The organism is Streptomyces sp. NPDC091649 (assembly GCF_044756785.1).
GTDB lineage: Bacteria > Actinomycetota > Actinomycetes > Streptomycetales > Streptomycetaceae > Streptomyces.
The window spans coordinates 1-56,504 of sequence record NZ_JBIVTR010000022.1 but is presented as its reverse complement, the minus strand read 5'-3'; the positions used below and the strand labels follow the sequence as shown (position 1 = coordinate 56,504).

Here is a 56,504-nt window from a genome sequence, read left to right as displayed (position 1 = left end):
CGGATGCCCCGGGGGCTGACCTTCACCACCGCGTCCACGGGCGGCCGGCTCCACCTGGCGCTGCGCTGGTCGCGCACGCTGCTGGGGGACGAGGACGGCGTACGCCTGGGCGAGATGTTCACCCGTCACCTGGCCTCGACGTCCTCGGAGACCGTATGACCGACGCCGCCCCTCCCCCGCCCGGGCTGCGGGACTTCTACGAGAACCCGGCCGTCCCCGTCGCGTCGGGCGACGGGCGCAGCAGACGGCAGGCCCGGCTGCTGGCCGACGCGCTGGAGGCGCCGGGGCAGGTGATCCTCGACATCGGGTGCGGTGACGGCACGGCGGCGGCCACGGCGGCGCCGATCCTCGCCGGGCACCGGCTGATCGGCGTCGACTGGTCGCAGGACGCGCTGCGCAGGGCCCGGCCCCGCATGGGTCTCGTGGTGCGCGGCGAGCTGGAGCACGGCGGGCTGCCGCTGGCCGACGGGTGCGCGGACGCGGTGCTGTTCAGCGAGATCCTGGAGCATCTGGTCGACCCGGACCAGGCGCTGGACGAGCTGCGGCGCGTCCTGCGGCCCGGCGGCCACCTGATGCTGTCGACGCCCAACCTGGCGGCCTGGTACAACCGGGCGCTGCTGCTCGCCGGGGTGCAGCCGGTGTTCTCGGAGGTCAGTCTGCGCGGTATCCACGGCCGCCCCGGCTCGGAGGTGGTCGGGCATCTGCGGCTGTACACGGCCCGGGCGCTGCGCTCGTTCCTGGCGGCTTCCGGCTTCGACGACGTGCGGATCACGGGCGCCCCCTTCCACGGGGTGCCGCGCCCGCTGCGACTGCTGGACCGGGCCGCGTGCGCGGTGCCCGGGGCGGCCTCCATCCTGCTGGCCCACGCGCGGCGGAGGTAGCGCGGATGTGGTGGGGTGTCGGCGCGGCGCTGGTCGCCAACGCGCTGTACAGCGTGGGGTTCGTGGTGGAGAAGCGGGCCCTGGGCTCGCTGCCCGCGCTCGTCGCCGGCCGGCCGCTGCACGTGGTCCGGGTGCTGCTGACGAGCCCGCTGTGGATCGTCGGCGCGCTGGCGCTGGCGGCCGGGTTCGGGGCCCAGCTGGTCGTCTACCGGGCGCTGCCGATCGCCGCGGCGCAGGGCATCTTCGTCTCCGGTCTGGTGCTGCTCCTGCTGTTGTCGTCGGCCGTGCTCGGCGAGGAGTCGACGGGCCGCGAACGCTATGCGCTGGGCGGGGTCCTGCTCGCCCTGCTGATGGTCGTCGCCTCGGTGCGCGAGGGCGAGGACGTGGTGAGCGGCGGGGCGCCGTGGACGCTGGTGCTCCTGGTCTGCGTGCCGGCGCTGGCGGCGGGCGTCTGGCTGTACGTACGGGTCGAGAGCCGGGCGGCCAAGCGGCACCGGGTCCCGACCAGCGGCATCGGGTACGGAGTGGCGGTCGGCCTGCTCTACGGGGTCAGCTCGCTGGCCATCAAGGGCACGTCCGGCCGTCTGACGGGCACCGGTCCGGGCGAGGCCGCGCTGTCGCTGCTGGGGTCCCCGTATCCGTATCTGCTGCTGTTCACCGCCGGGGCCGGTCTCGTCATGTCGCAGGCGGCGCTGCAGCGCTGCCGGGCGTCCCTCATCGTGCCGGTGTGCACGACCGTGACCTGCCTGTTCACCGCGGTCCTCGGGACGCTCGCCTTCGGTGAGACGCTTCCCGACGATCCGCTGCTGCTGACCCTGCGGGTGGCCGGAACGGGGCTCGCCCTCTGCGTCCTGCTGGTCATGCCGCGCCACGACCCGCCGCCCGCCGCGCCGTCCTGACACGGACGCGGCCGGCGCGCCCCGTCCACTGTCCACCTCCCCGAGGAGCCACTCGATGAACCCCGACGACCCGTTGCTCGCCCTCCTGGCGTGCCCGCTCGACAAGGGCCCGCTGTCCCTGCTGCGCGAGGAGGAAGCTCTCTACAATCCCCGGCTGCGCCTGAGTTACCCGATCCTGGACGGCATCCCGCAGCTGCTGCCCTCCTCGGGCCGGAAGGTCGGGGCGGACGACCACGAGCGCCTGCTCACCCGGCTCAAGGCCACGGCCACGTGACCACGTTCGCCGCGGCGGTGGCGTCCCGGCTGCCCAGGAGCCTCGTCGGCTCCGCCGCCGTCGCCCTGTATCCGCGCTTCGAGCCCGAGCTCCGGCGGCTCGCCGACTTCTGCCCGCCGGATGGGATCGCCCTCGACATCGGGGGCTGGTACGGCCCCTGGTCACGACGGCTCGCCGCCCGCTGCGCCGAGGTGGTCACCATCGAGCCCGTACCGCATCTGGCCGAGCACCTGCGCCGGACGCTGCCGTCGAACGCCCGGGTGGTCCAGGGCGCGGCGTCCGACCGGGAGGGCACGGCACGGCTGTGGTTCCCGGAGGGCGACCGGGGCGACCGGGGGGTGTCGTCGCTGGCCCGCCGCGACCTCCACGCGCACTGCCTGGAGGTGCCGTCGGTCACCGTCGACGGTCTCGGGCTGCGCGGGGTCGGCTTCGTGAAGATGGACGTCGACGGCGGCGAACGGGCGGCGCTGCTCGGCGCGGCGGAGCTGCTGCGGAAGGACCGTCCGGCCGTGCTCATCGAGCTGGAGAGCCGGCTCGGTCCGATCGAGCCGGCGATCGACCTGCTGACCGGCCAGGGGTACGCGGGCTGGCTCCTGGCGGGCCGGCGCTGGGTCGCGCTCGACGGGTTCGACCTGGCGGCCCGTCAGGCGCGGACCGAGCACCTGGTGCACCGGGGGCTGCTGCGCCGGGCCTTCGTCCCGCAGCGCGACCGGTACATCAACTCGGTGCTCTTCCTGCCGGACGGACGGGTGCCGGGCCCGGCCTGACAGCCGGGGCCCGAGGTCCGGCCGTCGATCGCGGGCCGGGCCCCGGCGGACGGGCCGTCAGCTCTGCCGCGCCTCCTCGGCGTTGCGCCAGACCGTCAGGTCGACGGTGATGTAGCGGCTGGGGTCGTTCGGACCCGACTTGCCGCGGTAGGTGACCACGGCGATGTGCCCGGCCTTGCTCAGCACACAGATCTGCGATCCGGAGGTGAGCTGGTCGAGACCGATCTTCTCGGTGTAGCGGGTCTCCTCGCGGCAGACCTTCAGAGAACCCTTCTGCGCGTTCTTCAGCACGACGAGCTTTCCGTTGGCGCTGCCCACCTGCTCGTCGCCGAAGAGGGAGTCCCGGTAGAAGTAGAAGTCCTTCTTGCCGTACATGACGCCGCTGTCCTCGTCCTCCAGCGGCCGGGGCGGGTGGTCGGCGAGTTGCAGGGCGTAGTTCGCCGTCACGTCGATCCCCTTGTACGAGACGGGTTCGGGATCGACCGGCTCCTTGCCGGCCTCGTCCCCGGAACCGCCCTGGCTCGCACCGCCGTTGGACGCCCGGGAGCGGTCGCCCTTGCCGGACGTGTCGGGATCGTCCGGCAACAGGGCGCCGATGACGCCGAGGACGACCAGCGCGCCGACGACCGAGGCGGCGACGATCAGCCCCGTCCGCACGGGGCGCGGTGCGGCGGGCTGGACACCGGGCGAACCCCAGCCGGACTGCTGGGAGCCGGGCGGCCGGTGACCGGGCTGGGCGAATCCGGACGGGTGGTGGTGCGCCGGAGCGGGCTGCCCCTGGGGGTGGGTGTTCCGCGGCCAGTGGCCGGGCACTCCGGGGACCCCCGGCCCCCCGGGCGGGACCCCGGGCGCTCCGGGCGCGGCCGGCCCGGTCTGGGTGGGCGCCGCGGCGACGGCGTAACCGGTCGGGGTGTACGGGTGGCGGTCCGGGCCGGGCTCCTGCGGTCCCGGGGAGAACTGGGTGGGTGTGGGGGCGGTGCTGGGCGGCGGGGGCGGGGTGGACGCGGGTGCGGGCAGCCGGAGCCGTTCGGTGATGGAGCCGGCGACCGCCTGCGGGAGCCAGTCCTCGCCCTGACGCAGCGGTTCGGGCGAGATCTCGTGGCACATCCGAATGATGTCGCCCAGCGCCGGTCGGTCGGCCGGGTCGCGGCTGAGGCACCGGGTGACCAGGGGCCGGAGTTCGGCGGGCAGCCGGCCGAGGTCGGGGTCCTCGTGCACGATCCGGTAGAGCACGGCGTGCGAGGGGCCGTCGCCGAAGGCGGGCGCGCCGATCGCGGCGTAGGCGGCGATCTGGCCGAGGGCGAAGACGTCGGTCGCCGGGGTGACGGCGCCGACTGCGGCCTGCTCCGGCGACATGAACGCCGGCGTGCCCACGCTGACACCGGTACCGGTCAGGGCGGTCGTGTCGGCGGCCCTGGCGATACCGAAGTCGATCACGCGCGGCCCGTCGGCGGCCAGCAGGACGTTCGCGGGCTTCAGGTCACGGTGGACGATGCCCGCGCCGTGGATGACACCGAGCGCCTCGGCCACCCCGACGGTCAGCAACAGCACGCTGCGCAGGGGAAGCCGGCCGTGCCGGGCCACCGCGTGCGCGAGGGAGGGACCCGGCACATAGGCCGTCGCCAGCCAGGGCTGCGGGCCCTCGGTGTCCGAATCGATGACGGGCGCGGTGTACAGACCCTGTACCCGCTGCGCGGCCCGCACCTCCTGCTGGAACCGCCGCCGGAACTCCGGGTCCTCACTGAACTCCGGCCGGATCACCTTGATCGCGAGAGGCCGGCCTCCGGGCGTGTACGACAGGTACACCTTGCCCATGCCGCCCGCGCCCAGCACGGCGGCCAGCCGGTAGCCCCCGACCACCGCCGGGTCGTCGGCCTTGAGCGGCTGGAACGGGTCGGTCGAAAACGCACTGTTCATCAGAAGCCATCCCCCTGGTCACGGCAGTCCGGAGCCGGCCCGCGCCCCGAAGATCGGACGAGAGCGTATCGAATGTCGGGGACGGATCAGGGGCTTGCCGAGGAGAAGGGTGCGGTGGACCGGTCTCCGCCCGTCCGCGGCTCGGTGGACCCACCGCCGGGGGACCGTCGGCGGGCGGGGGCACGTCACCCGTGGCAGGTGCGGCCGGCGGCAGCCTTCGAGGCCCGGCCCGTCGGACGACGGCCGCCGGACCGGCGCCTTGCCGCACCCGGGCGCCGGGTCCATGCTGGTGCCATGGGCGACCAGGCCGGCCCCGAACCGACGGAGTCCGTCCGGCAGGACCTCCGGTTGCTGGAGGCCGCGGGGGCGCACCCGGACGGCGCTTCCGTGCGGCGGCTGGCCCAGGAGGCCGGGCTCCCGGACCTCACCGCCCTGCGGCTCCTGCGGGAGCTGGCCCGGGAGGGGTATCTGCACGAACTCGACGACGGCGCGTTCGCCCTCCCCGAGCCGGATGCCCGGGGGCACGCCGACGAAGGACAGGCCCTGCGGGAGCGCGTCCGCCCGCTGCTGGTCTCGCTGCGTGACAGCCTGTCGGCCGCCGCCTACCTGACGCTGTACGACGAGGGCGAGATCCGGGTCATGGAGATCGTCGACGGCCCGCGGGCCCCGCGGGTGGACCTCTGGGTGGGCTTCCACGAGGCCGGACACGCCACCGCGCTCGGCAAGAGCGTGCTCCGCGAGCTGGACGCGGAGGCGCGCGCCGACTACCTCTCCCGGCACTCCCTGGCCGGCCTGACCCCCCGCACCGTCACGCGACGGGAGGAGCTGCTGCGGCAGCTCGCCTCCCCGGCCGGCCCCCTCTCGCTGGACCGGGAGGAGTACGCGCGCGGTACGACGTGCGCGGCGGTGCCCGTGTACAGCGGTGGCCGGGCCGGTTCGATCGGCATCTCCTTCCGGTCGGACCGCATGTACCGGACCACCGAGGTCAGGGCGCGGTTGCTGGCGGCGGCGCGGCACGTCACGCTGCGGCTGACCCTTCCGGGGGACTGACCCTTCCGGGGGTCTGGTCCTTCCGGGGGACTGGTCCTCCGGAGCGCCGACGTTCCCGGACGCCCGGGTCGCAGCCGTACGACAGCGGGTTCCGCCGGGTCCACCGCGCGGGCCATCGAGTGGCAGACGGGATGCACCGGACATAGCCTGCCCGCGACGATCCGTTTCCGCCCCGGCCGGTACGCCCGGACCCACCGGTCCGCCCGGTTCCGCCAGGCCCGCCCCTGTCCGCCGTATCCGCCATACCCGCAGGTGAAAGGGTGGGAGTGCCGTGAGCGCCGACAACCCAGCGCAGGAGCCCATGGAGCCCGGGGACGGTCCGGGGCCGGTGCCCGAGGCCGGGCCCCTGGTCGGTCCCGTACCGGAAGCCGAGCCCCGCTTCCGGCCCTACCGCCACCCCGCCGCGGGCTGGGGGGCGGCGAAGAGCGTGGCCCGCGTCCTGGTGGACGAACGCGCGCTGGTGGACGGGCCGCGGGCCATCATGCGGATGAACCACGAGGACGGCGGCTTCGACTGCCCCGGATGCGCGTGGCCGGACGACACCAAGGGCCTGCACCTGGACATCTGCGAGAACGGCGTCAAGCACGTCACCTGGGAGATGACCCGCAAGCGTGTAGGCCGCGAGTTCTTCGCCGCGCACTCGGTGACCGAGCTGTCCGGGTGGAGCGACCACGACCTGGAGGACCAGGGCCGGCTGACGGAGCCGATGGTGTACGACCCCGGCTCCGACCACTACGTCCCGATCGGCTGGAAGGACGCCTTCGAGGTGGTCGGGGCCGCTCTGCGCGGGCTCGACAGCCCGGACAGAGCCGCGTTCTACACCTCCGGCCGGCTCGGCAACGAGGCCACCTTCCTCTACCAGCTGATGGCCCGCGAGCTGGGTACGAACAACCTGCCGGACTGCTCCAACATGTGTCACGAGGCCAGTGGTCGAGCCCTCCAGGCGTCCCTCGGCACCGGCAAGGGGACGGTCGACCTCAAGGACTGGGAGTCCGCGGACGCCCTGTTCATCCTGGGCGTCAACGCCGCCTCGAACGCGCCGCGGATGCTCACCGCCCTCGCCGAGGCCGACCGCCGGGGCGCACAGATCGTGCACGTCAACCCTCTGGTGGAGGCGGCGGCCACCCGCACCATCGTTCCGCACGACTTCACGGACATGGCCCTGGTCAGGTCCACCAGGACCAGCACCCTGAATCTCCAGCCGCGCATCGGCGGCGACATGGCACTGCTGCGCGGTATGGCCAAGGCGGTCCTGGCGTGGTCGGCGAGCGATCCGAGGGCCCTGGACGCCGCGTTCATCGACCGCCACACCACCGGCTTCGAGGAGTACCGGGCCCTGTGCGAGGCCACGCCCTGGGAGGAGTTGGAGCACCAGTCGGGGCTGAGCCGCACCGACATGCTGGGCGCGGCACGCGTGTACGCGGAGGCCGACCGCTCCATCGTCAGCTGGTGCCTGGGACTCACCCAGCACGAGCACGGCGTCGACACCGTCCGGGAGATCGTCAACCTCCTGCTGCTGCGCGGCAACGTCGGCCGGGAGGGGGCGGGCCCCTGCCCCGTGCGCGGGCACAGCAACGTCCAGGGCAACCGCACCTGCGGCGTCGACCACCGCCCCACCGACGCGTTCCTGGACCGGCTCTCGGCGGCCTGCGGGATCGACCCGCCCCGCGCGCCCGGTATGGACACCGTCCGTACGATCCGGGCGATGCGGGAGGGCCGGGTCACGGTGTTCGTGGGCATGGGCGGCAACTTCGCGCTCGCCGCGCCCGACACCCCGGCCACATACGCGGCGCTGCGCTCCTGCGACCTCACCGTCCAGGTGAGCACCAAGCTGAACCGCAGTCATGTCGTCCACGGCCGGGCGGCCCTCATCCTGCCGTGCCTCGGGCGCACCGAGAAGGACCATCAGCGCGGCGGCGTCCAGAGCACGTCCGTCGAGGACTCGATGAGCATGGTGCACCTGTCCGTCGGGATGAAGCGCCCGGCCTCCCCGTACCTGCTGTCCGAGCCGGCCATCGTCGCCGGGATGGCGCGCGCCGCGCTGCCGGACAGCCGCACGCCCTGGGACTGGTACATCGAGGACTACGACCGGATCCGGGACACGATGGCCGAGGCGCTGGACGGCTTCGAGGACTTCAACCGCCGGGTCCGCCTGCCCCTCGGCTTCCGCCTCCGGCAGCCGGCCCGCGAACTGGTCTTCCTGACGCCGTCCGGGCGCGCCGAGTTCTCCGCCGCCGCCCTGCCCGACGTCGTGCCCCGGCAGGGCGCCCTGGCGCTCGGCACGATGCGGTCGCACGACCAGTGGAACACCACCGTCTACTCCGACGACGACCGCTACCGGGGCATCAAGAACCTGCGCACGCTGGTCTTCATGAACCGGGCGGACATGCGCGAGCGCGGGATCACCGACATGGGACCCGTCGACATCATGAGCACCGCGAAGGACGGCAGCCGCCGGTACCTGAACGGTTACACGGCGATCCCGTACGACATCCCGCGCGGCTGTGCGGCCGGCTACATGCCGGAGATGAACGTGCTGGTCGCGCTGGGCGACTACAGCACCCAGAGCGACCAGCCGATCATGAAGCACGTCAACGTGACGATCGTCCCCGCCGCCTGACCGCACGCCCTCCCGGGCCGGCGCGGCCGGCAGGCTACGGCGCCATCTCGTACGCCCCCGAGAGGGCCGCGACGCGCTCCCAGATCCGCGCCGAACGGGCCGCGTCGACGACGGGACGGCGTACCGCGCCCAGCGCCCACTCCTGCTGGGCCCCGGTGGCGGAGTCCTTGCCGTGCAGCTCGACGGCGTGGGCGGAGAAGTCGCGCACGAGCACGGCGAACAGCTCGTCGAGCAGTTCCTGGTCCAAACCGGTCAGCCGGGCCTGCTCCAGGATCAGCTGGCCGTGGACGACGAGGGCGAACAGCTGCCCGACGGCCAGGAGGAGGTCGAGGTCGCGGCTCTGCTCCTCGCCGGGGGCGGCCGTCTCGACGAAGGCGCACAGGGCGTCCGCCTGCTCCCGGAAGCGGGCCACGTTCGGCACCTCGGCGTAGGCGTCGAACGCGGTGCGCCAGTCGTGGAACCGTACGGAGCCGAGGCCGCGGGCCGGCCCCTGCCGGAACAGGAAGGCGTCGTCGGCGGCGTCGAGGCGGGTGGGGACGGCGGGGTGGTCCACCGGGTTCAGCAGGTGGTTCCGCATGAACTTGAGGATCAGGGCGAGGTTGACGTGAACCGTGCCCTCCAGCTTGGGGAGCCCGCGGATCTCGACGGCGGCCTGGGCGAAGTAGTTGTCCTTCTCGAAGCCCTTGGCGGCGATGACGTCCCACATGAGGTCGATGACCTTCTCGCCCTCCGTGGTCACCTTCATCTTCGTCATCGGGTTGAAGAGCAGGTAGCGGCGGTCGTCGGGTCCGGCGGAGCGGAAGTAGTCGACGGCGCGGTCGCTGAACAGCTTCATCCCGACGAGCCGGACGTACGCGTCGGTCAGCTCGCGGCGCACGTGCGGGAACGCGGTGACGGGACGGCCGTAGAGGATGCGGTTGCTCGCGTGGGTAACGGCCTCGTACATCGCGTGCTCGCAGATGCCGATGGAGGCGGTGCAGAGGTTGAACTTGCCGACGTTGACGGTGTTGAGGGCGGCGTCGAAGGCGGCACGGCCGGTGTGCAGGATGTCGGCGGGGGTCACCGGGTAGTCGGTGAGGCGGAATTCGCTGACGTACTTGGAGGAGTCGACGACGTTCTTCACCAGGTGGTACGCCTCGTGGCGGCTGTCGGCCGCGAAGAAGACGTAGCCGTCGGCGCCCTCGACGTCGGTGCGCCGGCCGAAGACGGAGACGAGACCGGCGGCGTTGCCGTTGCCGATGTAGTACTTGGAGCCCGAGGCCCGGAACCCGCCGTCGCCGTCCGGCTCCAGCAGCATGTCGGTGGAGTAGATGTCGGCCCCGTGGGCCTTCTCCGAGAGGCCGAACGCGAACACCTCGCCCTGGGAGAGGAGTTCGGCCGCCCGGTCGCGGGCGGCGGCGTTGTCGCTCTGCCAGACCGGACCGAGGCCGAGGATGGTCACCTGCCAGGCGTACCAGTAGTCCAGGCCGTAGAACCCGAAGATCTCGTTGAGGGCGGCGATCCGCGCGGTGTCCCAGCGCCGGCCCTCGTCCCCGGAGGGCGCGGCGGAGGCGGGGGTCAGGAAGGCGGCGAACAGGCCCTCCTTCGCGGAGAAGTCGAGGAAGTCTCCCAGCCAGGCGCGGGAGCGGTAGTCCTCGATCAGCCGGCGCTTCCCCCGCTCCTCGAACCAGTCGACCGTGGCGCGGAGCAGCCTGCGGGTCTCCGGGTCGAAGTGCTGCGGGTCGTAGGTGCGCGGGTTGAACAGCAAGGACGCGGACTCAGCCATGGCGGTTGCCTTCCGGGAAGGATGAGGGTGGGAGTGAGGGTGGTGACGGCTGCGGGAGGGGGTGGCGGCGGACGCCGTTCAGGCGTCCGGGCCCGGTGCCGCGAGCCGGTGGAGCGTGTCGAGTACGTCGTCGAGCCAGGCGATCGTCATGCGCTCGTAGGCGATGCCGCCGCGCAGCACGACGTGCTGAAGCGCCTGGCCCGCGTCCGGTGGCGCGGGCGCGTCGGGCCCGGTGAAGTCGCGCTGTTCCCCGGCGAGGTAGTGCGCGAGCCGGTCCCGGTGCACCTGGTGGTGCCGCTCGACCTCGCGGATGAGGGCGGCCGGGTCGTCGAAGGCCGCACCCCGGATCTTCACGGCGAGGTCGTGCCGGATGCTCTCCGGTTCGATCGGCTTGTGCAGCCACTCGGCGAGCGCGGTCCGGCCGGCTCCGGTGACGGAGTACTCCTTCTTGTCCGGCCGGCCGTGCTGCGGCACCTCGCGGACCAGGAGCAGGCCGTCCGTGACCATGCGTCCGAGCACCCGGTAGATCTGCTGGTGCGTGGCGGTCCAGAAATACCCGATGGACCGCTCGAAGCGCCGGGCCAGCTCGTAGCCCGAGCCGGGCTGCTCCAGCAGGGAGACGAGGATCGCGTGGTCGAGAGCCATACCCCGATCCTTCTATGCAACTCGTTGCATAGACAAGTCGTGGAGCCCGGGTGAGACACGGCTCACCCGGTCCCCGCCGCCCCCGGCAACAAAAGGCGCGTTTCGGTCAGGGCCGGCAGGGCACCCGGAGCACGGAGCAGCGCCGAGCGGAAAGGGCATGACCATGGCGAGTAACGAACAGCCGCAGGACCCGACCGAGGCCCACCCGCGTCCCGACTTCCCCCAGCAGGACCAGGAGCATCCCGGCTGGACCGGCCCCATGGACCCGCCGCCCGACCACGGCGAGGACTCCTACCGGGGTTCGGGCCTGCTCGACGGCCGGAAGGCGCTGATCACCGGGGGCGACTCCGGCATCGGCCGGGCGGTCGCGCTGGCCTACGCGCGGGAGGGCGCGGATGTGGTGCTGACGCATCTCCCCGAGGAGGAGAAGGACGCCCGGGAGACCGTCCACCTGGTGGAGCGGGCAGGCCGCAGCGCGGTGCCCGTCGTCTGCGACATCCGCGACGAGAAGCAGTGCCGCTCGCTCGTGGAGCGGGCCGTGTCCGAAGGCGGCCGCATCGACGTCCTCGTGAACAACGCGGCGTACCAGATGTCCCAGCCCGACGGGATCTCCGCCATCTCGACCGAGCAGTTCGACCGAGTGGTGCGCACCAACCTCTACGGGATGTTCTGGCTGTGCAAGACCGCGCTGCCCCACATTCCGGCGGGCGGATCGATCATCAACACCACGTCGGTGCAGGCGTACAAGCCGAGCCCGCATCTGCTCGACTACGCGATGACCAAGGGGGCGATCGTCACCTTCACCCAGGGCCTCGCCCAGATGCTGGCCCCCCAGGGCATCCGCGTCAACGCGGTGGCGCCGGGGCCCGTCTGGACGCCGCTCATCCCGGCGACCCTGCCGGACACCGCCGAATTCGGGAAGCAGAGCCCGCTGGGCCGCCCCGCCCAGCCCGCCGAGATGGCGCCCGCCTACGTCTTCCTGGCCTCCGCGAACGCCTCGTTCATCACCGGCGAGATCATGAACGCCACCGGGGGCACGCCCCTTCCCTGAGCCGCTGCGTGATTGGCCCGCGCCGCGCCCGGGAAGGCGTGATCAATGGACATGAACCACCATGAAGCGCCCGTCCTCGACGCCCTCGCCGCCTACCACGAGCGGGACGAACTGGGCTTCTCGCCACCCGGCCACAAGCAGGCACGCGGCGCCTCCCCCGCCGTACGCGCCGTGCTGGGCGACGCGGTGTTCTACGGGGACGTGCTCGCCACGGGCGGCCTCGACGACCGGCGCGAGAAGTCGAACGTGCTGCAGCGTGCCGAGAATCTGATGGCCGACGCCGTTCACGCGGAGTACACCTTCTTCTCCACCTGCGGCAGCTCCCTCTCGGTGAAGGCCGCCATGCTGAGCGTCGCCGCACCCCATCAGAAACTGCTGGTCGGCCGGGACGCCCACAAGTCCGTGATCGCCGGCCTCATCCTGTCCGGCGTCGAGCCGATCTGGCTGGAGCCCCAGTGGGACGGCCGGCGGCACCTCGCGCACCCGCCGTCGCCCGCGACCGTCGAGAGGGCCTTCGCGGAACACCCCGACGCACGCGGCGCCCTGGTCACCAGCCCCACCCCGTACGGAACCGCCGCGGATCTGCGCGCGATCGCCGACATCTGCCACCGGCACGCCCGGCCGCTGATCGTGGACGAGGCGTGGGGCGCCCACCTGCCCTTCCACCCCGACCTGCCGTCCTGGGCCATGGACGCCGGCGCCGACGTCTGCGTCACCAGCATCCACAAGATGGGCAGCGGTCTGGAGCAGGGCTCGGTCTTCCACCTCCAGGGCGGCCTGGTGGACCACGACACCCTCGCCTCGCGCGCCGACCTCCTCGGCACCACCAGCCCGTCCGTACTCCTCTACGCGGGCATCGACGGCTGGCGCCGCCAGATGGTCCTGGACGGCCGCACCCTGCTCTCCCGGGCCCTGGAGCTGACCGCGACGGTGCGCCGCCGCATCGAGGAGATCGAGGGGATGCACGTCAATGGGCCGGACGACTTCTGCGGGCCCGGAGCCGCGACCGAGTTCGACCCCCTTCCCCTGATCATCGACATCCAGGGGCTCGGCACCACCGGGTACCGGGCCGCCGACTGGCTGCGCCGGCACCACCGCGTCGACATGCACCTCGTGGACCACCGGCGGATCAGCGCCCAGATCACCCACGCCGACGACGCGACCACCGCCGACCGCCTGCTGACCGCCCTGCGGGAGCTCTCCGACAACGCGCACACCCTCCGCGGGGCCCCCGAGGTCCATGTGCCCACGCCCGGGGAACTCCGCCCCGACCAGGTGTGCCTCCCGCGCGACGCCTACTTCGCCGAGACGGAGGACATCCCGGCCGCGAAGGCCGTGGGCCGCGTCGCCGCCGAGATGATGACCCCCTACCCTCCCGGCATCCCCGCCGTGCTGCCCGGCGAGCGGATCACCGAACCCCTGCTGCGCTACCTGCGCTCCGGGGTCGAGGCCGGCATGAACGTGCCCGACCCCGCCGACCCCACCCTGGAGACCGTCCGGGTGTGCGCCGAACGGGAGGGCCGCTGACCGGACCGAGGACCGGTCTCCCGCGCCGACGGGCCGGGGCGTGCGCCACGGGCCGGTCCGCGGCCGGGAGGGAGCCGGACGCGGACCGCCCGGCAGGCCCGCCGGGGCACCTGGGCCCGCCGGGGCTCAGCCCCGGGGCTGGATACGTCCCTCGGGCGGGACCTCGCCCGTGATGCTGGCGATCAACTCGGCGCAGAGGTCGCGCAGTTTGATGTTGCGGTGCTGCGATGCCGTGCGCAGTACGTCGAAAGCCTTGTCCGGCGTACAGCGTTGCTGTCCGACGACGACGCCGATCGCCTGGTCGATGACGGTGCGCGACCGCAGGGCGGCCTCCAGGTCGGCGGCGAACTCCTCGGTGTCCGCGATGCGCTGGGCCAGTGCGATGGCCCCGGTGGCCTGCGCGGTGAGCAGCCGCAGCGCGGTCAGGTCGGCCGTGTCGAAGGCGTGCGGGTGGGGCGCGTACAGGTTGAGGGCCCCGGCCGTGTGGCTGTGCGGCGCGATGGGCAGGGACAGCGACGACCGGGCGCCGCAGACGGCCGCGTAGGCGGGGTAGTCGGCCCAGCGGCTCTCCCGCAGGGTGTCCGGCACGCTGACCTCCCGGCCGGTGCGCATGGCCTGGAGGCACGGGCCGTCGTCCTGCCCGTACTGGGCCTCGTCCAGCTTCGTGGCGCTGGCTCCGACGCTGGACACGGTGACCGGCCGCCCCTGCCTCTCCAGCGTGATGCCGCAGCCGTCGGCCTCTTCCACCAGGGCCAGGGCGCTGCGGGCGAGAGCGTGCAGGAATTCGTCCAGCGATTCGGTTTCCAGGAGCAGCGCGGTCGTGTCCAGCGCCTCGGCCACGGGCCTGTCAGTCATGATCATCTCGTTCTGGGCGGTGACCCGCCTCTGGAAAAGGGCGGGCGGAGCTGAGCGGTCCGAGCCGCTGGGACGGGGCAGCCGCCATCGGTGCGCCGGCGCCGAGCGGGCTCCGGGCGAGGGGCGGTAGGGGGGTCAGACGGTGCCGAGGGACGGCCGCTGGGGGGCGGGCGTGCCATCCGCCGGCAAAAGAAGCGGCGTCGGCGGGACGTCTGTGGAACGGGGGGCCCTGGTCGCGGGTGGCCGCAGGGGGGCCACGCGGACAGGAGCGTGCGGGGCGCCGGAAGCACTGGCGGCCGGCGCCACGACGACGACGCGGCGAGGAGGACAGAGGTTCACGGCACACTCCACGGAGGCAGGAAGATTTCTCAAGGGCCGTTTCCTGACCTCCAGCCCTTCATTATGCCCTCTCGTCCGGCGCGGTCGGCCCGGCGTCGCGAAGCCGGAGCGACACGGCCTGAAAACGCTCCGGCCCGGCGAGAACCGCACGACGGACGGTATGTGCCCGCGCGGACGGGCCCTCCTGAGCCCCGCCCCGGGGGCCGGCCCGCCCTCAGCGCTCCCCCGGGAAGCGGGGTCGGGAGGCGTCGGAGTACGGGCCGAGCGGCCCCCTCGGCGCCCTGGCCGAAAGCGGCGCCCTCTGCCGGTCGCCGGGGTTCCGGCTCCGGGACGCCTCCGTCTCCGGCCGGCATCCCCGGCTGCGCGACTCCGCGCCGGGGAGGGTGGACGCGACCCGCAGGACGCGGTTGAGGCCGGCGGCGCCCAGTACCTGGCGGGCCGTCTCGTGCCCGGCCACCACCGCCAGCGAGACCCCGCGTTCCCAGGACCGGTCCCGTACCCGCAGGAGCAGCCCCAGCGCCCGGGGGGTGAGCAACGGGGTGCGGACGTGCACGATGACCGCGTGGGGGCCGCAGCACGGCAGCAGGCGGGTGATCTCGCGCTCGATCGCCGTCTCGTTGTCGAGGTCGACCGTCTCGCCCAGTTCTACGACCAGGTGCGCGGCGTCGAGGTGGTAGCTGAGCAGGAACATCGGCAACTCCAGGAAGGCAGGTCTGGGGGCGCGGCCGCTTCCTGACCTCGTACCGCGCGTATGCCCCTCCTGCCGGTCCCGACACCTGTCCGAGAGGACAGGGGGCGGCGCGGCGACCGCGGCGGGAGAGCGACGCGGCACGGCCCGGACAGTGCCATGCTGGTCACACGGTTCAGGCTCGGAAGGGAGCGACCATGACCGACGACGGAGTGCTCTCTCCGGGACCACCCGACCTCGTCCCCCTCATCCTGGACACCGAGACCCTGGACGACTTCCTCCGGGCGCTGGCCCGGAGCGCCCTGCTCCTGTCACCCACGGCCGACGGTTGCGGGGTCACCCTGGAGCGCCGGAACCGGCCCCTGACCGTGGCCAGCGCGGGGGTCAGCGCCCCACTGCTGGACGAAGCCCAGTACGGCCAGGACGACGGTCCCTGCCTCCAGGCCCTGCGCGAAGGGCGCGAGGTCAGCGTGAGCGACATGGGCGAGGAGAACCGGTGGAAGGACTACCCCGCGTTCGCCGTCGCCGCCGGAACCCGGTCGTCGCTGTCGCTTCCGATCGCGGCGCACTCCGACACCGCGGGCGCGCTGAATCTGTACTCGCCCAAGCAGAACGGTTTCGCGGACGCCGATCTCCACGGCCTGCGCGCCCTCGCCGCCCAAGCGACGGGAGCCATCGCCCTGGCCCAGCGGCTCTCGGACAGCCGCACGTTCACGGACGACCTGGAGGCGGCGCTGCGGTCGCGCTCCGTGATCGACCAGGCGGTCGGCATCGTCATGAACCAGCGCCGCTGCTCCTCGCAGGAGGCACTTGGCACCCTGCGCACCGCCTCGCAGCACCGCAACGTCAAGCTCCGCGACCTCTGCGCGCAGTTGGTCGGCGGTGTCTCCGGCGCTCCGCCGCCCGACGGCCCCCGTCTGCGCCCCCGTCCGTGACCTGAGACGGCGGTGGGCGACAGGACGACGGCCCGGGTCACGTTTGGCATCCGCTGCGGGGGTACTCCGCCATCAGGTATCCGGCGTACGCGGAGCTCAGGCGCCGGCCGGTTGGGAAAGCAGCCATCGGCGCCGTCCGCCGGCTTCGGGCCGCCCTCGTGGTCACACCTCCGGGGGCGGCATCGCGGCGGGCGTTGTTTAGTGGGATTCGTACGGGTAACGCGGTGAGCGTCCCCCGGGAACGCGGCGTGCTGACGTCGGCGGCGATTCCGGGCCCGGTGCCCACGAGAGGGAGCGGAGGAAACAGATCATGCCGGCTGGATCCGACAAGAAGCGTGAGCGGCAGTACGAGCACATCAAGGAGAGCCAGGAAGAGCGGGGCACTTCCGAGGGGCGGGCGAAGGAGATCGCGGCGCGGACCGTGAACAAGCAGCGTGCGCGGTCCGGCGAGTCGAAGACGGCGAGCAAGACCTCCACGCAGGACAAGAAGTCCGCCTATCAGCGCGGTGGTGAACGCTCCCACAAGGGGGCGCGGGGTCCCACGAAGGACCAGCTCTACGAAGAGGCCAAGAAGAAGAACATCGACGGGCGGTCCTCCATGAACAAGGACGAGCTCCGCAAGGCCGTCGGACGCTGACGCACATCAGCGCCCAGCACCCACCGCCCGCACACGGAGGAACACGACATGCCCGCAGGCGCACGCGGCGACGATGTGTACCAGCCGCAGGACGACGACGGCCGGAATCCGCCGAACGATGAGCTCGATCTGGAGAACACGCTCGGGGAACGGGATCTGGACGACCAGTTGGAAGAGGGCTACTCCCCTCCCGAACGCCCTCTGGGCGTGAACAAGTTCGGCACGACGGGAGCGGAGGAGCGGCGGGGTGAGTCGCTGGACCAGCGGCTCGCCCAGGAGGTCGAGGATGTGCGGCCGCCCGCCGGCGACGGCATCGGCGACCTGGCCGGGGGCGAGGGCGAGCCTCTGGAGGGGACCGGCCGTGAGCCGCGGGCGGGCCGGCTCAGCGCGGCGGACGACGCGACGGGGCGGGGCAACGATGTCCTCGCCGAGGACGTGGGCATCGACGGCGGTGCCGCGTCGGCCGAGGAAGCGGCCGTCCATGTCACGGACGAGGCGGACGCCCAGGGGCGCGAAGCCTGACGGCGAGGGGAGCGGGAGAGCATGGCGGGCGCGGCGATCTTCGATGTGGACGGCACACTCACCGATACCAACCACCTCCATGTGGTGGCCTGGTGGGAGGCTTTCCGGCAGTCCGGGCACACCGTGCCGATGCCGGACATCCACCGGGCCGTCGGTCTCGGCTCCGGTGATCTGATCGAGCGCCTGCTGGGCGCCGACCGGGACCGGGAGCAGGACGCGGCCATCAGTTCCGCGCACACGGTGCTCTACGCGACGTACTTCGACCGCCTGCCCGCCTTCCGGGGCGCGGGCGACCTGCTGCGCACGCTGGCCGACCGGGGGTGGCGGGTCGTCCTCGCCACCTCGGCCGACGGGGCGGAGCTCGCGGCACTGCGGCGCGCGGTGGACGCGGACGAGGCGATCCGGGCCACCGCCAGCTCGGACGACGTCGACCGGGGCAAGCCCTCCCCGGAGCCCGTGGAACTGGCCTGCCGGCTGGCCGACGTCGGTGCGGGGCAGGCGGTGTTCGTGGGCGACACGGTCTGGGACATGGAGGCGGCGTCCCGGGCGGGGGTGGCCGCGGTGGCCCTGTTGTCCGGTGGCATCCCGCGCGCCGACCTGGAGCGGGCGGGGGCGGAAGCCGTCTACCGGGACGTCGCCGATCTGCTCGACCACCTCGACGACAGCCCTTTCGGGCCGGGTCCCGGCGGCTGATACGGCCGGCAGCGGCGAGGGGGACCGCCCGGCACCGCCGACCGGTCCCCCATCTCGCCGGCACCGCATCCCGGTGACGACGACCGGCTGCTCGGCGCGGCTCGGCGCACCCGCTCAGCCGATCTTCCGTCCCGCCAGGGGCTCGGTGTCCTCCCCCGTGCCCGCGCGCACCCCGCGCAGGAAGGCGCTCAGCGCCCCCTCGGCCGTACGGGTGGGCTGCCAGCCCAGTACGTCGTGGGCCCGGCCGGAGTCCAGGAGGGGCAGCCGCAGTACGGCGTCGAACAGGTGCGGGGACGCGGGTACGGCATGCGTCCGCCAGGCGGCCGCGAGCGCGGTGCGCACCAGCGCCACGGGGACCCGTACGACGCGGGCGTCGAGCAGGTCCGCCAGCCTGCGGGCGTCGATCACCGGGTCCGCCGTCAGGTTGAACGGACCGCGTACGTCACCGAGTACGGCCAGCCGGTACGCCTCGGCCGCGTCCTCGGTGTGGAGCACCTGGAAGCGCAGCCCCGCGAGGTCGGGTACGAACGGCAGCAGGTCGGGCCGCAGGAGGGGGCCGGGGACGTACCGGCCGCCGAAGATGCGCCGCTGTTCGGGTGCGGACGTCTCCTTGAAGAGGAAGCCCGGCCGCATCCGGACCACGCGGATCTGCGGATGCCGTAGCTCGAAGGTGTCCAGGACGCGTTCCAGGTAAGCCTTCTCCCGGCAGTACGCCGCGTCCGGCCAGCCGTGCGTCGGCCATTGCTCGTCGACGCCGGGCTCCTTCTTGGGGCCCGGTGAGTAGGCGCCGACCGACGAGGCGTGCACCAGGGCGGGCACCCCGCTGCGCAGCACCGCGTCGAAGACCCGTCGGGAGCCCAGCACGTTGCTCTGCCAGGTCACGACCGGGTCGTGGGTGGGCTGGAAGCGCCACGCCAGGTGGACGAGGGCGTCGGCCCCGCGCAGCAGGCCGACGAGTCGGTCCTCGCTGTCGGAACGGGACAGGTCGACGGTGTCCCACGTCGCCTTCGCGATCTCCAGCGCGGGCCGCCTGCGGGCCAGCCCGAGAACGGAGCCGATGTCCGGGTCCGCGGCGAGCGCGCGCACCACGCTCGTCCCGACGTTCCCGGTGGCTCCCGTGACCACGACCCGTTTGCCGAGGTTGCCGCCGCTGTTCTCCATGCCGGGCTTCCTTCCTCCGTCGTCGGCCCGTCCGGCCTCGCCCCTGTCCGAAGACGAGCGGGGTCCCGGGCCTCGGGTCAGGGGATGAGCAAGGTCTTGATCATGCCGTCGGCCTTCTTCTGGAACGTCTCGTACGCCTTGGGCCCCTCTTCCAGGGGCAGGTGGTGGGTGGCGAACGAGTCCACGCCCAGCGGGTCCCCGTCGACCAGCAGCGGCAGCAGGTCGTCGACCCAGCGCTTCACGTTGGCCTGTCCCATGCGGAGCTGGATCTGCTTGTCGAACAGGGTGAGCAGCGGCATCGGGTCGGCGGAGCCGCCGTACACACCGGAGACGGAGATCGTGCCGCCCCTGCGCACCAGGTCGATCGCCGTGTGCAGCGCGGTGAGGCGGTCGATTCCCGCCGTCTCCATGAGGCGCTGTCCGACCGCGTCGGGCAGCAGGCCGACCGCCGTGTGCGCCGCCTTGGCCAGGGGCGCTCCGTGGGCCTCCATGCCGACGGCGTCGATCACCGCGTCGGTACCGCGCCCGTCCGTCAGGTCGCGGACGGCGTCCCCGAGGTCCTTGCCGTGGCGCCGCAGGTCGAGGCAGGTGGCGCCGTACGCGCTGACCCGGTCCAGGCGTTCGGGGACCAGGTCCACGCCGATGACCAGGCCGGCGCCCCGGTGGAGGGCGATCCTGGCGGCCATGGCGCCGATCGGGCCGAGGCCCAGGACGGTGACGCTGCCGCCGGGCGGGATGTCCGCGTACTCGACGGCCTGCCAGGCGGTGGGCAGGACGTCGGAGAGGTAGACGAACCGGTCGTCCGCCGGGCCGTGCGGGACCTTGATGGGCAAGGCGTTGCCGAAGGGGACCCGCAGATACTCGGCCTGCCCTCCGGGCACCTGTCCGTAGAGCTTGGTGTAACCGAACAGGGCCGCGCCGGTGCCGCGCTCGCGCACCTGGGTCGTCTCGCACTGGGAGTGCAGCCCCTGTCCGCACATGTGGCAGTGGCCGCAGGACACGTTGAAGGGGATGACGACCCGGTCCCCCGGGGCGACGGCGGTGACCTCCGGCCCGATCTCCTCCACCACGCCCATGGGCTCGTGCCCCAGGATGTCACCGGGGTCGAGATAGGGCCCGAGGATCTCGTAGAGGTGAAGGTCGGAACCACAGACGCCGGTGGACGTGATCTTGACGATGATGTCCGTCGGTTCCTGGATCCGCGGGTCCGGGACGGTCTCCACCCGGACGTCCCGCTTCCCCTGATAGGTCAAAGCGCGCACGATCCCGCTCCTTTCCGCTTCCGGTCGCGTTCGCGGCGGTCCCGGCCGTTCCCCGCCCGCCCGGTCCTTGCCGCTCCACGCGGCTCCACGCGCCGCTCCACGCGGCGAACGCCGGGTTCCCTCGGCGCGTCGAACGAAACGCGCGGTCGTCCCGCCGACCGGCGCCGTCCCGGACTTTTGGGAGAATGGGGCCATGGGAAACAGCGCTCTCATCGTCATCGACATGATCAACACCTACGATCACCCCGATGCCGAAAAGCTCGTCCCTTCCGTCCGCACGGCCCTTCCGCACATCACGCGCCTGATCGACCGTGCTCGCTCGGAGGACGTTCCCGTCATCTACGCGAACGACAACTTCGGAGAATGGCGGTCCCACCACGGAGAGATCATCGAAACGACTCTCGCGGGGAAGAACGCGGAACTGGTCGAGCCCCTGCTCCCGGACGACGCCTCGCTCTTCGTCGTCAAGGCCCGGCACTCCGTGTTCTACGAGACGCCGCTCGGCTTTCTGCTCTCCGAACTGAAGGCCGGCCACCTGGTGCTCTGCGGCCAGGTGACGGAGCAGTGCGTGCTGTATTCGGCGCTCGACGCGCATATCCGGCACCTGCGCGTCACCGTGGCCAGGGACGCCGTGGCGCACATCCACAGTGATCTCGCCGAGGCCGCGCTGCAGATGATGGAGCGCAACATGGGGGCCGCGGTCCTCGACACGGACGACGTGTCCTTCTGAGGTCCCGGCACCGGACGCCCTCACGCGTCCGGTGCCCTCTCCCTCGGCGCCTCCGGGGCGCCCGTCAGTGCGCCAGGGGCGTGCGCAGCACCGAACGGCCCTCGCGCCACGCCGCCAGCAGGTGGTCCCCCAGGAGGTCCTCCAGGTGCCCGGTCGCCTCGATGCCGAGGACGACATCGGCCGCGAGCGCGGGCTCGTCCTCCAGCAGGCCGCCGATCACCTCCCGGCGCACCACCTGCTCGTGGACGGCGTCGGCCACCACGTGCTCGTCGTAGAACCGCTGGGCGGCCGGGCCCGCGCCCGCACGGCGCAGGGCCTCGGCCAGCCGCCGCGAACCGGGGGACGAGGTGATCTCCACGGTGGCGAAGTGCCCGACCAGCGCGCCGCGCAGCCGCCGGTGGAGGCCGAAGAGCGACATCATGTTGACCGTGGCCAGGGCCTGGGCCGGCGCGGCGTCGAGGTAGTGCCCGTACCGTGTGTCGAGGCCGAGGTCGGCCATCAGGTCGGCGAAGAGCTGGGCGTGGACGTCCTCCGCCCGCCCCGCCCCGAATTCGTCGAACTCCACGGCGACCATCGCCGCCTTCGCCCGGCCGCGGAGCCTCGGCACCACCCACAGGTGCGGGTCGGCCTCCTTGAGGTGGTAGAGGGAGCGCACGGCGGCGTACTCGCGCAGCTGCCACAGCTCTCCCTCCCGCTGGAGGTGGTGGCTGACGCTGTGGCCGTCGTCCCCCACGGGTTCCAGCTGGAGCGCTTCGAGCGCTTCCGCCACGTCCTTCCCGCCCGAGCCCGCGTCGCGGCGCAGCGCCTCCAGGAAGACATCCTCGGCCGCCGCGCGTACGCCGAGCAGCGCCGGGTCCCATTCCAGGCTTTCGTCCACGCCCGCGAACCCCTGGTAGTGGAGTTCGTACAGGACGTACAGGAGCAGCTGCAGGTCGTCCCCGTACGGGTCGGCGCGGCGGACGGCACCGGCTTCGGGCAGGCGCGTTCCGCCGCCGGCCAGCACGGTGATGACGCTGCCGCTCAGGGGTCCGCGCGCCCGGGGAAGCCCGGCGGGTGCCGCGGGCCGCTCGCGGTGGGGGGTGGCCGGGGTCGTCACGGTCGGGATTCCTCCTCGCCCTTCCGGGGCTTTCGGCCGCCGGGGCGGTCCCCGGCGGGCTTGCGGCGGCGGTGGCTGGTGTCGCACCAGGGGTAGGCGCGGCTGCGGCGGCAGGTGCAGACCGCGACGACGAAGCGGTCGGAGCGGGTCGTCGTACCGTCGTCGTTCACGACCTCGACGGGCCCTTCCACCAGGATCGGGCCCTCCTTGTCCGTCACCACGCGTCGGGGCGTCTCATTCCTTCCGGGCACGGATCACCACCAGCTCTTCCCTGTCGTGATGGGCCCGCAGCAGGCCCCGTGCCCGCAGCCAGGCGGCCCGGCGTCGGGTGACCGGCCCGAAGGGGATCGTCACCCGGTCCGTCACGGAGACGTCCAGCCCCGCCGCGGACAGCCGGTCCACCGTCTGCTCGGGGCGGCTCAGCCCCGACTGGACCAGCAGGAGCAGACCCCCGGGGCGCAGGGCGGCGAAGGCGTCGTCACAGATGCGGTCGAGGATCACCCGCCCGTCGGGACCCGCGTCCCAGGAGCGTCCGGCCCCGTGTCGCGGCACCGAGGGGCTCGGAGCCGGAACGTAGGGAGGGTTGCTCACGACGGCGTCGAACGTACGGCCCGGTAGGGCCCGGAGCAGGTCTCCCCGGCGTACGGTGACGGGCAGCCGGGCGAGCACGGCGTTCAGCCGCGCGGTCGCCACGGCCCGGCGGCTGATGTCGACCGCGCTCACGCGGGCGCCGAGCCGGGCGGCGTGCAGGGCCAGCGCGCCGCTGCCGGTGCACAGGTCCAGCAGGTCGGTTCCCGGGCCGATCCCCTCGCGGCGCATGGCGAGGGCCAGCAGCAGGGTGTCGGTCTGCGGGCGGTACACGCCGGGGAGCCGCACCACGCGGCCCGGCCGCGTGGCCTCCCCCTCCAACCGCGCAGCCGCGCCGGACGCGTCCGGCGGGACCTGCCGCGTCAGCGGGCCGTTCTCTTCCTCGGGGACCCGGACCCCTCGCCCGGTCAACGGCCGGAGATCCCGTCGGACCGGTCCTGCCGCTCCTGTCGGCGCGCCTCCGCCTGGCGGAGGCGGCCCTCGGCCCGGCGGCCCGGGTCGTCGAGCACCTTGCCGTCCGATTCCCTGGCCAGCCCGCGGGCCTTCAGGATCTTGGCCCGCAAGAGCCTGCGTACGTCACGCATCGTGTCCTCCTGTGCGGTCAGCAGTAGTTCCACCGTCGAGCGGTTCATGTCTCCTCGTCCACGGCGCACAGCCCAGGGTCCGTCACCGGGGAGGTCCGGCTCTCGGTGGCTCGCGCCGCTGTAGGGGAGTGACCCCGAACGGCCCCGCTAAACGTGCGCGCCGCCCGCGCCCCACCCGGCGCGGCCGGGCACCGGACGTGGCGCGGGTCTGGGGCCTGCCCGACAAATGACCACCGAGCGGGGATCTGCGTGCTCGGGTCTGATTGCCTTGCCGTCCTGACAGCGGCCCGTGATTCTGGGCTGGTGCCGGGACAAGGGAAGAGAAGGCGGCGGCGAGACGCCGAGAGGCAGCGGCTTGCCGCTCGCACCGCGCCGGACGCGGGACAGTGGGAAGTGATCGTGGAGACTCGGGACGAAGCGGAGATGCGTACGCGGGTGCGCCTCCTTCGGGAGGCGGGAGTCGACGGGGCGATGATCCGGATCGACACGCTGTGCGGGCGTCGGACGTTCCCGACCGCATACCGGCTGAGCCGGTTCGTGACGGCCCCCGGGTGGGAGCCCGCGCACGAGCACTCTGATCGTTGATCGCGTGGCGAGTCGAGGTGAGTCGACGGATGTGACATGGGAGCGGACAGCACCTCCGCTGCCTGGTGCGCGGGCTGACCACCGAGGTTCGTCCCGCTTGCGACGGCCGGGACCTGCGCCTGGCCGTCGTCACGGCCGGCAGCGTCAACGACTCCACCGCCGTATGGGGTTGCACCTTCCGTAGCGGCATGTGGTCCGGTGGACTCACGTCCCGATCCCTTGAGGAGAGATCCCTGCTCATGCATTCGTCCTTCATGCCACCTCGCCGGGTCAAGATCGGTGACGCGGCGGCCTTCGCCGGCACCACGCCGCGGGCGATCCGTCATTACCACGAGATCGGCCTGCTCCCCGAGCCTGAGCGGGGCGGCGATGACCGCCGCCGCTACGGCTACGAAGACATGATCCGACTGCTGTGGATTCGCAAGATGACCGACGCCGGGATCGCCCTGGACGACATCCGTGACGCCTTTACCACCGGCACGGCTTCCGCCGGTGCGGACGGCGGAGACGGTATCGCGGGCATTTTGGAGCGGTTGGAGGAAACCCTCGCCGAGCAGGAAGCAGAAGTGCGGCGGCGGCGGACCGCCGTGCAGCGGATGCGCACCGAAGGCAGCCGGATGGGTCTGCTCTCCGGCTTCGTCACCGAACGCCTCAAGAGCCTGCCCGAGGGCTCCCTGCGTCAGGCGGACCTGGACGGCCTGCTGGTCACTGAGCGGATCTTCGGCCCGCTCGGCGCGGCCGTCCAGGCCACCCGCTTCGTCGCCCTGGCCACGCACCCCGCTCTGCGGGAGGACTCCGACCGCATCGATGACGCCGAGGAGGCACTCGATGACAGCGTCGCCGTCGATGATCCGCGCGTGGCCCAGGTGGCCGCCGAACGGCACGCCTTCGAAAGCGCCCTGCACGCCGTCATCGAGAAGTCCGGTCTCGGAAAGGACGACGATGCCCTCTTCGGCGCCTGGGACGCTTTGCACCCTGCTCCCGCCCAGGAGGGCGAGGACGAGGCCGACCTCAGCTCCGGCGGGCGGGAGACCGGCTCCATGAGCGTGTTCGAAGCCATCGGCAAGATGCCCTACGACTTCTCCCCAGCCCGCCTGCGCTGTATGGAACTGGCCGTAGAACTCTCCGCCCAAGACTCACCCGCTACCTGAACACGCCCTGGGAGCGGGACGGTTCTACGGGCCGGACGGCCTCGGTGGAGCCCGTGCGGGGCTCCCGGTGGATGGGCTCCGCGCCACCGGTCAGCGGCAGGCCGGTGCCGCCGCGCCGGGCCGCGACGATCTCCGCCGCGATGGACAGGGCCGTCTCCTCGGGCGTACGGGCTCCGAGGTCCAGGCCGATGGGCGAACGCAGGCGGTCCAGCTCCGGGTCGCTCAGACCGGCCTCGCGCAACCGCCGGGTCCGGTCCTCGTGGGTCCGGCGCGAGCCCATCGCGCCGACGAACGCGGCGGGCGTCCGCAGCGCCTCCACAAGCAGCGGCACGTCGAACCGGGCCTCGTGCGTCAGCACGCACAGCACCGTGCGCCCGTCGGTCGGGGTGCGCCGGAGATAGCGGTGGGGCCAGTCGACGACGACCTCGTCCGCCTCGGGGAACCGGGCCCGGGTGGCGAAGACGGGGCGGGCGTCGCAGACCGTCACGTGGTGGCCCAGGAACTTCCCGGCCCGTACCAGCGCAGCGGCGAAGTCGACCGCACCGAAGACGATCATGCGGGGCGGCGGCACGCTGCTCTCGACGAGCAGGGTGAGCCCGCCGGGGCAGCGCGTCCCGTCCTCGGAGAGGGCGACGGTGCCGGTCCGGCCGGCGTCCAGCAGGGCCGACGCCTCGGCCGCCGCCGTACGGTCCAGCTCACGGGGGCCTCCGAGCCCGCCCTCGTGGACACCGTCGGGGCGGACGAGCAGGGCCCGGCCCAGGAGTCCGTCCGGGCCGCGCACCACACGGGCGAGGGCCGCCCCCGCGCCGGAGACCGCGGCGGACAGCGCGGCCCTCAGCACCTCCCGCCCCGGCGAGTCCGCCCGGACCGGTGTGACCATGATGTCGATGACCCCGCCGCAGGTCAGCCCGACGGCGAAGGCGTCCTCGTCGCTGTAGCCGAACCGCGTCCGCACGGTCTCGCCGTCCTCGATGGCCCGCGCGCACAGTTCGTAGACCTCGCCCTCCACACAGCCGCCGGAGACCGACCCGATCACCGTGCCCTCGCTGTCGACGGCGAGGGCGGCGCCGGGCCCGCGCGGCGCGCTGCCGCCGACGGAGACGACGGTGCCGACGGCGAACTCCCGGCCCTCCGCCATCCACCGGTGCAGCTCGCCGGCGATGTCAAGCATCGGCCGCTCCCCCGGCGGAGTCCGCCGCGGTCGCCATGAGGATCCGGTCGGGGCGGATGGGCAGGTTCCGGTGGCGTACGCCGGTGGCGTGCCAGACCGCGTTGGCGACGGCCGCCGCCGCGCCCACGATGCCGATCTCGCCGACCCCCTTGATGCCGACCGGGTCGTCCGGGTCGTGGTCGTCCACCCAGTCGGCCTCGACGTCGGGGACGTCGGCGTGCGTGGCCACGTGGTAGCCGGCGAGGTCGGGGGCGTAGTGGCCGCCGCGGTTGCGGTCGCGGACGGCCTCCTCGTGCAGGGCCATGGAGATGCCCCAGGTCATCCCGCCGACGAGCTGGTTGCGGGCGGTGAGCGGATTGACGATCCGGCCCGCCGCGAAGATGCCCAGCATGCGGCGGACCCGGACCTCGCCGGTGGCGGCGTCCACGGCGACCTCGGCGAACTGGGCTCCGTAGGAGTGCCGTTCCTTCTGCGCGAGCGACCCGAGGGCCTCGGTGGTGTCGGACCGCACCGTGATCCCCTCCGCGGGAATGCTCGTGGTCACGGCGAGCCGCTCCCGCAGTTCGGCGGCGGCGGCCGTGACCGCCCAGGCCCAGGAGCGGGTGCCCATGGACCCACCGGCGATCATCGCGGGGCCGAAATCACTGTCGCCGATGCGGACCTTGACGTGTTCGGGCGTGGTCTCCAGCGCGTCGGCGGCGATCAGGGTGAGCGCCGTGCGGGCTCCGGTGCCGATGTCGGCGGCGGCGATCCGTACGGTGAAGGAGCCGTCCGCCTCCGCGGTGACCAGGGCCGTGGACGGGGCGGCCCCGGCCCCGAAGGAGGCCGCCGCCGTGCCGGTGCCCAGCAGCCAGCGTCCGTCGCGGCGGGTGCCGGGGCGCGGGTCGCGGTCCGCCCAGCCGAACCTGCGCGCGCCCTCGCGGAAGCAGGCCGCGAGGTTGCGGCTGCTGAACGGGAGCCCCGAGACGGGCCCGGCGTCCGGCTCGTTGCGCAGGCGCAGTTCGATCGGGTCGAGGCCGGCGCTCTCGGCGAGTTCGTCGAGGGCCGCCTCGATCGCGAACGAACCCGGGGCCTCCCCCGGTGCGCGCATCCAGGTCGGGGACGGTACGTCCAGCCGCACGACGTGGTTGGCGGTGCGGTGGGCGTCGGCGTCGTACATCACCCGGGCGACGCCCGCGCTGGGCTCGACGAACTCGTACACCGTCGACGTCTGGTTCAGCGAGTGGTGTTCCAGCGCCAGCAGCCGGCCGTCGGGGGCGGCGCCGAGCCTGATCCGCTGGATGGTGGGGCTGCGGTAGCCGCCCAGCGTGAACGTCTGGCGTCGCGTCAGCACCACGCGTACGGGGCGCTGAAGGGCGGTCGCGGCCATCACGGCGGACACCTGGTGGGCGCGCAGGCCCTTGCTGCCGAAGCCGCCGCCGATGTGCTCGGAGCGCACCCGGACCGAGGACGCGTCGAGCGAGAACATCGTGGCCAGCTCGCTCTGGACCCAGCCGGCGCCCTGGTTGGAGTCGACGACCTCCAGCCGGCCCTCGTCCCACCGGGCGGTCGCCGCGTGCGGCTCCATCATGCTGTGCTGTTCCTCGGGTGTGGTGTACCGCGCGTCCACCACGAAGGCCGACTCTGCCAGTCGCGCCTCCAGGTCGCCCTTCTCCGTCTCGGCCGGCATATGGCCGGCGGCGGGGTAGGCGCCGGGGTGTCCGGCGACGAGCGCGGTGTCGTGGGGCTCCTGGTCGTACGTCACCACGAGCGCTTCGGCGGCCTCCCTGGCCTCCTCGGGCGTCTCGGCGACGACCAGCGCGACCGGCCAGCCGGCGAACGGCACCTCCTCGCTCTGGAAGACGGCGCAGGTCGGGTCCGGCGGGACGCCGAGCAGTCCGATGTAGTCGGTGTTCAGGCGGGGTGCGTTGCCGTGGTGCAGCACGGCGAGCACGCCCGGCATCCCGAGGACCGGGGCGTCGTCCACCGAGCGGATCCGGCCGCGGGTGACCGTGGACAGCACCAGCCAGCCGTGGGCCAGGTCCGCGAACGGGATCTCGCCCGCGTAGCGGGCCGCGCCGGTGACCTTGTCGCGGCCCTCGACGCGCTGGTGGGCGACGCCGACGGCTCCTCGTACGGCCGGCGGTCCCGGCGTGGTGGTGGTCATCGGGGGTCCCTCCCGGCGAGTTCGGTGAGCACGGAGACCATGAGGTTGCGCATGAGGGGCACCTTGTATCCGTTGTCGGGCAGCGGCCTGGCGGCGGCGAGTTCGGCCTCCGCGGCGGCGGCGAAGGCGGCGCCGTCGGCCGGTTCGCCGGTCAGGACGGCTTCCGCCGCACGTGCGCGCCAGGGCCGGGAGGCGACGGCTCCGAGGGCGAGGCGGGCTTCGCGGACGTGGCCGTCCTCGATGCGGAGCGCGGCGGCGACGGAGCCGATGGCGAACGCGTACGAGGCGCGTTCGCGCACCTTGCGGTAGGCGGAGCGGGCCGCGACGGGCGCGGCGGGCAGACTGACGTGGGTGATCAGCGCCCCGGGCGGCAGGGCGGTCTCCCGGTGCGGGGTGTCGCCGACGGGGAGGTAGAAGTCGGTGATCGGGCTCTCGCCGGGCCCCTCGGCGCTCTCGTAGGAGATCACGGCGTCGAGCGCCGTCAGGGCCACGCCCATGTCGGACGGGTGCACGGCAACGCAGTGGCCCGATGCGCCGAGGACGGCGTGGTTGTGGTGCTCACCGGCGACGGCGGGGCAGCCGCTGCCCGGAGTCCGCTTGTTGCAGGGCCCCGAGACGTCGGTGAAGTAGCCGCAGCGGGTGCGCTGGAGGAGGTTGCCGCCGACGGTGGCCATGTTGCGCAGCTGGCCGGAGGCTCCGGCCAGCACGGCCTGGGCCAGCGCCGGGTACCGGCGGCGGATCTCGGGATGGGCGGCGAGGTCGCTGTTGGTGACGGTGGCCCCGACGCGCAGGCCGCCGTCCGCCGTGGGTTCGACGCGGTCCAGCGGGAGTTCTCGGACGTCGACGAGCCGGGCGGGGCGCTCCACGCCGGCCTTCATCAGGTCGACGAGGTTGGTCCCGCCGCCGAGGAACCGCGCGTCCGGGTCGTCCGCGAGGAGGGCGAGGGCGCCGGTGACGTCGTGGGCGCGCTGATAACCGAACTCCCTCATGCGGCGGACTCCTTCGCGGCTGCCGTACGGTTCTCGGCGTGGGACCCGGCGGCGCGGGCGACGGCCTGGACTATCGAGACGTAGGCGCCGCAGCGGCACAGGTTGCCGCTCATCCGTTCACGGATCTCGTCGGGTGTCAGGGGTGGCGGCCCGGCCCCGGGTTCCGTGTCGTCGGTGACGGCGCTCTGCCAGCCGGCCGCGTGTTCCTCGATGACGGCGATGGCCGAACAGATCTGGCCGGGCGTGCAGTAGCCGCACTGGTAGCCGTCGAGGTCGAGGAAAGCCTGCTGGACGGGGTGCAGGTCATCACCGTCGGCCACGCCTTCGATGGTGGTGACCTCGCGTCCCTCGGCCGCGACCGCGAGGCTGAGGCAGGAGACGACGCGTCGTCGGTCGACCAGGACGGTGCAGGCGCCGCACTGCCCTTGGTCGCAGCCCTTCTTGGTGCCGGTGAGGTCGAGGCGCTCGCGCAGGGCGTCGAGCAGGGTGGTGCGGTGGTCGATGGGCAGGTGGTGCTTCTCGCCGTTGACGTTCAGGGTGATCGCACTGGACGTCGACGCGGTCGCTGGTGCCATGGTCAGCCTTCTTCGGGGTCTCGTGGCGAGGAACCGGGTCGCCGGTGGCGACCGCGCCCACGGTCGGCACTAAGGTGGCCCTAACCGGACGGTTGTCCGCTCACGGGAAAAAACGTAACGGACAGCTGTCCGGTTAACAAGGACGGGTTTCGGCCACGAACCCCGCGAGGAGGATCCGTGTCCCAGCCGAAGAAGGACGCCCCCCTGCGTTCGGACGCGCAGCGCAACCGCGAGCGCATCCTGCGGGTCGCCATGGCCGAACTGACGCTGCGCGCGGACGCGCCCCTGAGCGTGATCGCCAGGAAGGCCGGGGTCGGGCAGGGCACGTTCTACCGCAACTTCCCGCACCGGGAGGCGCTCGTCCTGGAGGTCTACCGCTACGAGATGCAGCAGGTCTCCGACGCGGCGTGCGCGTTGCTGGAGACCCGGCCGCCGGAGCGGGCGCTGCGCGAGTGGATGGACCGCCTGGCGCGGTTCGCCCTGACCAAGGCCGGTCTGGCGGACGCGATCCGACTGGTCGTCAGCGCACCGGGCGGGCCGGCGAAGCCCGGCCCCGCCCCCGTCATGGAGGCGGCCGGCACCCTGCTCCGCGCCTGCGAGGACGCCGGAGCCATCCGTCCCGGCGTCACGCCGGACGACTTCTTCCTCGCCATCGCCGGCCTCTGGCAGATCGATCCGCACGAGGAGTGGGAGGCGAGGGCCGGCCGACTCCTGGACTTCGTCATGGACGGCCTGCGCGCGGGAGCTCCCGGCCGGTGACAGGACCACCCGCACTCCGGTGGCGCGGGAGGTCCGTGTCCGGTGTCGGTGGGCCGTGTGATGATGCCCGTACAGCGCTCGGGCCTGGGGAGGGGCCGGGCACCAACGCATGAGACGGGAGCGGCGGGTTGAGCCAGGGCGGGGCGTCCATACCGGACGAGGAGTGGGAGCGCTTCCTCAGGGAGGCGGAGGCCGGAAGCCCGGGTGCGCCCCAGGAGCCGTCGGCGCGGGCCAGGATGGTGACGCGGCGGCTCCGGGAGGAGCCGGGCCCGCCGCAGGGCTGGCGGACGTACACACCGGCCCCGCGACGGCGCGGCAGGGGCTGGTACGCGCTCGGCCTGGCGGCCGCGGTCTGCCTGCTGGTCGTGGCCGTCGGCGCCGGGCCGATCGCCGACTGGTTCGACGGCGGCGACAGGGCGGACACCGCCCCGCTCGCCGCGGAGTCGGAGCGTCCGGTCCGGCCGCCCGCGCGGGAGGCGGCGGACCGGCCCCCCACCCCGGAGCAGCCGTTCAGCGGATCGCCGGCCGCACGCTGGAGTGAAGGGACGGCAGGCATCCACCTGCCCGCGGCGCGGGCGACCGGCTGGATGAGCAAGGCCGAGGTCGCCCAGGCGCTCGCGAGGTCCCGGGACTTCCTCGCCGCCTCCAGCCTCGACCCCGCCGTACTGCGCGGCGAGCGGCCGAGCGAGGCCATCGCCCTCATCAACCCGCACCAGTCGGATGTGCGGGACTTCCTCGAGAAGGCGTTCCGTTCGCCCGATCGCGAGAACGACCCCCTTCTCCTGTTCAGCCGCTTCCGGCCCACCGACGTGCGGCCTGCCGGGGACGTGGTCAAGACACGCGGCCGGATCACCTTCCGGGAGGGCGAGCGCGGTGCGGTGGAGGTGTCCACCGATGTCACCTACGTCTACCCGGTGGTGCGCGCAGCGGGGGGCGGCGACGAGGTGGCGCGCACCATCGTGCGCCGTGAGGTGGTGATGAGCTGGGACGATCCGGCGAAGATCGTGACCGAGCCGGGGACGTTCTCCCTCGTCTCCTACAAGGTGGACACGGCCAACGGCGGCTGCGACACCTACACCGGCTACCTCACCCCGGAGTTCCTCGCCGAGCGCTCCGACGCGGGCGACGGCCCCGCGGTCGATCCGTACGACCGGAGCACGTCGATGGCGGAGCGGATGCGGGAAGCCCGCGACGCCGGCTGCGGGACCGCCACCCGCACCTGAGGAGTGCCGCCCCGGGGCAGCGGACGTCGCCACTTCCGTGAGCGCCGTGCCGCCACCAGCCGCCCCGGGAGGCAAGGGTCCGGAGGCCGGCGCTCTCGCACCGGGTCGAGTGGGCGCCTGGCCCCACTCGATCGGGCGTGTGCCGTCGCCGCCCGCCCGCGTCGGCGCACCCGGCGGCCCGGCCCGCCGGCGGTCCGTCCGACCCTCTGTGCCCCGGGCCCGGGCACCGGGCGGTATCCGGGAGTCCCGCGCGCCTCACCCTCGTACGCATCATCCCGATATGCCCGATTCCGTGAAACGTCTTAGCCTGCTGACACTGCTCGGATAGTCGACAGCCGGCACCGTCGGCGGAGGGCGAGCTTCCATGGCTGAGCTACGCAGAAGGTCCGGACTGGCCGGCGAGTTGGCAGCCGAGTTCGCGGGCACGATGATCCTCATCCTCTTCGGGTGCGGTGTCGTGGCCCAGGTGGCGGCGGGCGGAGCACTGACGGATCCCGCCGGCGGACTCGGGGACCACGACAGCATCGCCTGGGCGTGGGGACTGGGCGTCACGCTGGGCGTCTATGTGGCGGCGCGGCTGAGCGGGGCCCATATCAACCCCGCGGTGACACTCGCGCTGGCGGCGTTCAAGGGTTTCCCGTGGCACAAGGTGGCCCCCTACGCGCTGGCTCAGACGGCCGGCGCGTTCGTGGCCGCGCTCCTCGTCCGCTGGAACTACAGCGAGGCGCTGGCGAAGGCGGACCCCGGGCACACCATCAAGACGCAGTCGGTGTTCTCCACCCTGCCCGCCAACGGCAATCCGGCGCTGCCGGTCCACGAATGGGGCGCGTTCCGCGACCAGATCATCGGCACGGCCATCCTGATGCTGCTGATCATGGCCGTCACGGACATGCTGAACACTCCGCCCGGGTCGAACATGGGCCCGTTCATCATCGGCCTGATCGTGGTCGCGATCGGTATGGCCTGGGGCACCAACGCGGGCTACGCCATCAACCCGGCCCGCGACTTCGGCCCCCGGCTGGCGAGCTTCCTGACCGGCTACGGCGGTGCGTGGCGGGACCAGTACGGAAATCTCTACTTCTGGGTGCCCATCCTCGGCCCGCTGGTCGGCGCCCTGCTGGGCGCGGGTTTCTACAAGGCGTTCGTCGGACGGTTCCTGCCGGCCGCGGCACCCGAACCGCCGGGGCGCGTCCCGGCGCCCGAGGACTGACCACAGCGGCCGGAGAGGTGACACATCATGGCGGACTTCATCGGTGCGGTGGACCAGGGGACCACGAGCACCCGATTCATGATCTTCGATCACGGCGGCAACGAGGTCGCCAAGCACCAGCTGGAGCACGCCCAGATCCTGCCCCGCTCCGGCTGGGTGGAGCACGATCCGGTCGAGATCTGGGAACGCACCAACTCGGTCATGCAGAACGCCCTGCGGTACGGCGGCCTGTCCCCCAGCGACCTGGCGGCCATCGGGATCACCAACCAGCGCGAGACCACGGTGGTCTGGGACCCGCGCAGCGGACGGCCCTACTACAACGCCATCGTGTGGCAGGACACCCGTACCGACGCCATCGCGGCGAAGCTCGAACGCTCGGGGCGGGGAGAGGTCATCCGCCGCAAGGCCGGACTGCCGCCGGCGACGTACTTCTCCGGCGGCAAGATCCAGTGGATCCTGGAGAACGTCGACGGCGTACGGGAGGCGGCTCAGGCCGGTCACGCGATCTTCGGCAACACGGACGCCTGGGTCCTGTGGAACCTGACCGGCGGGCCGGACGGCGGCATCCACGCCACCGACGTGACCAACGCCAGCCGCACGATGCTGATGAACCTGGAGACCCTCGACTGGGACGAGGAACTTCTGGGCTTCTTCGGGATCCCCCGGGCGATGCTTCCCGAGATCAACCCCTCGTCGCACCCGGACGCCTACGGCCGCACCCGCACGTCGCGGCCGCTGCGTGCCGCCATTCCCATCGGGGGTGTGCTCGGCGACCAGCAGGCGGCCACCGTCGGTCAGGTCTGCTTCGCCCCGGGCGAGGCCAAGAACACCTACGGGACCGGCAACTTCCTGGTGCTCAACACCGGCACCGACCTGGTCCGCTCGGACCACGGCCTTCTCACCACGGTGGCCTACCAGTTCGGCGACAGCCCGGTGGTCTACGCGCTTGAGGGGTCCATCGCCGTCACCGGATCCGCAGTGCAGTGGCTGCGCGACCAGATGAAGATCATCAAGTCGGCGCCCGAGAGCGAGGAGCTGGCCCGGAGCGTCGAGGACAACGGCGGGATGTACTTCGTCCCCGCGTTCTCCGGCCTGTTCGCGCCGTACTGGCGTTCCGACGCCCGGGGCGCGATCGTCGGTCTGGCCCGGTACAACGACAACGCCCACCTGGCACGGGCCACGCTGGAGTCCATCTGCTACCAGAGCCGTGATGTGGTCGAGGCCATGGAGCAGGACTCCGGGGTCCATCTCGACGTCCTCAAGGTCGACGGCGGTGTCACCGCCAACGACCTGTGCATGCAGATCCAGTCCGACGTCCTCGGCGTGGAGGTCAGCCGTCCCGTCGTGGCCGAGACGACCGCTCTCGGGGCCGCCTACGCGGCGGGCCTCGCCACCGGCTTCTGGCAGAACACCGACGAACTGCGCTCCCAGTGGCACGAGTCGAAGCGCTGGTCGCCCCAGTGGTCCGAGGAGCGGCGCGCGGAGGGCTACGCCGGCTGGAAGAAGGCCGTGGAGCGCACCCTCGACTGGGTGCAGGTCCCCTGACCTCCCGCGCGCACGCCTCGCATAGGTTGGCCGTCCCACCCGACGCGCCACGACGAGGACCGGCCGATGCCCAGCAGCACCAGAATCCGCCTGATAGAGCCCGCCGACGCCGCCCCGATCGCCGCGCACCGGGTGCGGGACGCCGATGCCTTCCGGCCGTGGGAACCGGCCCAGCCGGCCGACTACTTCACCCCCGAGGGCCAGGCGGTACGGATCGAGGGCCTGTTGGCGGGGCACCGGGCCGGGGCCGTCTGGCCGGGCGTGGTGCTGGCAGGTGACCAGGTGATCGGACAGGTCACCGTCCAGGGCGTCCTGCCCCAGCCGCACCTGCGCCGCGGCTCCGTCGGCTACTGGATCGCCTCCGTCGCCCAGAATCAGGGCCACGCCACCGCCGCGGTCGGGCTCGCCCTCCGGGTGATGACGGACGAACTCGGCCTGCACCGGGCGGAGGCGTCCACCAACCTGGAGAACCTGCCGTCGCAACGGGTGCTGCGCCGCAACGGGTTCACCCCGTACGGTGTCGCGCACTCCGCGATCCTCCTCGACGGGAGCTGGCGCGACGGGCTGCTGTGGGAACGCATCCTCGCCGACTGAGCAGGTCACGGGAGAACGGCCCCGCCGAGTCGCACGACCGTGCCGGCCGGCAGGCGGCCCAGTCCTCGGGCGGCCTGCCGAAGAAGCCCGGAGGCCACGGTCCCGGGCGGACCCGGCACCCCCGCGGCGCTCCCGGGGTCAGCCCGCCTTCGGCGGCCTCTGCGCGTCGAAGGCGAAGAGGGTGTTCGTCGCCGCGGCCACGAACACCGCGCGCCCGGCGACGGTCACGCGCGGGCTCGCGCCCTGCTCGCCCGTCAGACCGTCGGCCCGGGGATCCGTGCTCCACAGCGGTGCGCCGTCGCGCGGCGACAGCGCGACCACCCGGCCGGTGGCCGAGCTGAAGTACAAGGCGCCGGCTCCCGCCGCGGGACCCGACGCACCCTCCACACCCGTCTGGCGCGACCACTTCTTCTGGCCGGTCGCGGCGGCGAACGCGGTGATGAGTCCGGTCTGCCCGCTCACGTAGACGGTGCCGTCCGCCATGCCGGGCGTTCCCGCGTACACCTGGCCGAGTCGGGAGTACGTGACCTTCCGCGAAGCCGGGTCGACCCGCGCCACCCCGTCGTACCCGGTCGTCGAGGGACCCTCGACGTGCTGCGAGAGGAGCACGAGCGCGCCGTCGGCGGAGCCCACGGGGACGACGGGGCCGTTGACCGCGATGGGCTCGCCCAGCGCCCCGGAGGCGAGGGCGAGCGTGTGCAGGACGGGGTGGCGCACGTACGAGGCGTCCATCTCCGCGTGCGCCGCGCACATGGCGAGGAGCCGGTGGCCCACCGGGACGGGAGCGCACCGCGTGCCCGCGGGGAACGCCGCCGTCCAGGCGACCTCACCGCTGCGGGCGTCGCGGGCCTCGAAGCGCGAGTTGGCGGCGTCGACGGTCACCACGGTGGAACCGGACACGACGGCGTCCAGGGACCGGCCCGTCACAGCCGTCGACTGGGCTCCGGTCGGCACGGACCACAGCTCCCGGCCGCTCTTCGCGTCAAGGGCGACCACCTCGGTGGCAGGGTCCTGCGGGGCGTCCTCGGCGGCGAAGCGGTATCCGAGGACCGTGTCGTCGGTGGCGCCCACCAGGTGCATGCCCTGGACGGGGACGCCCGGGCTCTTCGCGGTCCACACCCGCGCCCCGTCCCGGGCCCTGACGCGGGTGGCGACGACACCGCCGCCCCCGCAGAAGAGCGCGTCGTCCCGGGCGACGCACCGCAGTTCGTCGGGGATGTCCTCGCGACCGCCGCGCACGGTCCTGTGCCACGGCTCGAAGTCCTTCACAAGCGTGCCGCCCGGCGCCGCGGCGCGCTGGGCGGTGCCTTCGCCGCCGCGGCCCGCGCCGCCGCTGCCACTGCCCGCCGGGTCGCCCGTGGTCAGCGCGGCGGCTCCCCCGCCGATCGCCGCCACCGCGACCGCCGCCATGAGCACGGGCCGCCAACGGCGACGCAGCCGACCGCCGGCAGCGGTGCCGGTGCCCGCCGAGCCGGGACCGGCCGGGGCGGCCCCCGCCGGGACGTGGTGCTGGGTGACCATGTCGCGGGTGCGGCCCGCCCCCGGCCCGCCGGTGTCGGTCCCGCCGAGTTCGGCCGGCAGGTCCCGCAGCAGCACGAGGAGTTCGTCCGCCGAGGGGCGCCCCTCGGGCTCCTTGTCAAGACACGGCTCTACGACCGCCCGCAGAGCCGCCGGAACGGCGTCCAACGACGGCTCCTCGTGCACCACCTGGTAGGCCGTCAAGTAGGGGCTGTCGGCGTCGAAGGGTCCGCGGCCGGTCGCCGCGTACACCAGGAGCGTCCCCAGCGAGAACACATCGGACCGCGGCCCCACGCCACGCGGCGCCCGCAGCTGCTCGGGCGACATGAAGGGCGGCGTACCGATGACGCGCCCGGTCATCGTCAGTGTCTGCTGGTCCACGGCGCGCGAGATGCCGAAATCGATGACGCGTGGGCCCTCGGGCGAGAGCACGACGTTCGAGGGCTTCAGATCGCGGTGGACGACTCCCACCCGGTGGATGTCGCGCAGCGCCTCCGCGAGCCCGATGGCGAGCCTCCGCAGCTCCGCCCCGCCCAGCGGCCCCTCCTCGGCGATGCGCTGCGCGAGCGTGGACCCTTCGATGTAGGTCGTCGCCATCCACGGCTGTTCGGCTTCGGGTGCGGCGTCGACCACGGCCGCGGTGAACGCTCCGCTCACCCGCCTGGCGGCCGCCACCTCCTGCCGGAAGCGGATGCGGAATTCCTCGTCCCCCGCGAAATGCTGATGGATCAGCTTGATCGCGACGGGCCGCCCCGAACTCGTACGGGCCAGGAAGACCGTGCCCATGCCGCCCGAACCTAGCCGTCCCTCCAGCGGGTAACCGCCGATCTCGGCTGGATCACCTCCGCGCAGCGACACTCTCCCCGACCTCCTGTCTCCCGTGCGTCTCCGCCGCCACGGGCCTGCCCATCCGTCTCATGCGTCCGCACACAAACTATCCGCAGGGCCCTGCGGCGGAGCGAAGCGGGTGACGGAAAGGGGCGGGGAGCGATGCGCCCGGGCGCTCACGCGTCGGCCGCGGCCCCGGACAGGGTCGCGGCTCCGGCCAGCAGGGCGGCCCGTCCGATCGCGTCGCCGCCGGTCGCGGGCACGGTACAGGCGTAGGCCCCGGCGACCGCTCCGTACAGCGCGCACCGCTCGAAGGGCTCCCCCGCCAGCCGGCCGAAGAGGAAGCCGGAGGCGTAGGCGTCGCCCGCGCCGTTGGAGTCGACGACGGGGCCGGGCGGGGTGACGGCCGGGATGTGCACCGGCCGGTCCGCGTCGCGGGTGAGCAGGTAGGAGCCCTCCGCTCCGGCGGTGGCGACGACGGCCTCGGCCCGGCCGCGTTCCATGATGCGCCGCAGGGTGGCCTCGGGGTCGCGGAGGGCGGTGGCGGAGACGAAGACGAGGTCGCTGCCGTGGGCGAACTCCTCGTGGTAGGGGTTCTCGCCGTCCCAGTTGTGCAGGTCGGTGGAGACGGTGACTCCGGCCTCGCGGAGCAGCGGGAGCGCGTGGGCGCACGGATGGGTGATGGAGACGTGCGCGTGCGTGCTGGCGGCGGCCAGCACGCGCACCGTCTCCTCGGGGAGTCGGTCGGACTCCCGCGAGCGGCTGTCGTCGTAGAGGGAGAGCCGACGCCCGTCGGGGCCGACGAGGTTGACCGCGCGCTTGGTGCCTCCGGGCAGCGGCACTCCGGTGAAGTCGATGGCGTGGTCGCGGTGGAAGGCGCGGACCAGCTCCCCGAACGGATCGTCGCCGATCATGTCGATGTGGTGGGTTCGCAGCCCCAGGGAGCTGAGGCCGAGGGCGACGAAGTCGCCGGTCTGGCCGGCGCGGGCCTCGATGCCGGGGCGGACCATGTAGCTGTCGGCGTACGGGAGGGGGAGTTCGGGGACGTACACGATCGTGTCGACACCCGAGCCGCCCAGGACGAGGACGTCGTACGCGCTGCTCATGACAGTTCCTTCCGGAAGCGGGCGCGACTGCTGTGAGCCGCCGAGGAGTTGACCAGTCTCTCAGCGGCGCGGGGGCGAAGGACGCCGGAGCGGCGGCCGCGTCCCGGCCGGGGACGGAGGGCTGTCCCCGTGCCGGCGCCGCACGCCTCCCTGTCGACGAGGAGGCCCGCCGGTCCGCCCGCTGGTTCCGCGTCCGCCTCCCGCCCGGCGCCGAGCGTCCCCACGGTCCGGCTCCCGGCTGTGCGCACCGGGGCACGCCCGCCGCTCCCCGAGCGCCCGGCCGGTGCGGCGCCCGGCCGGTGCGGCGCCCGGCCTCACCGGCCCCGGGACGCGGCCACGAGAGTGACCGGCCCGGCGTTGCCGTGTGAGACGAAAACTCGTGCGGGTAGGCATCGCTCCATGACTGCGAACCCCATCGAACTGCAGAAGTGCCTCAGTGGCATGGACTACCCCGCCGGAAAGGAGGCCGTGGTGGACCAGGCCAGGAGGAACGGCGCCGACGAAGAGATCATGGAGGTCCTCCAGGCCCTCCCCGACCAGGAGTACGACTCGCCGGCGGCCGTCAACAAGGCCGTCGCGAACGGCTCCTGAGCCCCGCCTCCCCGTGGCCGGGTGGTCTCCTGTCAGCGAGCGGGACCACCGCCCCGGGCGGTGTGGCGCGCACCGGGGTGGGCGTACGCCTTCCCCGGGACTGCGCGCCGCACCGGCGCCCAGCGGACCGCGTGCGGTCGACAGCCCACAGGTGAGCCGCCCGAGTACGGTGCGGCCCCCTCCCCCGCCACACGCGTCACCGCCCGGCCGCGCTGCGTGCCGACGTTATGACCTCGGTGAGGCGGGTACCGATGAGCGGTCGGCGCAACGGGCGCTGTCCACGGCGCGGGAGGCAGGCATGAGTACTTCGACGGACCGGATCGCCCAGCCGTGGGGCAGTCGGACCCCGTACGGGCGGCACGCCTCCTGGCCGACCAGGGTCGACACCCTCCTGGCCGAGGGGGTCCGGGCCGAGGACGTCGAGCGATGGGTGCAGACCGCGTCGATCCTGCACTCCGACGGCGACGCGATGGACGTCGCCGTCAAGGACGGTGCCATGGTCGGCGTACGCGGCAGGGCCTCTGACCGGGTCAACCGCGGCCGGCTCGGGCCCAAGGACGCCTTCGGCTGGCAGGCCAACGCCTCACTCGACCGGCTGACCCGGCCGCTGGTCCGCCGGGAGGGCCGTCTGGTCGAGTCGGACTGGGAGACCGCGATGGCTCTGATCGTCTCGCGCTCACGTGGACTGCTCGATGACCGCGGTCCCGGGTCGATCGGCTTCTACACATCCGGCCAGTTGTTCCTGGAGGAGTACTACACCCTCGCCGTGCTGGCCCGGGCCGGCATCGGCACCAACCATCTGGACGGCAACACGCGCCTGTGCACCTCGACGGCGGCCGAAGCTCTCAAGGAGTCCTTCGGGTGCGACGGCCAGCCCGGCAGTTACGACGACATCGACCACGCTGATGTGATCGCGATGTTCGGGCACAACCTCGCCGAGACGCAGCCCGTGCAGTGGATGCGCATCCTCGACCGGCTCGACGGCCCCAACCCCCCGCGGCTGGTCTGCGTCGACCCCCGCCCCACTGTCGTCGCACGCCACGCCACGGTCCACCTCGCCCCGCGCGGCGGAACGAACGTGGCGCTGCTCAACGCGCTGCTGCACGAGATCATCCGAACCGACCGCGTCGACCACGGCTACATCGAGGCCCACACGGTCGGCTTCGCGGAGTTGTCGAAGACGGTCGAGCCGTGCACCCCGGAGTGGGCGGCCGACATCTGCGACGTCCCCGCGTCGAAGATCCGGGAGGCCGCCGACCTGCTCGGCACCGCCGACCGGGTCCTGTCCACCGTGCTCCAGGGCGTCTACCAGTCCCACCAGGCCACCGGTGCCGCCGTACAGATCAACAACCTCCATCTGATCCGCGGGATGCTCGGCCGGCCGGGCGCGGGCGTTCTGCAGATGAACGGGCAGCCGACGGCGCAGAACACCCGCGAATGCGGCGCCAACGGCGACCTCCCGGGCTTCCGGAACTGGCAGAACGACGAGCACGTGGCCGACCTGGCGCGGGTGTGGAACGTCGAGCCCAAGACGATTCCCCACTACGCGCCCCCCACGCACGCCATGCAGATGTTCCGCTACGCGGAGCAGGGATCGATCCGCATGCTGTGGATCAGCGGCACCAATCCCGCGGTCTCCCTGCCGGAGCTCTCGCGTATCCGTTCGATCCTTTCGCAGGACCGGCTGTTCGTCGTGGTGCAGGACCTCTTCCTCACCGAGACCGCGCAACTCGCCGACGTCGTGCTCCCGGCGGCGACCTGGGGCGAGAAGACGGGCGCCTTCACCAACGCCGACCGCACCGTGCACCTGTCCGACAAGGCCGTGGAGCCGCCCGGAGAGGCGAAATCCGACCTGGAGATCTTCCTCGACTACGCGCGGCGCATGGACTTCCGCGACAAGGACGGCGGCGCCCTGATCACCTGGCACGATCCCGAAACCGCCTTCGAGGCGTGGAAACGGTGCAGCGCGGGGCGGCCTTGCGACTACAGCGCGCTCACCTACGGCAAGCTGCGCGGCGGCAGCGGCGTTCAGTGGCCGTGCAACGACCGGGCGCCCGACGGCACCGACCGGCTCTACACCGGCGGCATCTCCTGGGCCCACCCGGACACGTGCGAGTCGTACGGCAAGGACCTCGTCACCGGGGCCTCCACCTCGGTGGTCGAATACAGGTCCCTCAACCCGGAGGGCCGGGCGATGATCAAGGCGATCGGGTATCTGCCGCCGCACGAGTGGCCCACCGACGCGTATCCGTTCCAGCTGACCACCGGTCGCACCGTCTACCACTTCCACACGCGGACCAAGACCGGCCGCGCACCGCAGCTGAACGCCGCCGCACCGGACGTGTGGGTGGAGATGTCCACCTCGGACGCCGCCGAGCGGGGCTGGGGCGAGGGTGACCTGGTGGAGGTCACCAGTCCGCGCGGCGCCCTCAGAGCCCGTCTGCGCGTCACCGGTATCCGGCGCGGTCTGCTGTTCGTCCCGTTCCACTACGGCTACTGGGACACGCCCGCCGGCAGCGGCCCGGACGCCGCTACGGCGGGCCGGGCGGCGAACGAGACCACCGTCACCGACTGGGACCCGGTGTCGAAACAGCCCCTGTTCAAAACCTCCACCGCGGCCGTCACCCGCGTGGCGGAGAGCGCCGGGGCGCACTCGCCCGCACCGACCACCACCGCGTCCGCGCCCGCCGGGCCAGCGGGCGGGGTCCGGGCCACCCGGGGCGATGCGAGCGCGATCGTCCAGGAGTCCCCCGGCACGTACGAGGACCGCACCTCGGGAGGCACCCGGTGAACGGCATCGCCCTCACACTGCGCGCGCTGCACCACGGCGAGCGGGGCCTGGCGAAGGAACTGACCGTCATCGCCGAACGGCACAGCACGGAGCACGAGGTCCGCCACGTCGCGGGAGACCTCGTCCGGTGGTCGAACGAGCACTGCCGGCGCCTGGCCGAGACAGGACAGCACTACGGGCTCCACCTCGACGGACCGTCCCCGCTCTCGTCGAGGATGCTGTCGAACATCCGCGAGCACACGGCCGAGGCGGTCGGCCGGCGACCGGAGCCCGCCCTGCTCCTCCTGCGGGACCTGCGCGAACTGCACCTGGCCGCCGCCGGGAACTCCCTGTACTGGGAGATGCTCGCCCAGGCCGCGCAGGCGGCGAGGGACTCGCGCCTGCTGAACCTCGCTTCCTCCTGCCATCCTCGGACGCTCCGGCAGATGCGCTGGACCAACACCATGATCAAGAACCTCTCGCCCCAGGCGCTCACCAGCCTGTGACGGGCCGGGCTCCGCACGTGCGGGCCCGGGACGGGAGCTGAGCCCCGACAAGCGCCCGGACGGCCCCGGCGGCGCCGCCTGGGCCCCGTGGGCGGGGCACCGGGCCCCCTCCGTGAGGGCCGGACGGCGACCCGGCGCGCCCCGGCCAGTCGGCTGAGCGCGGCGCGCCCCCGCGCGTCGTGGGCGCCGGGCAGGGAAGGATGCGTCGGCCGACCGGTCGAGTGCGCGCACGTTCAGCCCCACTCCGTTTGCGCGGGCCGACGGGGGCGGCCAACGTGAAGGGCGACCGGGCTGACGAGGGAGCGGCCGCGGCGTCCCGCCGCGGGGCCGCGCGGCGACCCACCGGTCGGCCTGAACGGCCGTCGGCGAGAAACGCCGACGGCTCAGGGCGGCGACCGGCCGGGGCAGGCGCCCCTCCTCCGTCGCTTCGGGGAGCCGAACTCCCGAAGCCGGCGAGCCGCACTTCTCGCCGCAGCCCTGAAGGCTGTCGTCCGGCAGCCGCACGCGTGATCCGTCCATGAGCCCGCCCGGCCCGGCAAGAGGAGTGCAATGACCGCATCACCGCAGGTGAATCTTCGGGGGAAACGCGCCCTGGTCACCGGAGGGGCTCGGGGACTGGGGGCGTCGATCAGCGAGAGACTGGCCCAAGCCGGAGCGTCGGTAGTGGTCGCGGACGTGCGATCGGAGCAGGCCCAAGCTCATTGCAGGAGCTTGAAGGAGAAGGGCTACGAGGCGGAGTCCATCGAGCTGGACGTGCGGGACCCCGCTGCGGTGGCCGCCGCCTACCTGGAGTTCGACCAGACGGAGCAGGGCGTCGACATCCTGGTGAACAACGCGGCCGTGGACGTCTCCAAGCCCATCGAGCACCTGTCCGCCGAGGAGGTGACGCGAGTCCTCACCACGAACCTCCTCGGACCGATGTACCTCTGCCTGGAGTCGTACCGGCGGATGATCCGCCGTGGTGGCGGGCACATCGTCAACATTCTCTCCACGGCGTCGAACCGCACCTGGACGGAGGCGGCGGCCTACTCGGCCGGAAAGTCGGGGCTGCGCGCCTTCACCCACACGTTGTTCAAGGAGGCCCAGCGGGACTGCCCCGGAATCGGGGTCACCGGAATCATCGCCGGTGGCATGGAGACCCCGTTCGTTCTCGACCGGTTCCCGGGCGCCGACACCTCGAAGCTCCAGAGTCCGGACGTCGTGGCGGACACGGTGCTCTACGCGCTGTCCGTACCCGTGGGAAGCGTCGTTCCCGAACTCGTCGTCGTACCGCGCAGCGAGACGTCCTGGCCCTGAGGGGTGCCCCCGCCGGGATGGCGACGGCCGGACAACGGGGCCCGGTGCCCGCCGGCGTCCCGGCGGGCGCGCGACGGTTCAGGCCGGGGGCGGTGTGCCGGCCGGCTTGGCGGAGCGGTGGTGCTCGGCGTTGATGCGCCGCGCCTCTTCGAGCTGGTCCTCGAGGATGACGATGCGGCAGGCGGCCTCGATGGGCGTGCCCTGGTCGACCAGCTCGCGGGCGCGGGCGGCGATGCGGAGCTGGTAGCGGGAGTAGCGACGGTGGCCGCCCTCCGAGCGCAAAGGGGTGATGAGGCGGGCTTCGCCGATGGCGCGAAGGAAGCCCTGCGTGGTGTTGAGCATCTCGGCGGCCCGGCCCATGGTGTAGGCGGGGTAGTCGTCGTCGTCGAGACGGCCGAACGAATCGTTTGCTGTCACTGGCACCTCGAAGAATTCTCCGTTGTCATCTGCACCTTCCCGTGGAACGCGCTTGAGGGGCCCTGGTGCCATACGGCACCAGGGCCCCGAAGGAACTGCTACACCATCAGCCGGCTTTGATCGGCTGTGCCGGCTCTCTGTTTCCGCATACCCGCCCCGGAGGGGTCAGGGGCTGCGGGGATCGCGGTTGCTTGACCGGAGACCACCTCACTATCGATGTCCTGCGGTACCCGGACTCGCGTTCTTCCGTCCGGGCGATCCTGATGGCGTCTGCTCCTCCGTCCTTCCCTCGTGGATCACTTGCGGGTACTGCTGGTGATACGAACTGCTCGGCGGCCCCTCATCACTGCGGCCACCCGGTCCGGGGTCAGCTCCGTCGCCGTCATGCACCAGCCATGGCTTCGGAACTCCACCACCGGACCGTCTTGCGGGACTGCTCATACCGCGTACTGCTTCCCGGCAGTTCGTCCCTGCCGGGCCTTGCTGTCCCTCTGGGCTACAAGAGAAACCATAGCCACACCACCAGCCAATGTCTACTCCCGCCACCATAGATTTTCGCGTGTGCCGCGGTGCGACAGTCAGGCTTGGACAACGCGGGGGCGCGTCCGCGGCCGCCCGGGCCGCCGGAGGGCGGCACATCCGGTGGAGCGGGCGCCGGCGGTCCGGCGTTCAGGAGTCGGGACGGACGAACCGGCACCCGCGAAGGCAGCACGGTGATCGACGAATATAATCGGCCCCATGTCGAAGCCTGACGCGCTGCTTGTTGACGTTGTGGCCCTGGTTGAGTCCGGGCACAGTAATCAGATGTCTTTGACCGTGGTCGCCGGTGGCGCGGTCATCACCGGCCGACTGGCCCCCGAGGCCGCCTGGAGGCAGCGGGTGTCGGAGGTCCTGGCGGACTCGTCCCGCCTGAGCGACTTCTCCGCCGTGTTCACCCACGCGGCGCGCGAGGACGCACCGCCCACCCATCTGCACTTCCATGTGGCTCGTATCCTGCAGGGCACGGTGGGAATCCCGGAGACGGGCGGGATGTACCGCGTGGCCATAGAGGACGTCAGCGCCTGGACCATGGGCGACTTCAGCTACTCCGACCACTGAACCTCGGGGCGCCGGGACCGCACTCCCCGTTCGCCCCGCCGGGAGCGCCGGGCCGCGCCTGCGGGGGCGAAAGCCGCTGCTAGCGTGGGCGAACGTGGATGACGGCGTGTATGTGGGCAACGCGGGCAAGGACGCCGCTCTGGACCGGGGGTGGCTTCTCGGGCACTTCAAGGACGCGTCCGATCCGCGCCACAGCGAGGCCGTGGAGATCAAGTGGGGCGTCCACCCCCGCGGCGACGAGCGAGGCCAGTGGGTCGAGGGCGAGAGGCGGACCGCCCTGCTCGTCCTCATCAGCGGGCGCTTCCGGGTCGACTTCCCCGGCCACAGCGTCCTCCTGGAGGAACAGGGCGACTACGTGGTGTGGGGGCGGGACGTCGGCCACTCGTGGTTCGCCGAGGAGGAGTCGGTGCTGCTGACCGTTCGCTGGCCGTCCGTGCCCGGATACGCGGTGCCGGAGGAGAAGCGGGGCCGGCCGCCGGGCTGAGGCGGCCCGGTACCGCTCGCGCCGCATCCCGCGGAACGGAACACGCCGCGCAGGGGCCGCCGACTCGTCCGAGCACCGGCGATCGCCCCCCTCCCCCTCACCGGGCACGCCTCACTCAGCGTGAGCCGGAGCCCGCCCCCGTACTGATTGGCCGACCCTCTCCGGCAGCCGTCCCGGGCTCCGTCCGGTCCCGATGCCGGGGCCGGACGGAGCCCGGTCGCCGCTCCCCGAGGCCGCGGGCGGCGCGGCCTCGGGTTGCTCGCGGGCGACGGACGGCGTTCGCTACCGTTCGCCGATCCTCAGGAACGTGATCGAGTTGGCGGGGAACGTGTACGTGAAGTCGCCCGATATCCCGTTCAGGGTCGACTTCACGGGGGCGACGGGAGTGGCTGTCTCACTGTTCACGGCGGACGGGTCCGCCGCCAGGGTCGTCACCCGTGCCCGGGAGGCCACTCGGGCTCCGCCGAGGTCGATGCTGGTGCGTGCCTCGGTCGGCTGGGCGTTCACGACCTTGACGATGAGGTCACCGGTGGCCCGGTCCCTGGTGACGACCTGGCGGAACGGCTCGGCCACCTGGTCGTCGGTGAACGATCCCCACTCCTCGCCGTCCAGGTAGAGGGTCACCTGGCGCCCCCGGACCTTGACGTCGATGTCGTAGGCGCGTCCGGACTCGATGGTGCCGGGCTTGCTCAGCAGTGTCGTCTTGGCGCCGTTGTCGGAGCGTTCGACCCCGTGTGCGGTGTTGCCCCAGCCGCCGAGGTTCCACCAGTAGTAGTTGCCGGTGTCCTTGACGCCGAAGGCGACCAGGAAGCCCTCACTGCCCGCCTGCTTGGTGGCCTTCACGTGCAGGTCGTAGTCGTGCCAGGCGCGGTCGCCGGCGGTGACCGTGGTGTTCTCGGCCGCGACGTCGGTCTGGGCGTACTGGCCGTCCCGGACGGTCCAGCTGCCGCCACCGGTGTGGGTCCAGGCCGAGGGCGGGCCCGAGAAGTCGTCGGTCAGGAGGGTGCCGCCGTCCGCCGCCGTCACCCGTACGTCGTCGTACGAGGCGGCCGTCGCCCACGTCGACAGGCCCACGGCCCCGGAGATCGGCCCGCTGACGGACGGGGTGGAGGTGGCCTCGGAGGGAACGACCCGGTCACCCGCGTTGTTCATGAACAGCTTCTGGACCTCGTAGTTGGCCGAGCCCCAGGATGCGCGGTTGTTGAACCAGAGCAGGTTGGGCCGCCATTGCACGTAGTCCTCGTTGGCGAGGACGGGCGCGTAGGAGGCGAGTTTGACGATGTCCGCGTTGCGCTCCAGACCGGTCATGAACGCGGCCTCGGCGAGACCGTTGCCGAAGGTGTTGCCCCGGGAGGCGTATTCACCGAGGAAGACCTCGGGGCCGGAGCGGTCGTAGGAGTCGTAGCGCTCGTTGTTCTCCAGGAACCACTGCGGGCTGTTGTAGTAGTGCTCGTCGACCATGGCGACGCCGGCGTCCCGGTTGAGCTTCCAGAGGGTGTCGAAGGTCGCGCCGGACGCGGCCGGTCCGGAGTTGGAGACGACCGTGATCCCGGGGTACTCCGCCTCGATGGCCGTACGGAACTTCGTGAAGCGCTCGAAGAACTCCCGCGGCAGGTTCTCCTCGTTGCCGACCTGGACGTGTGTGAGGCCGAACGGCTTGGGGTGCCCCATCTCGGCGCGCTTGCGCCCCCAGGTGGACGTCACCGGACCATTGGCGAACTCGACGAGGTCCAGGGTGTCCTGGATGTGCCGCTTCAGCAGGGCGTCATCGACGACGGCCCGGTTCTGACCGCAGCCGGTGACCAGGGCCGGCACGACCGGCAGCGGCATCGCTCCGACGTCCTCGGCGAAGCGGAAGTACTCGTAGTAGCCGAGTCCGTAACTCTGGTTGTAGCCCCAGAAGTTGGCGTTGGTGGCACGCTGCTCGACCGGCCCTATGGTGTCCTTCCACTGGTAGGAGCGGGCTCGCTGCCAGCCGGACGCCTCGCTGTAGTCCTCCATGGAACCGGTGTTGACCAGGCAGCCGCCGGGGAAGCGGAGGAATCCGGGCTTCAGCGCGGCGAGCTTCTCGGCGAGGTCCTTGCGCAGGCCCCCCGGCTGCTTCTTGTACGTGTCGCGGGGGAAGAGGGACACCTCGTCCAGGGCTGCCGCGGCGGAGGAGGCGACGGCGAGCCGGCCGGCGGTGGTGGTGCGTGTCGCGGTGAACGTGGCGCGGTACTGCTTCCAGCCGCCCTTCACCGCCTTCTGCCGCACCGCGGCCAGCGCGCCGTCCGCGTCCTTGAGCGTGAGGGTGAGGGTGGTTCCGGCCTCGGCGCGGGCCCACACCGAGAAGTCGTACTTCGCTCCGCTCTTCAGCGAGAGCCCGCTGTTGTAGCTGGAGTTGGTCAGGGTCGTGCCGGCTGCCACGCGGGCGTAGTTGCGGTTGTTCGCGTGGAGTCGGCCGTCGTCGTTCACGACCGTGGCGGATCCGTCGACGTCCCAGGAGGTCAACGGGGTGTAGGCGCGGTTGTCGACGGTGGAGTACTCGAAGGACCTGTTCTGTACGAGTTCGGCGTACAGGCCCCCGTCGGCCGCCCGGTTGATGTCCTCCAGGAACAGCCCGTACATGGTGTCGTCGATCGCGGCGCCCCGCTTGCTCGGGTCCACCGTGATGGCGTAGTCGGCGGCGGGCGCCTCGCCGTGCGCGGAGGCCGGCACGACGGCTGTCGTGACCAGCACCGCGGCGGCCGTCAGGCCGAGCCTGAGGCGTGGGCGGGTACTTCTGCGGGACATGGAACCTCCGAGTCGTGGCGCCGGGGGGCGCCGGTCTGAGGGGGACGGCGTACTGGTACTGCGGGCCCGGGCCGTCGGGGACGACCCGGGGGTGACAGGGCCCGGAAGGCCGCGTGAAGCCGTGGCGGCCGGAGACCCTCCGGCCGGCGGACGGCTCGAAGAGCCCGCCCGCCACACCGGCGGGGCTTCGCCCGGGACCGTTTCCTCAGTACGGGGAAGCATGGGATGCCGGACCGTTCCGCCTTTCCGGGCTCGTGTCGCGCACTGGGCTGTCACCACTTCCGGAATGAGGCGTCCTGCCCGGAGAAGGCCGAGGCAAGCGGTCGGCCGGCACACCGCCGGGCGCAGGTGTCAGGCGGTTACCACCACCGGAATTGTGAGCGCTAACTCACCTTCTTCTCAAGACTTGTGCACCCATCGCGGGGCGCAGGAGCAGATCTGATCGAAGACGTGTTAGCGCAAACGCTCCCAGGTGACCGCAAACCTCTTCCAGGCGCGCCCCGCACCCCGGCCCACGCGAGCGCCCGCTCGGGCACCCGTCGCCCCCGTCCGGGCGCACCGCCGCGCGATCCAACCGCCGAATCGCCTCCACCGGCCCCAGAGGGCCGCCTTCTGGACCGCCGGCGATCCGCCCACCCCCGCCCTCCGGCCACCGGGGCGCAGGCCGGACGGGCACTGGCGGGCCGCCCCACCACCTTGTTATCGTTAACACACCTGTAGCCGGTATCGCGGGCCCGACGCGGTCCGTCGTCGCCCTCTTCGCGCCCACCCGGAGGCTCCGCCGTCCCCCCGAACCCGTCCGCGAGCAGCGGTGGACGCCGATGGCGCGACCATCGCCGCCCCACCCCGAACGTGTCGTGGTCCGGACGTATCAGGGGGACAACACCGCGCCACCGCCTCTCCGGCACGTCCCGCTCGGCCGGCGAACCTTCTCGCCGGTCACAGCGCGCCGAGGATCTCGGCGGCCCCTGGCCCCCAGCGCTGTCGGACCGGGCGCGGGTACCCCGGCGCCCTCCATCGGCTATGTCCCGCTGTGGTTAAGGAGCCCCATGAACCTGTCCCCGCCCCCCTTCGCCGGAGGTCCTCCCGTCTGCCGCCCCGACCCGGCGGCCGGGCAGCGCTGGACCTTCGGCTTCGCCGACGGGCTCACGGCCGAGGTGCACACCCTCGGCGCCCGCATCCACGGACTGTGGGCGCCGGACCGGCACGGCCACACCGCCGATGTCGTCCTCGCGCCCCGCGATCCGGCCGAGACGGCCACCACCGCCCGGTACTTCGGCGCCACGGTGGGCCGCTACGCCAACCGCATCGCCCACGGCCGGTTCACCCTGAACGGCACGCCGTACCAGCTGACCACGCAGGAGAACGGCCACTGCCTGCACGGCGGGAGGGACGGGTTCGACACCCGGGTCTGGGAAGCCGAAAGCGTGCACACTCCGGAGCGGACCGGTGTGCTCCTGCACCTCCGCAGCCCTGACGGCGACCAGGGGTTCCCGGGAAACCTGGACGTCACCGTCAGCTGCCTCATCGGCCGGAACAACGAGCTCACCCTGTCCTACGCGGCGGTCACCGATGCGGCCACACCGGTCAACCTGACCAATCACGCCTACTTCAACCTGGAGGGCGAGGGCGCCGGTGACATCCTCGATCACGAGCTGGCCGTCGACGCCTCCCACTACACCCCGGTCGACGGAGACCTCCTGCCGCACGGGGAGCACCGTCCCGTCTCCGGCACCGCGTTCGACCTTCGCCGGCCGCTCAAGCTCTCCGAGGCACTGGCCCGCGCCGAGCGGCGGCCCGTGGCGGCGGGCGGGGGGTACGACCACAACTTCGTCCTGGCCCCGTACGGCGACGGCACGCTGCGCAGGGCGGCCTTCCTCCACGCGCCGGCCACGGGCCGGTGCATGGAGGTGTTCACCACCGAGCCCGGCCTGCAGGTCTACACGGCCGGACAGTTCGACGGAACCGTGGTCGGCAAGAGCGGTACGCCCTACCGGAGGGGCGCCGGCATCGCTCTGGAGACGCAGCACTTCCCGGACTCCCCGAACCGCCCCGGCGATCCGTCCACGGTGCTCCGGCCCGGCGATGAGTACCGGTCGATGACGGTCCTGCGTTTCGGCGTCCGCGGCTGACCGCGCGGAACATGCCGAGGCGGCTGTGCCCGCCGGTGACGGGACCGGCGGGGCGCAGCCGCCTCGGGGTGGTTTCAGACGCCTGCTCGGCGCCTGTTCCACACGTCGAATCCGACCGCCGCGAGCAGCACGAGGCCCTTGATGACCTGCTGCCAGTCGGTGCCCACCCCGACCAGGTTCATGCCGTTGTTGAGTACGCCGAGGACCAGACCCCCGATGATCGCGCCGGCCACGGTTCCCACGCCGCCGCTCATCGACGCCCCGCCGATGAACGCGGCGGCGATGGCCTCCAGTTCGAAGTTCACCCCGGCCTTCGGCGAAGCGGCGTTGAAGCGCGCCGCGAACACGAGGCCGGCGAGCGCCGCGAGCATGCCCATGTTGAGGAACACCGCGAAGGTGACCTTCTTGTCCTTGACCCCGGACAGCTTCGCGGCGGGCAGGTTGCCACCCACCGCGTACACGTGGCGGCCGATCACCGCGTTGCGCATCACGTAGCCGAAGCCGACCAGCAGCACGGCCAGGATCAGGAGGACGACGGGAGCGCCCTTGTAGCTGGCGAGCAGCAGGGTCGTGACCAGCACGGCGGCGACCAACGCCGTCACCTTGAGCGCGAAGAGGCCCGTGGGCAGCGACTCCAGGGTGAACTCACGCCGGCGCCGGCGGTCCCGCACCTCCTGGAACACGATGTAGACGATCAGCCCCAGGCCGAGGAGGAGGGTGAGATTGTGGTAGTTGGTCTGCGGCCCCGCCTCCGGCAGGAAACCGTTGGCGATCTTCTGCAGACCCTCCGGGAACGGGCCGAGCGTCTGCCCCTGGAGGAAGATCTCCGTGAGCCCCCGGAACAGCAGCATTCCGGCGAGGGTCACGATGAACGACGGTATGCCCACGTATGCGATGAAGAACCCCTGGAGCGCGCCGGCAACGGCGCCCAGCAGGAGGGCGAGGACCACCGCGACGGGCCAGGAGACGTGGTGCTCGACCATGAGCACCGCACCGACGCCACCGACCAGGGCCATCAGCGAGCCGACCGACAGGTCGATGTGCCCGGAGATGATGACCATCATCATGCCGATGGCCAGGATGAGGATGTAGCTGTTCTGCAGCACCAGGTTGGACACGTTGCGCGGCAGCAGCAGGTCTCCTCCCGTCCAGATCTGGAACAGGAGGACGATCAGCCCGAGCGCGAGGAGCATCCCGTACTGGCGCATGTTCCGCCGGACGCCGTCCAGAAGCGCACGCGCCACCTGTGCCCCGGCGGGCGGGGCGGCGCCGTCCCCCGGGGGCGCCGGAGCGGTCGTTTTCGTGGTGGCGGGGGTGCTCATTCCTGATGTCCTTCGTTGGGGGTGGCGGTTCCCGCGCCGACTGCCGGCGGTGCGGAGGTGTCCTGCGTCATGTGCCGCATCAGCACTTCCTGGGTGGCGTCCTCGCGGGCGACCTCACCGGTCAGCCGGCCGGCGGCCATGGTGTAGACCCGGTCGCACATGCCGAGCAGTTCGGGCAGCTCGGAGGAGATCAGGAGGATGCCCTTGCCCTCGGCGGCGAGCCGGTCGATGACGGTGTAGATCTCGAACTTCGCCCCCACGTCGACGCCGCGGGTGGGCTCGTCGAGGATGAGAACGTCCGGTCCGGCCAGGATCCACTTGCTGAGAACGACCTTCTGCTGGTTGCCGCCGGAAAGACGGCCGACCGGTTCGAGGACGTTCGGAGCCTTGATGCCCATGGTCCGCCGGTACCGTTCGGCGACCCCGCGCTCCTCGTGGGCGTCGACGATGCCCCGTCGGGCGAGCGTACGGAGGGACGCGAGCGAGATGTTCCGGCTCACGGAGTCCTCCAGATTGAGGCCGTAGCGCTTGCGGTCCTCGGTGACGTAGGCGATGCCGTGGGCGACCGCCTCGGGGACCGTCCGCGTGCGCACCGCTCTGCCGTCCTTCAGGACGGTCCCCTGCTCGTACCGGCCGTAGGAGCGGCCGAAGACGCTCATCGCGAGTTCCGTCCGGCCGGCGCCCATGAGGCCGGCGACGCCGACGATCTCGCCGCGCCGGACCTGGAGGGAGACCCGGTCGACGACCTTGCGGCTGTGGTCCAGGGGGTGGCGTACGGTCCAGTCCCGGATCTCCAGGACCGGGTCGGCGTCGGCAGGGCCTTCGTACGGGGTGCGGTCGGGGAAACGGCTGTCGAGGTTCCGCCCCACCATGCCTCGGATGATGCGGTCCTCGGTGGTGGCCGGGTCCCTGACGTCCAGCGTCTCGATGGAGTGGCCGTCGCGCAGGATGGTGACCGAATCGGCGATCTGCGCGATCTCGTTGAGCTTGTGCGAGATGATGATGGACGTGATGCCCTGATCCTTCAACTCCCGCATCAGCCGCAGCAGTTTCGCGCTGTCCTCGTCGTTGAGGGCGGCGGTGGGTTCGTCGAGGATCAGCAGCCGTACGTTCTTCGCCAGCGCCTTGGCGATCTCCACGAGCTGCTGCTTGCCGACCCCGATGTCGGCCACCCGGGTCTCGGGGTGCTCGTCGAGACCGACGCGCCGCAGCAGTTCGGCGGCACGCCGCAGTGCCGTGTGCCAGTCGATGATTCCTCGTCGCGACGGCTCGTTGCCGAGGAAGATGTTCTCGGCGATGGACAGGTGGGGGACGAGGGCGAGTTCCTGATGGATGATGACGATGCCGTGCCGCTCGCTGGCCCTGATGTCCTTGAAACGGCACGGTTCGCCCTCGAAGAGGATCTCGCCCTCGTAGGTCCCGTGCGGATGCACACCGGACAGGACCTTCATCAGCGTCGACTTGCCGGCGCCGTTCTCTCCGCACAGGGCATGGACCTCGCCGCGCTTCACGGACAGGGTCACCTCCGACAGCGCCCTGACCCCCGGGAACGTCTTGACGATGGCCCGCATCTCCAGCACGGGGCCCGCCGGATGCCGGGGCGGGGACGAAGCCGCGGGGGTGGGCGAGGAGGGGGCGGCGGAGCTCAACGGAGCTCCTCGGCCTTGATGTAGCCGGAGTCGACCAGAACCTTGCGGTAGTTCGCCTTGTCGACGCTGATCGGGTCGAGCAGGTAGGCCGGAATGACCTTCTTGCCGTTGTCGTAGGTGCTGTCGTCGTTGATCTCGGGCTTCTTGCCGTCGAGGACGGCGGTCACCATGTTCGCCGCGACCTGCGCCAGTGCACGGGTGTCCTTGTAGACCGTCTGGGTCTGCTGGTTGGCGATGATCGACTTCACGGAGGCGACCTCGGCGTCCTGGCCGGTGACGATCGGCAGCGGCTTGGCCGGGCTTCCGTAGTCGTCGGATTTCAGCGCGGACAGGATGCCGATCGAGATGCCGTCATAGGGGGACAGCACGGCGTCGATCCGGGCCGTGGAATAGGAGGAGGTCAGCAGGTCGTCCATGCGCTTCTGCGCCGTGCCTCCGTCCCAGCGCAGTGTGGTGACCTGGGCGAGCCGGGTTTGCTTGGAGCGGACGACCAGCTGCTTCTTGTCGAGGTAGGGCTTCAGCACCTCCATGGCGCCGTTGAAGAAGTACTTGGTGTTGTTGTCGTCGTTCGAGCCGGCGAACAGCTCGATGTTGAAGGGGCCCTTCTTCGTGCCGTCCTTCAGGCCCAGCTTCTCGACGATGTAGGTGGCTTGGAGCTTGCCGACCTTCTTGTTGTCGAATGAGGCGTAGTAGGCGACGTGCGGGGATCCCAGGATGAGCCGGTCGTAGGAGATCACCGGGATATCGGCGTCCGACGCCTGCTGCAGGACGTTGGACAGCGCCTCACCGTTGATGGCCGCCACGACCAGGGCGTCGACACCTTGAGTGATCATGTTCTCGATCTGGGCCACCTGCTGGTCGGGGTCGTCCTCCCCGTACTGCAGGTTGGTGTGGAAGCCGCTCTTCTTCAGGGTCTCGGTCATGTTGCCACCGTCGGCGATCCACCTTTCGGAGGACTTGGTGGGCATGGAGATCCCGATGGTGAGGTCCTTCTTGTCCTTCGACTCCTGACTTCCTCCCTCGCTGTTCTGTCCGCAGGCCGTGAGGAGCAGGGCGCAACTGGTGGTCGCGGCGAGGAGGATGGATGCGGCTCGGAAGTTCGTCATGGGCATTACCTGGCAATCTCGTCGTTGAGGGTGCTTCTGTCCCGAAGGGCATCGGCGGCAGCACGTGTCCTCGCACCACCGGGGCGTCGTCGCGGGGGCGGTCGGGTTCGACAGCTCGGTCGAGCTTGATTGTTAGCGTTCGCATGACCGCAGTACAAGAGGGACCAGGCATTTTCTCGCAGCGATGCACGGCCACCGGCACGGAGAACGGGGCAAAAGTGGGGCATCCCGCAAGCCCGCCCACGCCGCGGCCGCCCGCCACCGGACCGCGCCGCCGGCCCGACCACGGTCAGCCGACGCGCCTGTACCGTACGCACGCCGGTGACGCGTCGTGCGCGGGCACCGGGCGTCGCCGGGGGCACCGGGCGTCGCCGGGGGCACCGGGGGCATCGACGGGCCGCCCCGGCGTGACCGCAGCGTGACGGCCGGTCGACCGATGGGCCCCCTGGAGCGGACCGCGATGCCGGGCGTCGACCCGCACCGGGGTGCGCACCCGCAGACCCTCCGAACGGGTTGCCTTCACAGCCCTCGCACACACAGGCGCTCGACGGTTCCGCAGCAGCTCTCGCCTCAGTCGCCGCAGAGGCAGCGGAGGCCGCCGCAACCGATCCGCGCCGGGAGCCTTATTCCACGAGTGACCCCTCCAGCGACGAGCGACTTCCGCCGGCACGAACGGGGAGAATACTTCCGGCTGCCTGCGGCTACTCCCGAAAAGTCGGACGCCCCCTCCCCGCCCGGCCGCCCTCGCGACTCCGGGCGAGCGCCGGGGACGCCGGACTCGCCGCCCCCTCGCTCCGGTAAGCGAGAGGGAAGAGGGCCGGCCCCCGGGGCCCTGGAGGCGCCGGCCGGCCGCGGCTTCGACGGCGCGGGACACCTGCCTGCCCGTCGGCCGGGAGACTCGCTTCCACGGCGGCGAGGGCGAACGCCACACGGCTGCCGTCGCGACCTGGCGACGTCGCGACCGCGATGCGTCAAGCCGGGAGGGCGGGCTTCGGCACGCGCCACCCCGGGGCGGGTCGGGGCCGAGACCCGGCGAAGCCGTTCGCCAAGCCGCCGACAGGCACAGGAGGCGCGCTGAACGCCCGTCGACCGGTCGGCCCCGAGCAACGTACGGTGTCGCATCGTGCGAGAACGGCATGGCCCAAAGACCGACCAAAGTGTGGAGTACTCTTGCCCAAACGGTTGTGAGCGTTAACAATCAGAGGGTTACGGGTGCCCGTCGCCGTGGAGAGCCGCGACGGTGGTGCTGCGACGTCACCGCCGACCACACACCGAACGCCCCATCGGACTCTCGGGCTCTCGGGCTCTCGGGCTCTCGGGCTCCGAGAAAGCCTCACGCATCGACAGCACCGCACCTGACACCCCGTCATCTGACTTGTCGAGAGGAGCCCTGACTCAGGGTGAGCATCAAGCCGACCACCGCAGACTTCCAGTGGACCGATGTGGATCAGCGGGCCGTGGACACCGCTCGTGTT

Annotated in this window: 49 protein-coding genes (1 of these 49 running past the window's edge); 27 read left to right on the top strand and 22 right to left on the bottom strand. The window is 72.2% G+C overall.

Going from position 1 to position 56,504, the window contains the following annotated elements; genetic code table 11:
• The 5 genes in view from ACIQMU_RS28180 to ACIQMU_RS28160 are tightly spaced (at most 55 nt apart) and all read left to right on the top strand, a layout consistent with a single transcriptional unit that may run on beyond the window.
• On the top strand, positions 1–159 hold the 3' end of the coding sequence (locus tag ACIQMU_RS28180; RefSeq protein WP_352243362.1) for a condensation protein. 1,170 nt of this gene lie to the left of the window's left edge; the window shows 159 of its 1,329 coding nt (coding positions 1,171–1,329); the start codon falls outside the window, past its left edge; the stop codon is at positions 157–159.
• Positions 156–881 (top strand): class I SAM-dependent methyltransferase, encoded by a 726-nt coding sequence (locus tag ACIQMU_RS28175; protein ID WP_352243361.1) that lies wholly within the window; start codon positions 156–158, stop codon positions 879–881. The genes ACIQMU_RS28180 and ACIQMU_RS28175 overlap by 4 nt, the downstream gene beginning before the upstream one ends.
• A gap of 5 nt (positions 882–886) precedes the next feature.
• A complete protein-coding gene (locus ACIQMU_RS28170) occupies positions 887–1,780 on the top strand; it encodes a hypothetical protein (protein WP_352243360.1) in 894 nt (297 codons plus the stop codon).
• Between the two features lie 55 nt (positions 1,781–1,835).
• On the top strand, positions 1,836–2,054 hold the full coding sequence (locus tag ACIQMU_RS28165) for a Trm112 family protein (RefSeq protein ID WP_352243358.1): 219 nt from the start codon (positions 1,836–1,838) through the stop codon (positions 2,052–2,054).
• On the top strand, positions 2,051–2,821 hold the full coding sequence (locus tag ACIQMU_RS28160) for an FkbM family methyltransferase (protein ID WP_352243357.1): 771 nt from the start codon (positions 2,051–2,053) through the stop codon (positions 2,819–2,821). Before ACIQMU_RS28165 ends, ACIQMU_RS28160 begins: the two co-directional genes overlap by 4 nt.
• Positions 2,822–2,878: 57 nt before the next feature.
• On the opposite strand, the gene ACIQMU_RS28155 is transcribed toward ACIQMU_RS28160, so the two are convergent.
• Positions 2,879–4,738 (bottom strand): serine/threonine-protein kinase, encoded by a 1,860-nt coding sequence (locus ACIQMU_RS28155; protein WP_402689970.1) that lies wholly within the window; start codon positions 4,736–4,738, stop codon positions 2,879–2,881.
• Between the two features lie 294 nt (positions 4,739–5,032).
• On the opposite strand from ACIQMU_RS28155, the gene ACIQMU_RS28150 reads away from it, so the two are divergent.
• Together ACIQMU_RS28150 and ACIQMU_RS28145 are read left to right on the top strand one after the other, a co-directional pair.
• Positions 5,033–5,788, top strand: a complete 756-nt coding sequence (locus ACIQMU_RS28150; protein WP_352243354.1) for an IclR family transcriptional regulator C-terminal domain-containing protein — start codon at positions 5,033–5,035, stop codon at positions 5,786–5,788.
• A 301-nt stretch (positions 5,789–6,089) separates the two neighbouring features.
• Positions 6,090–8,408 carry an FdhF/YdeP family oxidoreductase gene (locus ACIQMU_RS28145; RefSeq protein WP_352243391.1) on the top strand — a complete coding sequence of 773 codons (2,319 nt, stop codon included), beginning with the start codon at positions 6,090–6,092 and terminating at the stop codon, positions 8,406–8,408.
• 34 nt (positions 8,409–8,442) lie between these two features.
• Here the strand turns inward: ACIQMU_RS28145 and ACIQMU_RS28140 are convergent, their stop codons facing one another.
• Positions 8,443–10,173: an acyl-CoA dehydrogenase family protein gene (locus ACIQMU_RS28140; RefSeq protein ID WP_352243353.1), complete on the bottom strand. Its 1,731-nt coding sequence runs from the start codon at positions 10,171–10,173 to the stop codon at positions 8,443–8,445.
• A gap of 78 nt (positions 10,174–10,251) precedes the next feature.
• Positions 10,252–10,818, bottom strand: coding sequence for a PadR family transcriptional regulator (locus ACIQMU_RS28135; protein ID WP_352243352.1), 567 nt, complete (start codon positions 10,816–10,818; stop codon positions 10,252–10,254).
• Between the two features lie 163 nt (positions 10,819–10,981).
• Between ACIQMU_RS28135 and ACIQMU_RS28130 the strand changes: the two genes are divergently transcribed.
• Together ACIQMU_RS28130 and ACIQMU_RS28125 are read left to right on the top strand one after the other, a co-directional pair.
• Positions 10,982–11,869: an SDR family oxidoreductase gene (locus ACIQMU_RS28130; protein WP_352243390.1), complete on the top strand. Its 888-nt coding sequence runs from the start codon at positions 10,982–10,984 to the stop codon at positions 11,867–11,869.
• A 45-nt stretch (positions 11,870–11,914) separates the two neighbouring features.
• Positions 11,915–13,396, top strand: coding sequence for an aminotransferase class I/II-fold pyridoxal phosphate-dependent enzyme (locus ACIQMU_RS28125; protein ID WP_402689969.1), 1,482 nt, complete (start codon positions 11,915–11,917; stop codon positions 13,394–13,396).
• A 126-nt stretch (positions 13,397–13,522) separates the two neighbouring features.
• Here the strand turns inward: ACIQMU_RS28125 and ACIQMU_RS28120 are convergent, their stop codons facing one another.
• Both ACIQMU_RS28120 and ACIQMU_RS28115 read right to left on the bottom strand, forming a co-directional pair.
• Positions 13,523–14,251 (bottom strand): GAF and ANTAR domain-containing protein, encoded by a 729-nt coding sequence (locus tag ACIQMU_RS28120; protein ID WP_402689968.1) that lies wholly within the window; start codon positions 14,249–14,251, stop codon positions 13,523–13,525.
• A gap of 553 nt (positions 14,252–14,804) precedes the next feature.
• Positions 14,805–15,281, bottom strand: coding sequence for an STAS domain-containing protein (locus tag ACIQMU_RS28115; RefSeq protein ID WP_402689967.1), 477 nt, complete (start codon positions 15,279–15,281; stop codon positions 14,805–14,807).
• A 194-nt stretch (positions 15,282–15,475) separates the two neighbouring features.
• Between ACIQMU_RS28115 and ACIQMU_RS28110 the strand changes: the two genes are divergently transcribed.
• From ACIQMU_RS28110 to ACIQMU_RS28095, 4 genes are all read left to right on the top strand, one after another.
• Positions 15,476–16,213 carry a GAF and ANTAR domain-containing protein gene (locus ACIQMU_RS28110; RefSeq protein WP_402689966.1) on the top strand — a complete coding sequence of 246 codons (738 nt, stop codon included), beginning with the start codon at positions 15,476–15,478 and terminating at the stop codon, positions 16,211–16,213.
• Positions 16,214–16,523: 310 nt separating this feature from the next.
• Positions 16,524–16,850 carry a plasmid stabilization protein gene (locus ACIQMU_RS28105; RefSeq protein WP_356732240.1) on the top strand — a complete coding sequence of 109 codons (327 nt, stop codon included), beginning with the start codon at positions 16,524–16,526 and terminating at the stop codon, positions 16,848–16,850.
• Between the two features lie 48 nt (positions 16,851–16,898).
• Positions 16,899–17,372 carry a DUF5709 domain-containing protein gene (locus ACIQMU_RS28100; protein ID WP_352243347.1) on the top strand — a complete coding sequence of 158 codons (474 nt, stop codon included), beginning with the start codon at positions 16,899–16,901 and terminating at the stop codon, positions 17,370–17,372.
• A gap of 21 nt (positions 17,373–17,393) precedes the next feature.
• Positions 17,394–18,065: an HAD family hydrolase gene (locus tag ACIQMU_RS28095; RefSeq protein WP_356732239.1), complete on the top strand. Its 672-nt coding sequence runs from the start codon at positions 17,394–17,396 to the stop codon at positions 18,063–18,065.
• 114 nt (positions 18,066–18,179) lie between these two features.
• On the opposite strand, the gene ACIQMU_RS28090 is transcribed toward ACIQMU_RS28095, so the two are convergent.
• Positions 18,180–19,226 carry an NAD-dependent epimerase/dehydratase family protein gene (locus ACIQMU_RS28090; RefSeq protein WP_402689965.1) on the bottom strand — a complete coding sequence of 349 codons (1,047 nt, stop codon included), beginning with the start codon at positions 19,224–19,226 and terminating at the stop codon, positions 18,180–18,182.
• A 77-nt stretch (positions 19,227–19,303) separates the two neighbouring features.
• Complete coding sequence (locus ACIQMU_RS28085; RefSeq protein ID WP_352243344.1) at positions 19,304–20,488, bottom strand: zinc-dependent alcohol dehydrogenase; 1,185 nt, start codon at positions 20,486–20,488, stop codon at positions 19,304–19,306.
• A gap of 193 nt (positions 20,489–20,681) precedes the next feature.
• Between ACIQMU_RS28085 and ACIQMU_RS28080 the strand changes: the two genes are divergently transcribed.
• Positions 20,682–21,218, top strand: coding sequence for an isochorismatase family cysteine hydrolase (locus tag ACIQMU_RS28080; RefSeq protein ID WP_352243342.1), 537 nt, complete (start codon positions 20,682–20,684; stop codon positions 21,216–21,218).
• A 64-nt stretch (positions 21,219–21,282) separates the two neighbouring features.
• Here ACIQMU_RS28080 and ACIQMU_RS28075 read toward each other — a convergent pair whose 3' ends face one another.
• From ACIQMU_RS28075 to ACIQMU_RS28060, 4 genes are all read right to left on the bottom strand, one after another.
• Positions 21,283–22,314, bottom strand: coding sequence for an iron-containing redox enzyme family protein (locus ACIQMU_RS28075; protein WP_402689964.1), 1,032 nt, complete (start codon positions 22,312–22,314; stop codon positions 21,283–21,285).
• Positions 22,311–22,535: a CDGSH iron-sulfur domain-containing protein gene (locus ACIQMU_RS28070; protein ID WP_402689963.1), complete on the bottom strand. Its 225-nt coding sequence runs from the start codon at positions 22,533–22,535 to the stop codon at positions 22,311–22,313. Before ACIQMU_RS28070 ends, ACIQMU_RS28075 begins: the two co-directional genes overlap by 4 nt.
• 13 nt (positions 22,536–22,548) lie before the next feature.
• On the bottom strand, positions 22,549–23,190 hold the full coding sequence (locus tag ACIQMU_RS28065) for a HemK2/MTQ2 family protein methyltransferase (protein ID WP_352243389.1): 642 nt from the start codon (positions 23,188–23,190) through the stop codon (positions 22,549–22,551).
• 119 nt (positions 23,191–23,309) lie between these two features.
• Positions 23,310–23,534 carry a CsbD family protein gene (locus ACIQMU_RS28060; RefSeq protein ID WP_352243339.1) on the bottom strand — a complete coding sequence of 75 codons (225 nt, stop codon included), beginning with the start codon at positions 23,532–23,534 and terminating at the stop codon, positions 23,310–23,312.
• A gap of 776 nt (positions 23,535–24,310) precedes the next feature.
• Between ACIQMU_RS28060 and ACIQMU_RS28055 the strand changes: the two genes are divergently transcribed.
• Positions 24,311–25,222 (top strand): MerR family transcriptional regulator, encoded by a 912-nt coding sequence (locus tag ACIQMU_RS28055; RefSeq protein ID WP_352243338.1) that lies wholly within the window; start codon positions 24,311–24,313, stop codon positions 25,220–25,222.
• Here the strand turns inward: ACIQMU_RS28055 and ACIQMU_RS28050 are convergent.
• The 4 genes from ACIQMU_RS28050 to ACIQMU_RS28035 are packed head-to-tail and all read right to left on the bottom strand — an operon-like array spanning position 25,215 to position 30,103.
• Positions 25,215–26,393 (bottom strand): XdhC family protein, encoded by a 1,179-nt coding sequence (locus ACIQMU_RS28050; protein ID WP_402689962.1) that lies wholly within the window; start codon positions 26,391–26,393, stop codon positions 25,215–25,217. The genes ACIQMU_RS28055 and ACIQMU_RS28050 overlap by 8 nt on opposite strands.
• Entirely contained in the window at positions 26,386–28,539 is a 2,154-nt protein-coding gene (locus tag ACIQMU_RS28045) for a xanthine dehydrogenase family protein molybdopterin-binding subunit (RefSeq protein ID WP_352243336.1), read from the bottom strand. Before ACIQMU_RS28045 ends, ACIQMU_RS28050 begins: the two co-directional genes overlap by 8 nt.
• The gene (locus ACIQMU_RS28040) at positions 28,536–29,528 is read right to left on the bottom strand and encodes a xanthine dehydrogenase family protein subunit M (protein WP_352243335.1); all 993 of its coding nucleotides are present in this window, start codon (positions 29,526–29,528) and stop codon (positions 28,536–28,538) included. The genes ACIQMU_RS28045 and ACIQMU_RS28040 overlap by 4 nt, the downstream gene beginning before the upstream one ends.
• Positions 29,525–30,103, bottom strand: coding sequence for a 2Fe-2S iron-sulfur cluster-binding protein (locus tag ACIQMU_RS28035; RefSeq protein ID WP_352243334.1), 579 nt, complete (start codon positions 30,101–30,103; stop codon positions 29,525–29,527). Before ACIQMU_RS28035 ends, ACIQMU_RS28040 begins: the two co-directional genes overlap by 4 nt.
• A gap of 177 nt (positions 30,104–30,280) precedes the next feature.
• Between ACIQMU_RS28035 and ACIQMU_RS28030 the strand changes: the two genes are divergently transcribed.
• The 5 genes from ACIQMU_RS28030 (at position 30,281) to ACIQMU_RS28010 (ending at position 35,434) form a co-directional block, all read left to right on the top strand.
• Complete coding sequence (locus ACIQMU_RS28030) at positions 30,281–30,862, top strand: TetR/AcrR family transcriptional regulator (protein ID WP_352243333.1); 582 nt, start codon at positions 30,281–30,283, stop codon at positions 30,860–30,862.
• A gap of 128 nt (positions 30,863–30,990) precedes the next feature.
• Entirely contained in the window at positions 30,991–32,085 is a 1,095-nt protein-coding gene (locus tag ACIQMU_RS28025) for a hypothetical protein (RefSeq protein ID WP_352243332.1), read from the top strand.
• Between the two features lie 364 nt (positions 32,086–32,449).
• A complete protein-coding gene (locus ACIQMU_RS28020; protein ID WP_352243331.1) occupies positions 32,450–33,295 on the top strand; it encodes an MIP/aquaporin family protein in 846 nt (281 codons plus the stop codon).
• A gap of 27 nt (positions 33,296–33,322) precedes the next feature.
• Positions 33,323–34,840 carry a glycerol kinase GlpK gene (gene glpK / locus ACIQMU_RS28015; RefSeq protein ID WP_402689961.1) on the top strand — a complete coding sequence of 506 codons (1,518 nt, stop codon included), beginning with the start codon at positions 33,323–33,325 and terminating at the stop codon, positions 34,838–34,840.
• Positions 34,841–34,906: 66 nt separating this feature from the next.
• Positions 34,907–35,434 (top strand): GNAT family N-acetyltransferase, encoded by a 528-nt coding sequence (locus tag ACIQMU_RS28010; RefSeq protein ID WP_402689960.1) that lies wholly within the window; start codon positions 34,907–34,909, stop codon positions 35,432–35,434.
• A gap of 138 nt (positions 35,435–35,572) precedes the next feature.
• Here the strand turns inward: ACIQMU_RS28010 and ACIQMU_RS28005 are convergent, their stop codons facing one another.
• A complete protein-coding gene (locus ACIQMU_RS28005) occupies positions 35,573–37,810 on the bottom strand; it encodes a protein kinase (RefSeq protein WP_402689959.1) in 2,238 nt (745 codons plus the stop codon).
• A gap of 146 nt (positions 37,811–37,956) precedes the next feature.
• Entirely contained in the window at positions 37,957–38,886 is a 930-nt protein-coding gene (locus ACIQMU_RS28000; protein ID WP_352243326.1) for an adenosine kinase, read from the bottom strand.
• Positions 38,887–39,285: 399 nt separating this feature from the next.
• Here ACIQMU_RS28000 and ACIQMU_RS27995 point away from each other — a divergent pair, with 399 nt between their 5' ends.
• The 4 genes from ACIQMU_RS27995 to ACIQMU_RS27980 all read left to right on the top strand — a co-directional run bounded on the left by ACIQMU_RS27995 (position 39,286) and on the right by ACIQMU_RS27980 (position 44,049).
• A complete protein-coding gene (locus ACIQMU_RS27995) occupies positions 39,286–39,477 on the top strand; it encodes a DUF2795 domain-containing protein (protein WP_352243325.1) in 192 nt (63 codons plus the stop codon).
• Between the two features lie 298 nt (positions 39,478–39,775).
• Positions 39,776–42,268 (top strand): molybdopterin oxidoreductase family protein, encoded by a 2,493-nt coding sequence (locus ACIQMU_RS27990; RefSeq protein ID WP_402689958.1) that lies wholly within the window; start codon positions 39,776–39,778, stop codon positions 42,266–42,268.
• On the top strand, positions 42,265–42,753 hold the full coding sequence (locus ACIQMU_RS27985) for a hypothetical protein (RefSeq protein WP_352243323.1): 489 nt from the start codon (positions 42,265–42,267) through the stop codon (positions 42,751–42,753). The genes ACIQMU_RS27990 and ACIQMU_RS27985 overlap by 4 nt, the downstream gene beginning before the upstream one ends.
• Before the next feature lie 549 nt (positions 42,754–43,302).
• A complete protein-coding gene (locus ACIQMU_RS27980; protein ID WP_402689957.1) occupies positions 43,303–44,049 on the top strand; it encodes an SDR family oxidoreductase in 747 nt (248 codons plus the stop codon).
• Positions 44,050–44,127: 78 nt separating this feature from the next.
• Here the strand turns inward: ACIQMU_RS27980 and ACIQMU_RS27975 are convergent, their stop codons facing one another.
• Positions 44,128–44,466, bottom strand: coding sequence for a MerR family transcriptional regulator (locus tag ACIQMU_RS27975; RefSeq protein WP_352243321.1), 339 nt, complete (start codon positions 44,464–44,466; stop codon positions 44,128–44,130).
• A gap of 738 nt (positions 44,467–45,204) precedes the next feature.
• Here ACIQMU_RS27975 and ACIQMU_RS27970 point away from each other — a divergent pair.
• Complete coding sequence (locus ACIQMU_RS27970; protein WP_352243320.1) at positions 45,205–45,564, top strand: hypothetical protein; 360 nt, start codon at positions 45,205–45,207, stop codon at positions 45,562–45,564.
• 94 nt (positions 45,565–45,658) lie between these two features.
• Entirely contained in the window at positions 45,659–46,048 is a 390-nt protein-coding gene (locus tag ACIQMU_RS27965; RefSeq protein ID WP_352243319.1) for a signal peptidase I, read from the top strand.
• Between the two features lie 282 nt (positions 46,049–46,330).
• On the opposite strand, the gene ACIQMU_RS27960 is transcribed toward ACIQMU_RS27965, so the two are convergent.
• A complete protein-coding gene (locus tag ACIQMU_RS27960) occupies positions 46,331–48,820 on the bottom strand; it encodes an alpha-L-arabinofuranosidase C-terminal domain-containing protein (RefSeq protein WP_402689956.1) in 2,490 nt (829 codons plus the stop codon).
• Positions 48,821–49,869: 1,049 nt separating this feature from the next.
• Between ACIQMU_RS27960 and ACIQMU_RS27955 the strand changes: the two genes are divergently transcribed.
• The gene (locus ACIQMU_RS27955; RefSeq protein WP_352243315.1) at positions 49,870–50,952 is read left to right on the top strand and encodes an aldose epimerase family protein; all 1,083 of its coding nucleotides are present in this window, start codon (positions 49,870–49,872) and stop codon (positions 50,950–50,952) included.
• Between the two features lie 74 nt (positions 50,953–51,026).
• Here the strand turns inward: ACIQMU_RS27955 and mmsB are convergent, their stop codons facing one another.
• The 3 genes from mmsB to chvE all read right to left on the bottom strand — a co-directional run bounded on the left by mmsB (position 51,027) and on the right by chvE (position 55,029).
• Positions 51,027–52,274, bottom strand: a complete 1,248-nt coding sequence (gene mmsB / locus ACIQMU_RS27950; protein ID WP_352243314.1) for a multiple monosaccharide ABC transporter permease — start codon at positions 52,272–52,274, stop codon at positions 51,027–51,029.
• Positions 52,271–53,845: a multiple monosaccharide ABC transporter ATP-binding protein gene (gene mmsA / locus ACIQMU_RS27945; protein WP_402689992.1), complete on the bottom strand. Its 1,575-nt coding sequence runs from the start codon at positions 53,843–53,845 to the stop codon at positions 52,271–52,273. The genes mmsB and mmsA overlap by 4 nt, the downstream gene beginning before the upstream one ends.
• 74 nt (positions 53,846–53,919) lie before the next feature.
• Positions 53,920–55,029: a multiple monosaccharide ABC transporter substrate-binding protein gene (chvE, locus tag ACIQMU_RS27940; RefSeq protein ID WP_352243313.1), complete on the bottom strand. Its 1,110-nt coding sequence runs from the start codon at positions 55,027–55,029 to the stop codon at positions 53,920–53,922.
• Positions 55,030–56,504 lie beyond the last annotated feature (1,475 nt).

Bases quoted from the DNA above. Each gene is read 5' to 3' on its own strand.
- ACIQMU_RS27995 (WP_352243325.1), top strand. From the start codon at position 39,286: ATGACTGCGAACCCCATCGAACTGCAGAAGTGCCTCAGTGGCATGGAC.
- ACIQMU_RS28100 (WP_352243347.1), top strand. From the start codon at position 16,899: ATGCCCGCAGGCGCACGCGGCGACGATGTGTACCAGCCGCAGGACGAC.
- ACIQMU_RS28020 (WP_352243331.1), top strand. From the start codon at position 32,450: ATGGCTGAGCTACGCAGAAGGTCCGGACTGGCCGGCGAGTTGGCAGCC.
- ACIQMU_RS28135 (WP_352243352.1), bottom strand. From the start codon at position 10,818: ATGGCTCTCGACCACGCGATCCTCGTCTCCCTGCTGGAGCAGCCCGGC.
- chvE (WP_352243313.1), bottom strand. From the start codon at position 55,029: ATGACGAACTTCCGAGCCGCATCCATCCTCCTCGCCGCGACCACCAGT.
- ACIQMU_RS28045 (WP_352243336.1), bottom strand. From the start codon at position 28,539: ATGACCACCACCACGCCGGGACCGCCGGCCGTACGAGGAGCCGTCGGC.
- ACIQMU_RS28050 (WP_402689962.1), bottom strand. From the start codon at position 26,393: ATGCTTGACATCGCCGGCGAGCTGCACCGGTGGATGGCGGAGGGCCGG.
- ACIQMU_RS27960 (WP_402689956.1), bottom strand. From the start codon at position 48,820: ATGTCCCGCAGAAGTACCCGCCCACGCCTCAGGCTCGGCCTGACGGCC.
- ACIQMU_RS28040 (WP_352243335.1), bottom strand. From the start codon at position 29,528: ATGAGGGAGTTCGGTTATCAGCGCGCCCACGACGTCACCGGCGCCCTC.
- ACIQMU_RS28110 (WP_402689966.1), top strand. From the start codon at position 15,476: ATGACCGACGACGGAGTGCTCTCTCCGGGACCACCCGACCTCGTCCCC.
- ACIQMU_RS28125 (WP_402689969.1), top strand. From the start codon at position 11,915: ATGGACATGAACCACCATGAAGCGCCCGTCCTCGACGCCCTCGCCGCC.
- ACIQMU_RS28105 (WP_356732240.1), top strand. From the start codon at position 16,524: ATGCCGGCTGGATCCGACAAGAAGCGTGAGCGGCAGTACGAGCACATC.
- ACIQMU_RS28000 (WP_352243326.1), bottom strand. From the start codon at position 38,886: ATGAGCAGCGCGTACGACGTCCTCGTCCTGGGCGGCTCGGGTGTCGAC.
- ACIQMU_RS27980 (WP_402689957.1), top strand. From the start codon at position 43,303: ATGACCGCATCACCGCAGGTGAATCTTCGGGGGAAACGCGCCCTGGTC.
- ACIQMU_RS28140 (WP_352243353.1), bottom strand. From the start codon at position 10,173: ATGGCTGAGTCCGCGTCCTTGCTGTTCAACCCGCGCACCTACGACCCG.
- ACIQMU_RS28090 (WP_402689965.1), bottom strand. From the start codon at position 19,226: ATGGAGAACAGCGGCGGCAACCTCGGCAAACGGGTCGTGGTCACGGGA.
- ACIQMU_RS28055 (WP_352243338.1), top strand. From the start codon at position 24,311: ATGCATTCGTCCTTCATGCCACCTCGCCGGGTCAAGATCGGTGACGCG.
- ACIQMU_RS28165 (WP_352243358.1), top strand. From the start codon at position 1,836: ATGAACCCCGACGACCCGTTGCTCGCCCTCCTGGCGTGCCCGCTCGAC.
- glpK (WP_402689961.1), top strand. From the start codon at position 33,323: ATGGCGGACTTCATCGGTGCGGTGGACCAGGGGACCACGAGCACCCGA.
- ACIQMU_RS28175 (WP_352243361.1), top strand. From the start codon at position 156: ATGACCGACGCCGCCCCTCCCCCGCCCGGGCTGCGGGACTTCTACGAG.
- mmsB (WP_352243314.1), bottom strand. From the start codon at position 52,274: ATGAGCACCCCCGCCACCACGAAAACGACCGCTCCGGCGCCCCCGGGG.
- ACIQMU_RS28150 (WP_352243354.1), top strand. From the start codon at position 5,033: ATGGGCGACCAGGCCGGCCCCGAACCGACGGAGTCCGTCCGGCAGGAC.
- ACIQMU_RS28120 (WP_402689968.1), bottom strand. From the start codon at position 14,251: ATGACTGACAGGCCCGTGGCCGAGGCGCTGGACACGACCGCGCTGCTC.
- ACIQMU_RS28145 (WP_352243391.1), top strand. From the start codon at position 6,090: ATGGAGCCCGGGGACGGTCCGGGGCCGGTGCCCGAGGCCGGGCCCCTG.
- ACIQMU_RS28115 (WP_402689967.1), bottom strand. From the start codon at position 15,281: ATGTTCCTGCTCAGCTACCACCTCGACGCCGCGCACCTGGTCGTAGAA.
- ACIQMU_RS28155 (WP_402689970.1), bottom strand. From the start codon at position 4,738: ATGAACAGTGCGTTTTCGACCGACCCGTTCCAGCCGCTCAAGGCCGAC.
- mmsA (WP_402689992.1), bottom strand. From the start codon at position 53,845: ATGCGGGCCATCGTCAAGACGTTCCCGGGGGTCAGGGCGCTGTCGGAG.
- ACIQMU_RS27970 (WP_352243320.1), top strand. From the start codon at position 45,205: ATGTCGAAGCCTGACGCGCTGCTTGTTGACGTTGTGGCCCTGGTTGAG.
- ACIQMU_RS28035 (WP_352243334.1), bottom strand. From the start codon at position 30,103: ATGGCACCAGCGACCGCGTCGACGTCCAGTGCGATCACCCTGAACGTC.
- ACIQMU_RS28130 (WP_352243390.1), top strand. From the start codon at position 10,982: ATGGCGAGTAACGAACAGCCGCAGGACCCGACCGAGGCCCACCCGCGT.
- ACIQMU_RS28060 (WP_352243339.1), bottom strand. From the start codon at position 23,534: ATGAACCGCTCGACGGTGGAACTACTGCTGACCGCACAGGAGGACACG.
- ACIQMU_RS28080 (WP_352243342.1), top strand. From the start codon at position 20,682: ATGGGAAACAGCGCTCTCATCGTCATCGACATGATCAACACCTACGAT.
- ACIQMU_RS27990 (WP_402689958.1), top strand. From the start codon at position 39,776: ATGAGTACTTCGACGGACCGGATCGCCCAGCCGTGGGGCAGTCGGACC.
- ACIQMU_RS28010 (WP_402689960.1), top strand. From the start codon at position 34,907: ATGCCCAGCAGCACCAGAATCCGCCTGATAGAGCCCGCCGACGCCGCC.
- ACIQMU_RS28170 (WP_352243360.1), top strand. From the start codon at position 887: ATGTGGTGGGGTGTCGGCGCGGCGCTGGTCGCCAACGCGCTGTACAGC.
- ACIQMU_RS27955 (WP_352243315.1), top strand. From the start codon at position 49,870: ATGAACCTGTCCCCGCCCCCCTTCGCCGGAGGTCCTCCCGTCTGCCGC.
- ACIQMU_RS28095 (WP_356732239.1), top strand. From the start codon at position 17,394: ATGGCGGGCGCGGCGATCTTCGATGTGGACGGCACACTCACCGATACC.